This window comes from Streptomyces caeruleatus (assembly GCF_001514235.1).
Classification (GTDB): domain Bacteria; phylum Actinomycetota; class Actinomycetes; order Streptomycetales; family Streptomycetaceae; genus Streptomyces; species Streptomyces caeruleatus.
Map to the genome: position 1 here is coordinate 1 of NZ_KQ948933.1, position 56370 is coordinate 56370.

Annotated in this window: 51 protein-coding genes (1 of these 51 only partly in view); 23 read left to right on the forward strand and 28 right to left on the reverse strand. The window is 70.1% G+C overall.

Features of this window, described 5'->3' with window-relative positions; genetic code table 11:
- Positions 1-32 precede the first annotated feature (32 nt).
- Together AQJ67_RS27945 and ahcY are read right to left on the reverse strand one after the other, a co-directional pair.
- The gene (locus AQJ67_RS27945; protein WP_062722088.1) at positions 33-647 is read right to left on the reverse strand and encodes a hypothetical protein; all 615 of its coding nucleotides are present in this window, start codon (positions 645-647) and stop codon (positions 33-35) included.
- Between the two features lie 119 nt (positions 648-766).
- The gene (gene ahcY / locus AQJ67_RS27950) at positions 767-2224 is read right to left on the reverse strand and encodes an adenosylhomocysteinase (protein WP_062722089.1); all 1458 of its coding nucleotides are present in this window, start codon (positions 2222-2224) and stop codon (positions 767-769) included.
- Between the two features lie 471 nt (positions 2225-2695).
- Between ahcY and AQJ67_RS27955 the strand changes: the two genes are divergently transcribed.
- Together AQJ67_RS27955 and lepB are read left to right on the forward strand one after the other, a co-directional pair.
- Entirely contained in the window at positions 2696-4891 is a 2196-nt protein-coding gene (locus tag AQJ67_RS27955; protein WP_062722090.1) for a fructose-specific PTS transporter subunit EIIC, read from the forward strand.
- A gap of 115 nt (positions 4892-5006) precedes the next feature.
- Positions 5007-5678 (forward strand): signal peptidase I, encoded by a 672-nt coding sequence (gene lepB, locus AQJ67_RS27960; protein WP_079056220.1) that lies wholly within the window; start codon positions 5007-5009, stop codon positions 5676-5678.
- Positions 5679-5784: 106 nt separating this feature from the next.
- Here the strand turns inward: lepB and AQJ67_RS27965 are convergent, their stop codons facing one another.
- The 7 genes from AQJ67_RS27965 to AQJ67_RS27990 form a co-directional block, all read right to left on the reverse strand.
- Entirely contained in the window at positions 5785-6768 is a 984-nt protein-coding gene (locus tag AQJ67_RS27965; protein WP_062722091.1) for a cation diffusion facilitator family transporter, read from the reverse strand.
- A 149-nt stretch (positions 6769-6917) separates the two neighbouring features.
- Complete coding sequence (gene manA, locus AQJ67_RS27970) at positions 6918-8069, reverse strand: mannose-6-phosphate isomerase, class I (RefSeq protein WP_062722092.1); 1152 nt, start codon at positions 8067-8069, stop codon at positions 6918-6920.
- Between the two features lie 130 nt (positions 8070-8199).
- On the reverse strand, positions 8200-9327 hold the full coding sequence (locus tag AQJ67_RS27975) for an SIS domain-containing protein (protein WP_062722093.1): 1128 nt from the start codon (positions 9325-9327) through the stop codon (positions 8200-8202).
- 270 nt (positions 9328-9597) lie between these two features.
- A complete protein-coding gene (locus tag AQJ67_RS45680; RefSeq protein ID WP_007382472.1) occupies positions 9598-9768 on the reverse strand; it encodes a Trm112 family protein in 171 nt (56 codons plus the stop codon).
- Positions 9769-10125: 357 nt separating this feature from the next.
- Positions 10126-11493 (reverse strand): phosphomannomutase/phosphoglucomutase, encoded by a 1368-nt coding sequence (locus AQJ67_RS27980; RefSeq protein ID WP_062722094.1) that lies wholly within the window; start codon positions 11491-11493, stop codon positions 10126-10128.
- Positions 11494-11600: 107 nt separating this feature from the next.
- Positions 11601-13217 carry an L-lactate permease gene (locus AQJ67_RS27985; protein ID WP_062722429.1) on the reverse strand — a complete coding sequence of 539 codons (1617 nt, stop codon included), beginning with the start codon at positions 13215-13217 and terminating at the stop codon, positions 11601-11603.
- A gap of 276 nt (positions 13218-13493) precedes the next feature.
- Positions 13494-13871 (reverse strand): DUF3499 domain-containing protein, encoded by a 378-nt coding sequence (locus tag AQJ67_RS27990; RefSeq protein ID WP_030053098.1) that lies wholly within the window; start codon positions 13869-13871, stop codon positions 13494-13496.
- Positions 13872-14214: 343 nt separating this feature from the next.
- Here AQJ67_RS27990 and AQJ67_RS27995 point away from each other — a divergent pair, with 343 nt between their 5' ends.
- Positions 14215-14658 (forward strand): metallopeptidase family protein, encoded by a 444-nt coding sequence (locus tag AQJ67_RS27995; RefSeq protein WP_107123000.1) that lies wholly within the window; start codon positions 14215-14217, stop codon positions 14656-14658.
- A gap of 26 nt (positions 14659-14684) precedes the next feature.
- On the opposite strand, the gene AQJ67_RS28000 is transcribed toward AQJ67_RS27995, so the two are convergent.
- The 3 genes from AQJ67_RS28000 to AQJ67_RS28010 all read right to left on the reverse strand — a co-directional run bounded on the left by AQJ67_RS28000 (position 14685) and on the right by AQJ67_RS28010 (position 20431).
- Entirely contained in the window at positions 14685-16220 is a 1536-nt protein-coding gene (locus AQJ67_RS28000) for a DUF5719 family protein (protein ID WP_062722096.1), read from the reverse strand.
- Positions 16217-19867 carry a glycosyltransferase family 2 protein gene (locus AQJ67_RS28005; protein ID WP_079056221.1) on the reverse strand — a complete coding sequence of 1217 codons (3651 nt, stop codon included), beginning with the start codon at positions 19865-19867 and terminating at the stop codon, positions 16217-16219. Before AQJ67_RS28005 ends, AQJ67_RS28000 begins: the two co-directional genes overlap by 4 nt.
- A 300-nt stretch (positions 19868-20167) precedes the next feature.
- On the reverse strand, positions 20168-20431 hold the full coding sequence (locus AQJ67_RS28010; RefSeq protein ID WP_003975777.1) for a WhiB family transcriptional regulator: 264 nt from the start codon (positions 20429-20431) through the stop codon (positions 20168-20170).
- A 648-nt stretch (positions 20432-21079) separates the two neighbouring features.
- On the opposite strand from AQJ67_RS28010, the gene AQJ67_RS28015 reads away from it, so the two are divergent.
- The 4 genes from AQJ67_RS28015 (at position 21080) to AQJ67_RS28030 (ending at position 25163) form a co-directional block, all read left to right on the forward strand.
- Entirely contained in the window at positions 21080-21586 is a 507-nt protein-coding gene (locus AQJ67_RS28015; RefSeq protein ID WP_062722098.1) for a cysteine dioxygenase, read from the forward strand.
- Between the two features lie 33 nt (positions 21587-21619).
- The gene (gene cofD, locus AQJ67_RS28020; RefSeq protein WP_062722099.1) at positions 21620-22579 is read left to right on the forward strand and encodes a 2-phospho-L-lactate transferase; all 960 of its coding nucleotides are present in this window, start codon (positions 21620-21622) and stop codon (positions 22577-22579) included.
- Positions 22576-23886, forward strand: coding sequence for a coenzyme F420-0:L-glutamate ligase (locus AQJ67_RS28025; protein WP_062722100.1), 1311 nt, complete (start codon positions 22576-22578; stop codon positions 23884-23886). Before cofD ends, AQJ67_RS28025 begins: the two co-directional genes overlap by 4 nt.
- A gap of 275 nt (positions 23887-24161) precedes the next feature.
- A complete protein-coding gene (locus tag AQJ67_RS28030; RefSeq protein ID WP_062722430.1) occupies positions 24162-25163 on the forward strand; it encodes a DNA-3-methyladenine glycosylase family protein in 1002 nt (333 codons plus the stop codon).
- A gap of 449 nt (positions 25164-25612) precedes the next feature.
- Here AQJ67_RS28030 and manB read toward each other — a convergent pair whose 3' ends face one another.
- Positions 25613-26695, reverse strand: a complete 1083-nt coding sequence (gene manB, locus AQJ67_RS28035; protein WP_062722101.1) for a mannose-1-phosphate guanylyltransferase — start codon at positions 26693-26695, stop codon at positions 25613-25615.
- A gap of 227 nt (positions 26696-26922) precedes the next feature.
- The gene (locus AQJ67_RS28040) at positions 26923-28590 is read right to left on the reverse strand and encodes a peptidoglycan recognition protein family protein (RefSeq protein WP_062722102.1); all 1668 of its coding nucleotides are present in this window, start codon (positions 28588-28590) and stop codon (positions 26923-26925) included.
- Between the two features lie 141 nt (positions 28591-28731).
- On the opposite strand from AQJ67_RS28040, the gene AQJ67_RS28045 reads away from it, so the two are divergent.
- The 4 genes from AQJ67_RS28045 (at position 28732) to AQJ67_RS28060 (ending at position 35111) form a co-directional block, all read left to right on the forward strand.
- Positions 28732-29487, forward strand: a complete 756-nt coding sequence (locus AQJ67_RS28045) for a TIGR03089 family protein (RefSeq protein ID WP_062722103.1) — start codon at positions 28732-28734, stop codon at positions 29485-29487.
- Between the two features lie 456 nt (positions 29488-29943).
- Positions 29944-31098 carry an LCP family protein gene (locus tag AQJ67_RS28050; protein WP_062722104.1) on the forward strand — a complete coding sequence of 385 codons (1155 nt, stop codon included), beginning with the start codon at positions 29944-29946 and terminating at the stop codon, positions 31096-31098.
- A 226-nt stretch (positions 31099-31324) separates the two neighbouring features.
- Positions 31325-33169, forward strand: a complete 1845-nt coding sequence (locus AQJ67_RS28055; RefSeq protein ID WP_062722105.1) for an LCP family protein — start codon at positions 31325-31327, stop codon at positions 33167-33169.
- Between the two features lie 355 nt (positions 33170-33524).
- The gene (locus AQJ67_RS28060) at positions 33525-35111 is read left to right on the forward strand and encodes an LCP family protein (RefSeq protein WP_062722431.1); all 1587 of its coding nucleotides are present in this window, start codon (positions 33525-33527) and stop codon (positions 35109-35111) included.
- A 24-nt stretch (positions 35112-35135) separates the two neighbouring features.
- Here AQJ67_RS28060 and AQJ67_RS28065 read toward each other — a convergent pair whose 3' ends face one another.
- Positions 35136-36164 carry a glycosyltransferase family 2 protein gene (locus AQJ67_RS28065; RefSeq protein ID WP_062722106.1) on the reverse strand — a complete coding sequence of 343 codons (1029 nt, stop codon included), beginning with the start codon at positions 36162-36164 and terminating at the stop codon, positions 35136-35138.
- Positions 36165-36305: 141 nt separating this feature from the next.
- Between AQJ67_RS28065 and AQJ67_RS28070 the strand changes: the two genes are divergently transcribed.
- Positions 36306-37760 (forward strand): LCP family protein, encoded by a 1455-nt coding sequence (locus AQJ67_RS28070; protein WP_079056225.1) that lies wholly within the window; start codon positions 36306-36308, stop codon positions 37758-37760.
- A gap of 189 nt (positions 37761-37949) precedes the next feature.
- Positions 37950-38312 carry a four-helix bundle copper-binding protein gene (locus tag AQJ67_RS28075; protein WP_062722108.1) on the forward strand — a complete coding sequence of 121 codons (363 nt, stop codon included), beginning with the start codon at positions 37950-37952 and terminating at the stop codon, positions 38310-38312.
- Positions 38313-38408: 96 nt separating this feature from the next.
- Here the strand turns inward: AQJ67_RS28075 and AQJ67_RS28080 are convergent, their stop codons facing one another.
- Positions 38409-39686 carry an LCP family protein gene (locus AQJ67_RS28080; protein WP_079056226.1) on the reverse strand — a complete coding sequence of 426 codons (1278 nt, stop codon included), beginning with the start codon at positions 39684-39686 and terminating at the stop codon, positions 38409-38411.
- 119 nt (positions 39687-39805) lie between these two features.
- Here AQJ67_RS28080 and AQJ67_RS28085 point away from each other — a divergent pair, with 119 nt between their 5' ends.
- Together AQJ67_RS28085 and AQJ67_RS28090 are read left to right on the forward strand one after the other, a co-directional pair.
- Positions 39806-40363 carry an acyl-CoA thioesterase gene (locus tag AQJ67_RS28085; RefSeq protein WP_062722110.1) on the forward strand — a complete coding sequence of 186 codons (558 nt, stop codon included), beginning with the start codon at positions 39806-39808 and terminating at the stop codon, positions 40361-40363.
- Positions 40364-40552: 189 nt separating this feature from the next.
- Complete coding sequence (locus AQJ67_RS28090) at positions 40553-40891, forward strand: hypothetical protein (RefSeq protein ID WP_159058839.1); 339 nt, start codon at positions 40553-40555, stop codon at positions 40889-40891.
- A 289-nt stretch (positions 40892-41180) separates the two neighbouring features.
- Here AQJ67_RS28090 and AQJ67_RS28095 read toward each other — a convergent pair whose 3' ends face one another.
- From AQJ67_RS28095 to AQJ67_RS28105, 3 genes are read right to left on the reverse strand one after another with little or no spacing between them, the layout of a single operon-like run.
- On the reverse strand, positions 41181-42029 hold the full coding sequence (locus AQJ67_RS28095) for a helix-turn-helix domain-containing protein (protein WP_062722112.1): 849 nt from the start codon (positions 42027-42029) through the stop codon (positions 41181-41183).
- A gap of 14 nt (positions 42030-42043) precedes the next feature.
- Positions 42044-42559 (reverse strand): DUF6879 family protein, encoded by a 516-nt coding sequence (locus AQJ67_RS28100; RefSeq protein WP_062722113.1) that lies wholly within the window; start codon positions 42557-42559, stop codon positions 42044-42046.
- Positions 42531-42785: a hypothetical protein gene (locus AQJ67_RS28105; protein ID WP_048586994.1), complete on the reverse strand. Its 255-nt coding sequence runs from the start codon at positions 42783-42785 to the stop codon at positions 42531-42533. Before AQJ67_RS28105 ends, AQJ67_RS28100 begins: the two co-directional genes overlap by 29 nt.
- A 505-nt stretch (positions 42786-43290) precedes the next feature.
- Here AQJ67_RS28105 and AQJ67_RS50975 point away from each other — a divergent pair.
- From AQJ67_RS50975 to AQJ67_RS28120, 3 genes are all read left to right on the forward strand, one after another.
- Positions 43291-43497, forward strand: a complete 207-nt coding sequence (locus AQJ67_RS50975; RefSeq protein WP_482258144.1) for a DUF7848 domain-containing protein — start codon at positions 43291-43293, stop codon at positions 43495-43497.
- A 96-nt stretch (positions 43498-43593) separates the two neighbouring features.
- The gene (locus AQJ67_RS28115) at positions 43594-43827 is read left to right on the forward strand and encodes a DUF397 domain-containing protein (RefSeq protein WP_062722115.1); all 234 of its coding nucleotides are present in this window, start codon (positions 43594-43596) and stop codon (positions 43825-43827) included.
- A 93-nt stretch (positions 43828-43920) separates the two neighbouring features.
- Entirely contained in the window at positions 43921-44388 is a 468-nt protein-coding gene (locus tag AQJ67_RS28120; protein WP_062722116.1) for a hypothetical protein, read from the forward strand.
- 52 nt (positions 44389-44440) lie between these two features.
- Here the strand turns inward: AQJ67_RS28120 and AQJ67_RS47820 are convergent, their stop codons facing one another.
- From AQJ67_RS47820 to AQJ67_RS28125, 3 genes are all read right to left on the reverse strand, one after another.
- The gene (locus AQJ67_RS47820; RefSeq protein WP_159058840.1) at positions 44441-45139 is read right to left on the reverse strand and encodes a hypothetical protein; all 699 of its coding nucleotides are present in this window, start codon (positions 45137-45139) and stop codon (positions 44441-44443) included.
- Positions 45140-45203: 64 nt separating this feature from the next.
- Positions 45204-45371 (reverse strand): helix-turn-helix domain-containing protein, encoded by a 168-nt coding sequence (locus AQJ67_RS45695; protein ID WP_079056228.1) that lies wholly within the window; start codon positions 45369-45371, stop codon positions 45204-45206.
- 70 nt (positions 45372-45441) lie between these two features.
- Positions 45442-45993 carry a hypothetical protein gene (locus tag AQJ67_RS28125; protein ID WP_079056229.1) on the reverse strand — a complete coding sequence of 184 codons (552 nt, stop codon included), beginning with the start codon at positions 45991-45993 and terminating at the stop codon, positions 45442-45444.
- Between the two features lie 57 nt (positions 45994-46050).
- Between AQJ67_RS28125 and AQJ67_RS28130 the strand changes: the two genes are divergently transcribed.
- Complete coding sequence (locus tag AQJ67_RS28130) at positions 46051-47304, forward strand: tyrosine-type recombinase/integrase (protein ID WP_244190618.1); 1254 nt, start codon at positions 46051-46053, stop codon at positions 47302-47304.
- 199 nt (positions 47305-47503) lie between these two features.
- Here AQJ67_RS28130 and AQJ67_RS28135 read toward each other — a convergent pair whose 3' ends face one another.
- Positions 47504-48661, reverse strand: coding sequence for an acyl-CoA dehydrogenase (locus AQJ67_RS28135; RefSeq protein ID WP_107123001.1), 1158 nt, complete (start codon positions 48659-48661; stop codon positions 47504-47506).
- 189 nt (positions 48662-48850) lie between these two features.
- On the opposite strand from AQJ67_RS28135, the gene AQJ67_RS28140 reads away from it, so the two are divergent.
- Complete coding sequence (locus AQJ67_RS28140) at positions 48851-50194, forward strand: UDP-glucose dehydrogenase family protein (RefSeq protein ID WP_062722118.1); 1344 nt, start codon at positions 48851-48853, stop codon at positions 50192-50194.
- A gap of 202 nt (positions 50195-50396) precedes the next feature.
- On the opposite strand, the gene AQJ67_RS28145 is transcribed toward AQJ67_RS28140, so the two are convergent.
- Positions 50397-50897 (reverse strand): CGNR zinc finger domain-containing protein, encoded by a 501-nt coding sequence (locus tag AQJ67_RS28145; RefSeq protein WP_062722119.1) that lies wholly within the window; start codon positions 50895-50897, stop codon positions 50397-50399.
- A gap of 123 nt (positions 50898-51020) precedes the next feature.
- Between AQJ67_RS28145 and AQJ67_RS28150 the strand changes: the two genes are divergently transcribed.
- Positions 51021-51380, forward strand: a complete 360-nt coding sequence (locus tag AQJ67_RS28150) for a VOC family protein (RefSeq protein ID WP_062722120.1) — start codon at positions 51021-51023, stop codon at positions 51378-51380.
- 72 nt (positions 51381-51452) lie between these two features.
- Positions 51453-51833 (forward strand): VOC family protein, encoded by a 381-nt coding sequence (locus AQJ67_RS28155; protein ID WP_062722121.1) that lies wholly within the window; start codon positions 51453-51455, stop codon positions 51831-51833.
- 16 nt (positions 51834-51849) lie between these two features.
- On the opposite strand, the gene AQJ67_RS28160 is transcribed toward AQJ67_RS28155, so the two are convergent.
- From AQJ67_RS28160 to AQJ67_RS28175, 4 genes are all read right to left on the reverse strand, one after another.
- Positions 51850-52977, reverse strand: a complete 1128-nt coding sequence (locus tag AQJ67_RS28160) for a dipeptidase (protein ID WP_062722122.1) — start codon at positions 52975-52977, stop codon at positions 51850-51852.
- Between the two features lie 205 nt (positions 52978-53182).
- Positions 53183-54373, reverse strand: coding sequence for a dipeptidase (locus AQJ67_RS28165; RefSeq protein WP_062722123.1), 1191 nt, complete (start codon positions 54371-54373; stop codon positions 53183-53185).
- Between the two features lie 5 nt (positions 54374-54378).
- Complete coding sequence (gene purE / locus AQJ67_RS28170; RefSeq protein WP_208615056.1) at positions 54379-54918, reverse strand: 5-(carboxyamino)imidazole ribonucleotide mutase; 540 nt, start codon at positions 54916-54918, stop codon at positions 54379-54381.
- Entirely contained in the window at positions 54915-56075 is a 1161-nt protein-coding gene (locus AQJ67_RS28175; protein ID WP_079056230.1) for a 5-(carboxyamino)imidazole ribonucleotide synthase, read from the reverse strand. Before AQJ67_RS28175 ends, purE begins: the two co-directional genes overlap by 4 nt.
- A gap of 176 nt (positions 56076-56251) precedes the next feature.
- Here AQJ67_RS28175 and AQJ67_RS28180 point away from each other — a divergent pair, with 176 nt between their 5' ends.
- On the forward strand, positions 56252-56370 hold the 5' end (the start) of the coding sequence (locus tag AQJ67_RS28180; protein WP_062722124.1) for a GtrA family protein. 439 nt of this gene lie beyond the right edge of the window; the window shows 119 of its 558 coding nt (coding positions 1-119); its start codon is at positions 56252-56254; its stop codon lies off the right edge, out of view.

The following is a 56370-nucleotide window of genomic DNA, read 5'->3' on the forward strand; positions in this document are numbered from 1 at the left end:
GGCCCCTTCCCCAGCTGAGGCGTGCCGAGCGCTCAAACGAACGTCGACGGCGGCGAGTCCAGGTCTTCCAGCTCGATGCCCGGTGCGGCGAGGACGACGTCGCCGGCGATGTGTACGGCGTGCTGCTCGCCCGTGTCCAGGGCTGTGACCTGGTATTCGTCCACGGCCAGGGGGCCGTTGTCAGTGGCGTGTGTTTGTCTGTTCACCAAGGCCCAGGACTGGTCCACGGTGCGCGGGGCCAGGACCGGGTCCGTGAGGGCCACGAGGCGTACGCGGGTTGCCGAGTCGGAAGGGGTGAGGCGTAGGAGACGAGTGGTGGCGATGAGGAACGCGGGGGACATCCCGGTGAAGGCGTGGGCGCGCACGTTGCCTTCCGTGGCATGAGTCCCGGTGGGGTCGGTACGGACCCACGTGACGCCGTCGAGGGCGGCGCCGCGTACCTGCCAGCCACCTGCGTGGAGTTCGAGCCTGAGAGGGCGGCCGAGTTCGTCCAGGGTGAGGTCGACGGAGCCGCTGTGATCGCCCGCGGGGGTGGTCAGCTGGGAGACGTAGCGCCAGCCGGAAGGGCCGGGGGCGCAGTGGAAGTGCTCTTCTGCGAGGGGGGTGTGATCGTGCGGATCATGGAGCGAATAGCGGCCGCGGGGCATCGGGGTCCTGGATCTTGATGGCTCTGGGTGGCGCGTGGGCCGGCTGAAGGTGCCGCACGGCCAAAGGGGCAGGCCCCCGACACGGGGGTGCGGGGGCCTGCCTTGGAGGTCTGCTCGACTCAGTAGCGGTAGTGGTCCGGCTTGTACGGGCCCTCGACCTCTACGCCGATGTACGCGGCCTGCTCGGGGCGGAGCTTCGTCAGCTTCACGCCGAGCGAGTCCAGGTGGAGGCGCGCGACCTTCTCGTCCAGGTGCTTGGGCAGCGTGTAGACGCCGGTCGGGTAGGCGTCCGGCTTGGTGAACAGCTCGATCTGGGCCAGGGTCTGGTCCGCGAAGGAGTTGGACATCACGAAGGACGGGTGACCGGTGGCGTTGCCGAGGTTCAGCAGGCGGCCCTCGGACAGGACGATGAGGACCTTGCCGTCGGGGAACGTCCAGGTGTGGACCTGCGGCTTGACCTCGTCCTTGACGATGCCGGGGACCTTGGCGAGGCCGGCCATGTCGATCTCGTTGTCGAAGTGGCCGATGTTGCCGACGATCGCCTGGTGCTTCATCTTGGCCATGTCCGAGGCCATGATGATGTCCTTGTTGCCGGTCGTGGTGATGAAGATGTCGGCCTTGTCGATGACCTCGTCGAGGGTCGTGACCTGGTAGCCGTCCATCGCCGCCTGGAGGGCGCAGATCGGGTCGATCTCGGTGACGATCACGCGGGCGCCCTGTCCGCGCAGGGATTCCGCGCAGCCCTTGCCCACGTCGCCGTAGCCGCAGACGACCGCGGTCTTGCCGCCGATCAGGACGTCGGTGGCGCGGTTGATGCCGTCGATCAGGGAGTGGCGGCAGCCGTACTTGTTGTCGAACTTCGACTTGGTGACGGCGTCGTTCACGTTGATCGCCGGGAACAGGAGGACGCCGTCGCGCTGCATCTCGTACAGGCGGTGGACGCCCGTCGTGGTCTCCTCGGTCACGCCGCGGATCTCGGAGGCGAGCTGGGTCCACTTCTGCGAGCCGTCGGTGATGGTGCGGTGCAGGAGTTCGAGGATGACGCGGTGCTCGTCGGACTCGGCGGTGTCGACGGAGGGGACCTTGCCGTCCTTCTCGTACTCGACGCCCTTGTGGACGAGGAGGGTGGCGTCACCGCCGTCGTCGAGGATCATGTTCGGGCCGCCGGTGGGGCTGTCCGGCCAGGTCAGGGCCTGCTCCGTGCACCACCAGTACTCCTCCAGGGTCTCGCCCTTCCAGGCGAAGACCGGGACGCCCTGGGGGTTGTCCACGGTGCCGTTCGGGCCGACGGCGATGGCGGCGGCCGCGTGGTCCTGGGTGGAGAAGATGTTGCAGGAGGCCCAGCGGACCTGAGCGCCGAGGGCGACCAGGGTCTCGATGAGGACGGCGGTCTGCACGGTCATGTGCAGGGAGCCGGTGACGCGGGCGCCGGCCAGCGGCTGCGTCTCGGCGTACTCCTTGCGGATCGCCATCAGGCCGGGCATCTCATGCTCGGCGAGGGTGATCTCCTTGCGGCCGAAGTCGGCCAGGGAGAGGTCGGCGACCTTGAAGTCCTGTCGGTTCTCGACAGTCGTCATTACGAGCTGCTCCTCGGGGTTCGGGTCGAGGGTGGGTACGGCTGGTCTGCGCGGCGGCGGACACAGGGGTGCCCGAAGAGGACACAGGCATGCCCGCGTGCGCGCAGCGCAGTCCGTCGGAGGCCCTCTCTCCCTCGGCCGGTCCGTGTCGGGACCGCCCGACCGCCATCAGCAGCGACGTCTGGCTCTGTCCCAAGCTACACCGGGAGGCCCGGCCGTCCCCAGTCCGCCTTCGAAGAGATCGCGCCATCCATCGGGCTCACGGGGCCTCGTGGTGGGGCTTCGGGCGGGGGCGATAGCGGGACACCAACGAAGGGCGTACAGGAGGTGGCAGAGCAGGACGTTGTGGGGCAATCGGGCCTTTGAGTCTGGGGCGGGGTGGTGCAGGATGCCCGGAGATCTGAACAACCGATCGATCTTGCGGGGCGTCCGGGACGGCGTTCCGTGTGACAAAGGCGTTAGGAGATCGACGTGACAAGTCCGGCCGGCCCTCCCCCCACGGGCGGCGGCAGTGGCGAGCAGAAGCGGTTGAAGCTGCTCGCGGTGACCGCGTGCCCGACCGGCATCGCCCACACGTACATGGCGGCTGAGAAGCTCGCGCAGGCTGCCGAGAGCCGCGGGATCGACATGAAGGTGGAGACGCAAGGATCCATCGGGGCTGAAAACGTCCTCGATGACAACGATGTCAAGCACGCTGACGGCGTCATCGTCGCAGCGGACAAGGACGTGGACCTGAGTCGGTTCGCGGGCAAGCGGGTGCTGACCGTCGGGGTGGCGGAGGGTATTCGTCACCCTGAGCAGCTGATCGAGCGGGTGTTGTCGGCGCCCGTGCACACGGGAGGGGGCGCCCCCACGGCGTCCACTGGCGGTGGCGGCAGGGAGCGGAGCGTCGGGTACAAGGCGCTGATGAACGGGGTCAGTTACATGATCCCGTTCGTCGTGGTCGGTGGGCTGCTGATCGCGATCTCGCTCTCACTCGGCGGGCACACCGACCCGTCGGGCGGTCTGGTCATCCCGAAGGACTCCTTCTGGATGGACATCAACAACATCGGCGTCATCGGCTTCACGCTGATGGTGCCGATCCTGTCGGGCTACATCGCGTACGCCATCGGGGACCGGCCCGCGCTCGTGCCCGGCATGATCGGTGGCTGGATCGCCAACACCGGTGAGCTGTACGGCTCCAAGGCGGGCGCCGGGTTCATCGGGGCGATCGTGACCGGGTTCCTCGCCGGGTATCTGGTGCTGTGGATCAAGAAGGTCAAGGTCCCGAAGTTCGCGCAGCCGATCATGCCGATCATCGTGATCCCGATCGTGGCGACGACCGCGCTCGGGCTGTTCTTCATCTACGTCATCGGGAAGCCGATCTCCTGGGTGTTCGAGCACCTGACCAGCTGGCTCAGCGGGATGACGGGGACGAGCGCGATCCTGCTGGGGGCGATTCTCGGGCTGATGATCGCGTTCGACATGGGTGGGCCGGTCAACAAGACGGCGTTCCTGTTCGGCGCAGGGCTCATAGCGACCGGCAACCAGACGGTCATGGGCATGTGCGCGGCGGCGATCCCGGTCATGCCGTTGGGGCAGGGCCTCGCCACGCTGATACGGAAGCGGCTGTACACCGAGCAGGAGCGGGAGACCGGGCTCGCCTCGCTGTTCATGGGGTGCTTCGGCATCTCCGAGGGCGCGATCCCGTTCGCGGCGGCGCGGCCCGCGCAGGTCATCCCGGCCAACATGCTGGGCGGCGCGGTGGCCGGTGCCGTCGCCGGGGTCGCCGGCGTCGAGGACGCGGTGCCGCACGGCGGGCCGATCGTGGCGGTGCTGGGCGCGGTGAGCGGGGTGCCGATGTTCTTCGTGGCCGTGGTGATCGGCACGGTCGTCACCGCGCTGACCACGGTCGCCCTGGTCGACCTGAGTGAGCGCAGGCGGCGTGGGGAGGCCGTCGGTGACATCGGCGCTGCCGGGCCCGAGCCGGTGCTCGTCGGGGTGGGTGCCGGAGCGCCGGTCGCCGGTGGTGTTGTGGCGCAGCGGACCGCCGTACGCGAGTCGGGGGCGGGGACCGACGCGGGTGCGTCCCCGGCGGACCGCGAGGAGCGCGAGGAGCGCGAGGCACGAGAGGAGTCCGAGGCGTCCCTGGCATCCGTAGAGCCCCTGGAGTCCCTGGAGTCCGAGGAGAAGGCCGGCGGTGCTCCGGTCTCGGAGAGTGCTGTCGGCGAGGTTCTCTTTTCCGGCTACCTCACACAGCAGACGGTGAAGGTGCAACTCCTCGCGGACGACAAGGAGTCGGCGATCCGGGAGATGAGTGAGCTGCTGGCCCGTACCGGCAAGGTCGCCGATGTCGACGAGTTGGTGGCGACCGCGTTGCGGCGGGAGGCGCAGGGGACGACCGGGCTCGGGGAGGAGATCGCGATTCCGCATGCCAAGACGGATGCGGTGACGGCGCCGGTGGTCGGATTCGCGCGGTCCGCGGAGGGCGTCGAGTGGGGCTCGCTGGACGGTACGACGGCGAGGCTGGTCTTCATGATCGCCGTACCGGAGGCGGCCGCGGGTGACGAACATCTGCGGATTCTGGCGCTGCTGTCGCGGAAGTTGATGGACGCCGGGTTCCGGGAGCGGCTGCTGGCGGCCGATGACGAGCGGGCGGTGCTGGGGGTGCTGAGCGAGATCCAGTAGCCGAGGTAGCCGAAGTGGGGGTCCGCGGTCATCACGCCGTGGGCCCCCACGGACGGTTCACGGACGGGCGTTACTCTCGTCCGCCGCGGATGTACCGCGTGGGGAGGGAGTGGCGATGGAGCAGGCGCGAAGACTCGTGGTCACGGCGTGGGTGGTGGGTCTGCTGGGACTGGTGCTCGTCGTCGGGTCCCTGATGTGGCTGCGTACGGGATACGTGCTGTCCACCGTGTCGGGCGAGAGCATGAAGCCCACGTACACGGTGGGAGATCGGATCGTCGTCGAGCGTGTCGGTGGGGACGAGCTGAGGCGGGGCGACGTGGTGCTTTACACGGCACCGACCCGCTACGGCGGCGGATTGGGTGTCGTACAGCGCGTCATCGGTGTCGGCCGGGACCGGGTGGTCTGCTGCGAAGACACGGGCACGGCGCGCGAGCGGATCACCGTCAACGGGAAGCCGCTCAGGGAGTCGTACGTGAACCACGGCGTCGCCGACGGCTTGCATCGGGCGTACGACGTGAAGGTGCCCGATGGCCGGCTGTTCGTGCTCGGTGACAACCGGACGAACTCGCGCGATTCGCGCCTCTTCCCCGAGGACCACGGCGGGACGGTGCCCGTCGGGGCGGTCGTGGGCCGGGTGACCGACAGCTCTGCGATGCCGTTGCTGCTCGCCGGGTCCACCCTGCTCGGGGTTCTGCTGGCGGTCGTCGGGATCGTGTTCGGGTTCGCGGCGCGGAGCGTACGGCGGCGGCCGGCGGCTCAACTGGTTTTGTGGCCCGAGCATTTGTGATCGGATCCGAAGGGCCCACGGACAGAAGTGATCGGGCCGAAGGGCACGGACGGAGGACGGGGCCCGCCGAATCGCTCGGCGGGCCCCGTCGGGGTCGTACGCGTTTTCAGTGCTCGGTGCCGTGCGGCGCGGCCGGTCCGCCGGGGGTCGCCTCGCGGTCGGCGCCCTTGGCTGCCTCGGCCTCGCTGTAGATGTCGGGCTCGAGGTAGATGACGCGCGCGATGGGGACGGCCTCGCGGATGCGGGCCTCTGCGGCGTTGATGGCGGAGGCGATCTCGGTGGCCGTGTCGTCGTGCCGGACGGCGATCTTGGCGGCGACCAGGAGCTCCTCGGGGCCGAGGTGGAGCGTGCGCATGTGGATGATGCGGGTGACGGTGTCGCCGTCGACGATGGCGGCCTCGATCTTCGTGGTCTCCTCGGTGCCCGCGGACTCACCGAGCAGCAGCGACTTGGTCTCGATGGCGAGAACGACCGCGATCAGGACGAGCAGGATGCCGATGCAGATCGTGCCGATGCCGTCCCAGACGCCGTCGCCGGTGATCAGCGCCAGGCCCACGCCGCCCAGGGCGAGGACCAGGCCGACCAGCGCGCCGAGGTCCTCCAGGAGGACGACGGGCAGCTCGGGCGCCTTGGCGTGGCGGACGAACTCCTTCCAGGACTTCCGGCCCCGCAGGACGTTCGACTCCTTGATGGCCGTACGGAAGGAGAAGGTCTCGGCGATGATCGCGAAGACGAGGACGCCGACCGGCCAGTACCAGTGCTCGATCTCGTGCGGGTGCTTGATCTTCTCGTAGCCCTCGTAGAGGGCGAACATGCCGCCGACGGAGAACAGGATGATCGAGACGAGGAAGGCGTAGATGTAGCGCTCGCGGCCGTAGCCGAAGGGGTGTTGCGGCGTCGCCTCGCGCTGGGCCTTCTTGCCGCCGACCAGCAACAGGGCCTGGTTGCCGGAGTCCGCGAGCGAGTGCACGCCCTCGGCGAGCATCGACGAGGAGCCGCTGAACGCGAACGCCACGAACTTCGATGCCGCGATGGCGAGGTTGGCGGCCAGTGCCGCCACGATCGCCTTGGTACCGCCTGACGCGCTCATGTGTCGCGTTGTCCCTTCACCTACGGAGCCTTCGGAGCCGCTGAGCCTACGGAGCTCGGCTTTGCCCGTCCTTTGCCGGTGGGCCATTGTTGCAGCCCGGTCCGACAGCGGCGCGCCGGGTCGTCAGATGCCCTCGGTCAGGCGACGACTCAGGCGACGACCGTGGCCCGGAAGACCGTACCGGCACCGGACACTTCGGCCTTTTCGCCCGCCGGTACGAAGACCGACCGGCCGGGCGTCAGTTCGTGCTCGCCGGCGCGGACGGTGCCCGCCGTGCAGAGCAGGATCTGCGGGGTCGGGCGGGTGAGGTCGTGGGCGGCTGTGCCCTCCGGGAGGACGTACCGGGACAGCCGGAACTCGTCGATCGGGGTCTCGTAGACCTCCTCGCCGTCCGGGGCGGCCTCGGGGCGCAGCACGCCCGGGTCGCTCGGCTCGAAGCGGACGATGCGCAGGAGTTCGGGGACGTCGACGTGCTTGGGGGTGAGGCCGCAGCGCAGGACGTTGTCGGAGTTGGCCATGATCTCGACGCCGAGGCCGTTCAGGTACGCGTGCGGGATGCCGGCGCCGAGGAACAGGGCCTCGCCGGGCTGGAGACGGACGTGGTTGAGCAGCATGGCGGCGATGACGCCGGGGTCGCCCGGGTAGTGGTGGGCGATGTCGGCGTACGGGGCGTAGTCGCCGCCGAGGCGGGTGCAGGCGGTGGCGGCCTCGGTGACGGTACGGGCCATGTCGGCCGGGTCGGCGGTGAGGATCGCGGTGAGCACCTCGCGCAGGGCCGCGTCCTCGGGATGGGCGTGCAGCAGGTCGACGTACGGCTTGAGGGAGTCGACGCCGAGGCCGTCGAGGAGGTCGGCGGCCTGGAGGGGGTCGCGGAAGCCGCACAGCCCGTCGAACTCGGTGAGCGCGCAGATCAGTTCGGGCTTGTGGTTGGCGTCCTTGTAGTTGCGGTGGCCGGCGTCCACGGGGATGCGCCGGTGCTCCTCGTCCGCGTAACCCTCCTTCGCCTGCTCCAGGTTGGGGTGCACCTGCAGGGAGAGCGGGGCGCCGGCGGCGAGGATCTTGAGCAGGAAGGGCAGACGGGGGCCGAACTTCGCCACGGCGGCGGCGCCCAGCTCGCGCTCCGGGGCCGCCTCGATGACCTCGACGAGCGTCCCGCGCGCGGTGCGCGAGGGTGCGCCGGGGTGCGCGCCCATCCACATCTCCGCCTGCGGTTCGCCGGTCGGCTCGACGCCGAGGAGCTCCGGGATCGCGGTGGTGGAGCCCCAGGCGTAGGGGCGGACGGTGTTGTCGAGGCGGTCCATGCGGGTGTCTGCCTGCTCTCTGCGGATCGAGTACGACTACGACGGCTTCTCTTCGTGGAGAACGCCGGTTCGCCTTGTGTACGGCTGTCGGTTCCTCTGCCGTACGGCAGCCGGGGCGTCCTGAGACAGATCAGGCTCCCGAGGCGAGCGCCAGGTAAACGGCGGCGAAATCCGTGATGGCGATCAGTTCCGCGAGGGTCTCCAGCTCGCCGCCGGGTTCCGGTTCCAGTTCGCTGATCGGCGTGTCATGGCTCAGGGCCAGGTCGCGGGCCGCGGGCGCGGCGGTGAGGCCGCCCAGGGGGCGGTCGCGCAGCAGCACCACGCGCGCGTGCAGGGCGGGTGGCTCCTCCACGCGGTCGCGGAAGAAGTCCTCGGGGTCGGCGCTCGCCGCGAGCTTGCCCGCCAGCAGGGCGTTGTGCGAGGCGAGCGCCTCGGGCAGCTCGGCGACGACGGCGGGGTGACCGGAGAGCTCGGCGAGCGCGGCGGCGAAACGGCGGCCCGCCGGGCCCGCGGAGACGCCCTCGGTCCAGATCAGCGGGAGCGCGTCGGCGAGTTCCGCGGCCAGGGTCTTGGCAGGGTTGCTGTAGGTCGCGATGGCGGGGCCGCAGCGCTCGGCGATGTGGTCGAGACGGTCGGCGACCTTCTCCAGGGCGTCCGGAGGGGCGGTGAGCATGCCGGTGCGGTCGAGGAGCGCCAGGAGCGGGGTGAGCAGGGCCCACAGCACGCCGGGGGCGGAGGCGGCGAGGGCCTCGTCCTGCTCGTACGGGGTGGTCGCCATCGGCACGAACAGGCCGTGGTTGTTGTGCACCGCCTCGGTGAGCGGGGAGCCCGCGGGAGCCACGGCGACGACCGTGCAGCCTCGGCGGTAGGCCTGCTCGGCGAGCAGGGACAGGCCCGGCTCGGTGCCGTCGGGGGTGGTGATCAGCAGGAGGTCCACGGAACCGGCCCAGCCGGGCAGTTCCCAGCGCAGGGCGCCGGCGGCGGGGGCGACGCCGGCCGGGGCCAGCCGGGTGACGGGGCTGGTGGCGCCGGCGAGCGTGCCGAGGAGGTCGGCGACGCAGATCGCGGCGGTGCCGGGGCCCGCGAGGATGATGGCGCGCGGGCGGCCGTCGGGTTTGAGGTCGTGGACGCCTGCCTCGGCGGCGTGCCGGGCGGCTGTGCGGACGCGGGCGCCGGCTTCGGCCGCGCCTCGCAGGAGGGCACGGCGGTCGGCCTCGGCGAGCGCCTTCGGCGTGTCCAGCAGCGATTCGTCGAGCATGGGCGGCAGCCTCCGATCGCCGGTCGTCTTGGGGCGGGTTCTGCGCGGGTGGGGTGCTGAGGGGCTTTGCTCGGGCGCGGGGTTCTTGTTCGGTTGCGCGGGTCGTCTTTTGACGGTGGCCTTGTGCGCTGCCGACTGGCCTTTGTCGGGTGACGGTGGCCTTGTTCGTCGTCGGTTGCCGGTGACTTGTACGACTGCCGTTGTCGCGTCGGCAGGCGGGCGGTCGTCGGAGCCGTGCCGGTGCCGGTCGTCGTACGTCGCGGATGCGTGTTACGCGGGGCGGCGGGCCTCGTCGACGAGCAGGACGGGGATGCCGTCGCGGACGGGGTACGCGAGGCCACAGTCCTGGCCGGTGCAGATCAGCTCGGTGTCCTGCTCCTTGAGGGGGGCGTGGCAGGCCGGGCAGGCGAGGATCTCCAGGAGGCCGGCTTCCAGCGGCATGGTTGGTCCCTTCTGGGGCGGGTGGGGTGGTACGTGCGCGTGTGCGGATGTGCCTGGTCAGCGTACCGCCGGTGGGGGCGGGGTGCCGGGGTTGGGCGGCGTTGTGGTCGCCGTCGGGGATTTCGCCCCCGCTGCCCCTACCCGTCCCATCCTTGAAGGGGCTCCGCCCCTTCGACCCCGCCAGGGGGCTTCGCCCCCTGGACCCCCTATCGGCCTTCGGCCTCGTCCTCAGACGCCGGACGGGCTGGGAGGGCCCGGCGTCCAGAGGGGCCGCGGGCGGCTTGACAGGTAGATCCGGGCCCGGAAAGCCCGCCTGTTCTCGAACGGCCGACCAGGCAGAACGCCTGAGCGTCGCCGTCAGGCTCTGATGATCCCCAGTACCTCGTCCCGCACCTTGGCCATCGTCGCCTCGTCCCGGGCCTCCGCGTTGAGGCGGAGGAGGGGTTCGGTGTTGGAGGGGCGGACGTTGAACCACCAGTCGGTGGTGGTGACGGTGAGGCCGTCGAGTTCGTCGAGGGTGACGCCGGCCTGGGGGCCGTAAGTGGCCTTGATGGCGGCGAGGCGGTCGGCCTGGTCGGTGACGGTGGAGTTGATCTCGCCGGAGCCGGTGTAGCGGTCGTACTGGTCCACCAGGGCGGACAGGGGGCCGTCCTGGCCGCCGAGGGCCGCTAGGACGTGGAGGGCGGCCAGCATGCCCGTGTCGGCGTTCCAGAAGTCCGCGAAGTAGTAGTGGGCGGAGTGCTCGCCGCCGAAGATGGCGCCGGACTTGGCCATCTCGGCCTTGATGAAGGAGTGGCCGACGCGGGTGCGGACCGGGGTGCCGCCGTTCTCCTTGACGACCTCCGGGACCGACCAGGACGTGATCAGGTTGTGGATGATCGTGCCCTTGCCGCCGTGCTTGGCGAGCTCGCGCGAGGCCACCAGGGCGGTGATGGCGGACGGCGAGACGGGATTGCCGTTCTCGTCGACGACGAAGCAGCGGTCGGCGTCGCCGTCGAAAGCGATGCCGAGGTCGGCGGATTCGTCCCGGACGCGCTTTTGGAGGTCCACGATGTTGGCCGGGTCGAGCGGGTTCGCCTCGTGGTTCGGGAAGGTGCCGTCCAGCTCGAAGTACATCGGGACGACGTCGAGCGGGAGGCCGCCGAACACGGTCGGGACCGTGTGACCGCCCATGCCGTTGCCCGCGTCCACCACGACCTTCAGGGGGCGGATGGAGGTCAGGTCGACGAGGGAGCGGAGGTGGGTCGCGTAGTCCTCCAACGTGTCGCGTCGGGTGATCGTTCCCGTGCGCGCTGCCGGGGCCGGGGCACCCGACTCCATCCAGCCCTCGGCCAGCTCACGGATCTGCGCGAGGCCGGTGTCCTGGCCGACCGGGGCCGCGCCCGCGCGGCACATCTTGATGCCGTTGTACTGGGCCGGGTTGTGCGAGGCCGTGAACATCGCGCCCGGGAGGTTCAGCGCGCCCGAGGCGTAGTACAGCTGGTCCGTGGAGCACAGGCCGATCTCGGTGACGTCGACGCCCTGGGCCGCGGCGCCGCGCGCGAAGGCGCCGGCCAGGCCGGGGGACGAAGGGCGCATGTCGTGACCGATGACGATCGCGCTCGCGCCCGTCACCTCGACGAAGGCGGCCCCGAAGAGCTCGGCCAGTGACTCGTCCCACTGGTCCGGGACGACCCCGCGCACGTCGTACGCCTTCACGAGCTGTGACAGATCAGCCACGGCCAACCCTCCTGAAAGTCCTATCGGTCACCCCAAACTACCCGTCCCCACTGACAGCGGGACCTGCGGCCACTCACTGGACCCCGAGACGTAACCTCAGGTCAGCGCGGAGATCAGGGCAGCATCCAGTCCAGCACCGGGGAGCTCTGGCCGACCACGAGCAGGCACATGACCAGCAGCAGGCCCAGGCTCCACGGCAGGACCCGCCGCAGCAGGTCCCCCTCCCGGCCCGCGAGCCCCACGGCGGCGCAGGCGATGGTGAGGTTCTGCGGCGAGATCATCTTGCCGAGCACACCACCTGAACTGTTGGCGGCGGCCAGGAGTTCCGGCGACAGCCCCGACTCCCGGGCCGCGGTGACCTGCAACGCGCCGAACAGCGCGTTGGCCGAGGTGTCCGACCCGGATACGGCCACACCGAACCAGCCAAGCACCGGGGAGAGGAAGGCGAGCCCGGCGCCGGCGGCGGCCACGAAGTAGCCGATGGTGGCGGCCTGGCCGGAGAGGTTCATGACGTACGCGAGGGCCAGCACGGACGTCACCGTCAGGATGGCGAACCTCAACTCGCGTACGGTCGCGCCCCACTCCCTGACGGCCACGCGCGCGTGCACGCCGAGAACGAACGCCGTGCATACGCCCGCTATCAGCACGAGCGTGCCGCCGGTGGACACGATCGGCCAGCTGAAGACGTTCCCGCCGACCGGCTCCCCGTCCGGGTTCGCGACGTTCAGGAAGGGCCAGTCGTACGTCTGAGTCGCCTTGGCGAGCCAGTCCTTGACCACCGGGATCTGCGCGACGGAGAAGATCACGACGATCAACGCGTACGGCGCGTAGGCCCGTACGACCTCCGGCCGCGGATCGTCCTCGTCCAACTCCTCACTCCGCGCGCCGGTCAGCACGGACGCGCGTACCGCCTCGGTGGCGGGCACACGCGCGTGCGGTACGGCGACCAGGGCGCCGGCGCCGGCCAAGGCGGCGCCGATGTCGGCGAGTTGCGCGGAGATGTAGTTGGAGGCAGCGAACTGGGCGACGGCGAAGGAGAATCCGCAGACGAGGGCGGGGACCCAGGTCTCCCGCAGTCCGCGCCGTCCGTCCACGAGCCCGACCAGCACGAGCGGCACGACCAGGGCCAGCAAGGGCGTCTGACGCCCCACCACGGAGGCCACGTCGTCCAGTGGCAGCCCGGTGACCTGAGCCAGCGTCACCACCGGCGTGCCCATCGCACCGAAGGCCACCGGCGCGGTGTTGGCGACCAGGGCGACGACCGCCGCCCGCACCGGTTCGAAGCCCAGCGCGACGAGCATGACCGAGCAGATCGCGACGGGCGCCCCGAACCCGGCGAGCGCCTCCAGCAGGGCCCCGAAGCAGAAGGCGACGACGAGCGCCTGGATGCGCGGGTCGTCGGAAAGCCGCCCGAAGGACCTGCGCAGGATGTCGAAGTGCCGGGTGTGGACGGTCATCCGGTACACCCACAGGGCGTTGACGACGATCCACAGGATGGGGAACAGCCCGAAGACGGCGCCCTGGACGGCGCTGGAGAGCGTCTGGTCGAGCGGCATGCCGTAGGCGAGCCAGGCGACCAGAACGGCCGCCAGAAGTCCTGTGAGCCCCGCCAGGTGCGCTCTCATCCGGACCCCGCCCAGCAGGACGAGGACGATCACGAGCGGCAGCGCGGCCACGAGGGCGGACAGGCCGAGCGAGTCGGCGACGGGTTCCAGTTCCTGGACGTACACGGGCGCCTCCCCGGTTTCCGTCATGCGGAAAGCGATTTCTCGTTCCGGCATACGGAATGGTCGTGTCCGCGACAAGTTCCCGTCAATGGCTGTGCGTCATTCAACGAGACGAACGCGGGAGACGGAGACGAACAGGCGAGAAGCGCGCGCGGGAGAGCGGGGAGAGCAGGGAGAGCGGGAGGAGGAGGCGATCCGGCTGTCAGGTGTCCAGCGACGATCCGGTCGCCAGGCGTCGGCGCCGATTCGGTCGCCAGGTGTCCGGCGCCGATTCGGTCGTCAGTTGTCCGGCGAGCGCAGCACCCGCAGATGCCCCCGCCGCGCGACCTCCATCGGGTCGGCCCCACGGCCACCGCCCCCGCCGGCCTGGGCCGCCCGCTCCTGCGGACGGGCCGCCTCGCGCACGGCGTTGGCAAGCGCTTCCAGGTCGTCGCCGCTGGGGCGGGCCGGAGCCGAGCCGTCCAGCAGCCTCACGACCTCCCACCCGCGCGGGGCGGTGAGGCGCTCGGAGTGCTCGGCGCACAGGTCGTAGCAGTGGGGTTCGGCGTAGGTGGCGAGCGGGCCGAGGACCGCGGTCGAGTCGGCGTAGACGTACGTCAGCGTCGCGACGGCGGGGCGGCCGCAAGCGGTGCGCGAACAGCGACGTACAGGGCTCACGACGTTGGACGGTACCGCACTCTTGAGCGGGCCGCGACGACTCTCCCCCAGGTCACTCCACCGTGTCGTGCTGTGAATCACCCCACACACCCCTTCTGTCCCAACTCGCTGACCTGCAAGGAAGCCTGCCTCCGAGATCCCGAACATCCCTGGGGCCGGTCACCACTCATCACAAACCACGTCAATTACCTCGCCGATGACGGTCTCGGAGAGATACGGAAACGAGCCCAACCTTGGCTGGAATGGTCATCTGCCGACATGCCGTACGAGCGGCCGAACGCCACCCCTGCCACGACATGGGTATCGGACAGGCGGAGGCCACGAGGACTACGCTTCAGCAGTGATGGACACCCCTGTACCGCCCCGTGCCGCCGGCCCCGGGCCCCGCCGCCGTGATCGCCACGGGCGGGGCATGCGCGGCCCGATCGCACCGCCCCAGGTCCCGCTGGCCGCGAGCCGTGCCGACGTCTTCGCCGACCTGGTGCAGGACTCCGTGGAACGCCTCGAACGCCGCTGGCCGCAGCTGGCCGACATCGATTTCCTCGTCCTGGAAGTTCCCCGTCTGGACGGCCGGACCTGGAACGACGAGGCGGTCCCCCTCGGCGGCACGATTCCCGCGCGCGAGGGGCGCCCGGGACGGGTGGTCATCTACCGTCGGCCGGTGGAGATCCGCACGAAGGGGCGGGACGAGCGGGCGGCACTGGTCCACGAGGTGGTCGTGGAACAGGTGGCGGAGCTGCTGGGCCTGACCCCCGAGACGGTCGACCCCCGCTACGGCGAGGACTGACGACCCGGGCCCGCCGGGACCACCGCCTACTTCTGGAGCACCGAAAGGTCCTCGTCCGCCTCCGGCACCGCCACCATCCCCCGGTCGTCCGGCAGCGTCTGCACGGTGAAGCCGGACACGCCTTCCGTCGTCGCCACCAGCGTCCGCGACGCGTACACCGGTCCGCCCGACACCGACTCCACCGTCAGCGCGTACGTGCCCTTCAGGCCGCTCGGCGCCGGAATCTCCAGGTCCTGGGTGGTGCCGGACTTGATCGTGTACGTCTTCGAGGTCGCCGTACCGCTCTCGCTGCCCGCCGACGCCGTGACCTTGACCTGCGCCGTGCGGAACGGCGCCGTCACGGACAACGTCGTGCCCTTCGCGCTGTTGTCCACCGCCGTCGCGCGCGCGCCGACCGGGCGGCTCGCGGGTATGAAGGCCGTCTCCTGCTTGGCTCCCTTGCCGCGCACCACGCGCAGCGCCGCGACGACCGGCACCGACTGGTCCGTGGGTGTCAGGACCAGTGACCCCGTCTCGCCCCGCATCACGTCGCCGAGATCGACCGCACTCGTCATACCTGCCTTGACGTGCAGCGTCTCGTTCCCGGCCGGGGTGATCGGTCCGGACGGCGAGGCGAGGCGCACCTTCAGGTCCGCGTCGGCGTCGCCCGGGGTGAAGACGACCAGCCGCACCGACGTGGCGTCCTTCGGGATGCCGGGCAGCACCAGACTGGCCGCGGGGTCGGCGGACGCTGCCAGCCAGTCCCCGCCGAGCTTGTCGTCCAGCGCCTGCACCGACGCCCCGAGCCGCCCGCTGCGCACACTCACGTGCACGGTCACGTTGTCCTGCTTCTCGCCGGTCAGCGTGGAGAGCAGGATCGGCTCGCCGGAGTGCGGCTGGACCGTGATCCCCTCCCCCGCCGTGCTCTCGATCGCGCCGTCCTTGCCGTAAAGATCGATGTCGACGACGGCGGCGGAGTCGTCGGGGTTGGTCAGATGGACGTAGTCCGTGCGGTCGGGGGCCGTGCTGGCGCCCGGGAACCAGAACTCGGTGTCGGGGGCGGTGCAGTTGACGCCCTGGAGACCCCGGCCGGTGCCCGCGGCGACCTCCGTGGTCTCCTGCACGGTCCAGCCGGGCGCGAACTGTCCGTCGGCGGTCCCGATCAGTGCCGGTGAGTCGGCCCCGGACGCGTCGCCGATGACCGGCCTGCCCGGCTCCTTGGCCTCCAGGACCGGCTTGTCGGCCTTCGCTGTCTTGTCGGACTTCCCGGCCTTGCTCGCGTCGTCGGCCTTCTTGCCCTTGCCGTCCGCCGTGGCGGCCGACTCCTGCGCCGCGGACCGCAGTTCCGCCTTGCCGTCACTCCCCGTGCCCTTGGTGACGGGCGTGAACGACGTGTACGTCGTCTCGGCGAGGTCCGAGGTGCTCGGCGCCGGGCAGAGCAGGCTGGTGCGCTCCACGGGCAGCTCGGCGGCCGCCTTGGCGGTGTTCGCGCCGGACGCGTCCGGCGTGGTGAGCGCCGCGAGCCCGGTGACGGCGGCGAGGGCGGTGCCGCCGGCGATCAGGGACAGGGTCGTGCGGTTCACTGCTGGCTCCCGTCGGAACGCTCACTGCCGTGCGGTTGCTGCTGCGCCGGGTCGTACGTGCCGTCGTAACCCTGCTGGTACGTCTGGTCGTACGAGGAGTCGTACGACCCCGTCGGGGCCTGCCCCCCGTACGCGTACGGGTCGTACTGGCCGCCCTGGTACGGATCCGCCTGGTACGTCTGGTCGTAGGCGCCGCCCGCCGGGTACTGCTGGCCGGGCTGGTACTGGTCGCCGCCGTAGCCGCCGTATCCGGCGCCCGCGTGACTGGGCGTTTCCCACTCGCCGTAGGACTGCTGCTGCGGAATCGCGGCGGCGGGCGCCTCCGTCGGCGGGGGCGGGAAGTCGCCGCCCTGACCGGTCTCCTCGGCCTCGGCCTGGGCACGCAGCCGGCGGGCGCGGCGGCCCTCGCCGGCCATGGCCTCGGCCGGGACGGGTTGCTCCTCGGGCAGGTCGTCGTCGATGTCGCGGCGGCGGCCGGGAAGGGCCATCACGACGAGGACGAGGGCGAGGAAGCCCTGGGCCCACAGCCAGGCGGTGTGGGCGATCGGGTCGTCGTAGGTGACGTCCAGCCTGCCGCCCTCGGTGGGGAGCTCGAAGCCCTGGGCCCAGCCGTCGAGTGTGGTCGGCGTGAGCGGCTTGCCGTCCAGGGTTGCCGTCCAGCCGTCGTCGGCGCTGTCGGCCAGGCGCAGGACACGCCCGTCGGAGCCGCCCGGGATCGTGGTGTGGATCTCCGTGGGCCCGGCGGCGACGGACCGGGACTCGGCCGAGTCGGCCCCGGCGACGATGGCGGCGCGGGACACCTGCCGGTCGATCCGCCACAGCGCGCTGCCGTTCTGCTCGCTCAGCCGCGACAGTCCCGGCGTGGCGTCCAGCACGCGCGTGACCTCGCGCGGGGCGCCCTTGTGGACGAGGACGTAACGCACCGCGAACGCGCCCAGTTGGTCGGCCTGGTCGGCGCCGGAGCCGGCGACGAGGTTGGCGACGATCTTGTCGAGCTTGGCGTTCTCCCCGTCCGCCGCGGCGAGTTCGGCGTCGCCGAGGCGGGCGCCGGAGCCGCGCACGAGCATGTAGCCGACGTGGGCCGGGGAGTCGCTGTCGAGGACGAGGGTGCGGGCCTGGTCGCGGGTGTTGCTGTCCTCGGCGACGAACGCGGGCACCTGCACCGGGTCGCGCCGCTCCAGCGGTCCGTCGGCGCCGCCGATCATCCAGCCGGCGGCCACGAGCAACGGTCCCGCGGCCGCGGCGAAGGCGATCAGCGCGGCGACCGGCTGACGCCAGCCGAAGCTCTGCTCGGCCACACGCGCGCGTGCGCCGTCGGCGCCGAGCAGGGCGGCCGCCAGGAGTGCGATGCCGTAGACGAGGGTCGCGGGGCCGGCCCAGGTGGAGCCGTTGGACAGGGCCGCGAAGACGAGGCCCACGAGGGCTACCGCCCAGGCCGTCCAGATTCCGAACTGGCGCTCGGAGCGCAGCAAGGCGGCGAGCGCGGCCAGGACGACGCCGATGAGCATCAGGCCGCTGACGGTGCCGGGGCCGCCGGGGCTGGCGCCGAGCAGGTCCAGCGCGGACGCGGCCGAGGGGCCGTACTCCAGACCGGCCTCCTGGAAGAAGCCGAACGGGAGCAACGACAGCGACCAGGGCGCGAGGACCAGCAGGGGGACGCCGAGCTGGGCCAGGAAGCGCAGGCCGTAGGCGGTGATGTCGGAGCGCCGCACCGCCAGGAGCCCGATTCCGAGGGCCAGCGCGATCGGCCACACGATCGGGGTGAAGGCCGTCGTGATCGTCAGCAGCAGGGCGTACGCCCAGGTGGCTCGCCAACTGCCGCGCGCACCGGAACTGTTCGTGAGGCCGCTCGCCGCGATGCCGGCGCGCGCGATGAGCGGCAGCAGGACGGCGAGGACGGCGGTGCCGAGACGGCCGCCCGCGAGCGCGCCGGTGGCGGCGGGCAGGAAGGCGTACACGACGGCCGCCCACGCGCGCAGGAGGCGGGACTCGACGAGCGGGCGGGAGGCGAAGTAGGCGGTGAGGCCGGCCAGCGGCACCGAGCAGACCAGCAGGACGGTGACCGCGAGCCCGGTCGAGCCCAGCAGCACCGAGGCGAGCATCGCCACGACCGCCAGGTAGGGCGGCGCGGACGTGGCGCCACCGGCACCCACCGGGTGCCAGGCGTCGACATAACGTGACCACAGCTCACCGGAGTCGGCCGGCGCGGGCAGCAGCGCGCCGCCCGCGAGCGCGCCGCCGCCGAGCAGGGCGCGGCAGGCGATCAGCGAGACGAACAGCAGCACCAGGAAGAGCACCGGGCCGGGCTTGCGGGCGACGCGCTTGAGGCGGGCGAACTGCTCGACCTCCAGGAAGTCGGCGTCGTCGCCGCCGGGCCCGGACTCGATGGCGCCGCCGTGCCGTCCCGCGCCCGCGGCCACCTCGGGGTCGGAGCTGCCGAAGAGGCTGCTCGCGGCCTGCTCGACGGTGGCCCGCACGGTCGCGCCGGGCGGTGGGAACAGGGCCCGCAGCTCGCCCTTGTCGATGACGGGGCTCCCGCGCCTGCGCCGTCCGGCGATGATCCGCTCGGGGCGCAGCAGGGTGCCGACCAGACCGCGGATCTCGTCGAGGGCCTGTCCGGGGACCTTGCCCACGAGGTAGGCCAGGGTCCGCAGGACCGTGCCGAGCACGAGGCGCAGCAGGACCCAGGGCAGCACGGCCGTACGGGTGTTGACGAGCAGGGTGTAGACGGCGCCCGCCTTGTCGACCTTGTGCGGGGAGGCGGCGGTGCGGCCCACGCAGTCGACGGTGCGGCGCTCGCGGGAGGACGCCTCGGCGTGTCGTACGACTGCCTCGGGGGCGACGAGGACGCGGTGGCCGGCGGCGGTGGCGCGCCAGCACAGGTCGACGTCGTCGCGCATCAGGGGCAGGCGGCGGTCGAAGCCGCCGAGTTGTTCGAAGACGTCGCGCCGGACCAGCATGCCGGCGGTGGACACGGAGAGCACGGACCGCACGTGGTCGTGCTGGCCCTGGTCCTGTTCACGGCGGTCCAGGCCGGTCCAGCGGCGGCCGGAGTTGGCGATGGTGACGCCGACCTCGAGGAGCTGTCGGCGGTCGTACCAGCCGCGCAGCTTGGGGCCCACTACGGCGACGTCGTCGCGGCCCAGTTCGTACTCGTTCTCCACGACGCGCAGCAGCTGGGCCAGGGCGTCGGGTTCGGGTGCGCAGTCGTCGTGCAGGAGCCACAGCCACTGCACCGGCTCCCCGTGCGGGAGTTCGGGCAGGTCGTAGGCGTCGTCGCGCCAGGTGCGCGTGACGGGGTCCCAGCCGCTCGGCCGCTTCAGATAGCTCAGCTCGTCCGGGGTGAGGACGGGGGCGGTGCGGTTGGCCTCCTCGACGGCCTGGCCGAACCCGGTGCGCCGGGCGAGGTGCAGCACCCGGTCGTCGCCGAGGGCCTCGGTGACCAGCTGCGCGGACTGGTCCGCGCTGCCGGTGTCGGCCGCCATGGCGAACTGGACGGGGCGCTCCTGGCCGAGCAGCCCGGCGAGCGCGTCGGGCAGCCAGCGGGCGCCGTCGTGGGAGACGAGGACCGCGGTCACCACATGACGCGGGAACTCAGGTGCGGCAGCGGAGTCGTGCTGGGCTGCCGGGTGGCTGTGCACGGACATCGAGGTACGGGCCCCGGTTCGATGGACTGCGGTGGACGCCCGTGCCCCGTGGGGACAGCGCGGCGTCTCGGACGAGCGACCACACTATCGGCTGGGCATCACGGCGGCCCGCCGCCTGTGGATAACCCACCTGCGACGGGCCGTTCGAAACATATTCGAGACGTATGTACGTGCGATGCGTAAGGACTGGGTGTGGGAGAACGCGCGCTTCAGCCCTGGCCGCTCGGGCCAGGTCGGGTCGGGCCACCGCTCGGTCCTGCGGCCCGGCCCGCCACGGCCGGACGTCCGGCCGGTGTGCCGTCAGACGGCGGCCTTCTTCAGACGGCGGCGCTCCCGCTCGGACAGACCGCCCCAGATGCCGAACCGCTCGTCGTTGGCGAGGGCGTACTCGAGGCACTCGGAGCGCACCTCACAGGCGAGGCAGACCTTCTTGGCCTCGCGGGTGGAGCCGCCCTTCTCGGGGAAGAAGGACTCGGGGTCGGTCTGGGCGCACAGCGCGCGCTCCTGCCAGCCGAGTTCCTCGTCCGCGTCGTCGACCAGCAGTTGCTGCACCAGCTCGGTCATGTGCGCCCCTCGTCTGTCTTTCGCGTCCCCGTGATGTAGCCGTTACCGATTTCGGCTGAACGACACGAGTGAAATTACAAGTGTGCTGCTCCGGGCGAGTCAAGCCGAGATCTGCTATTGAGCCCCTTATTCACTCTGCGGAACCAAGGCCTAGCGGAAAGTGTTCAAATCGGCATAAACCTTGACAAGCAGACGAGGCCCGGGAGGGTGTCCGACCCCGCTCAGAGCCTGTACGGAAAAGGACGCCCAGAAGTTCGATCTCGTTGCACACACGCGCAGAAGCGAACCGGATCACAGTCGGATCACAGGATCACAACGACGCTCGTGCGCCCGGTTGTGCGCCATGTGTCCCGGCCACCCCATGAACAAACCTTTCACCAAAGAGATGAACCGGATGAGGTGAAACATGTCCCACATAACGGGCGCCGAGTTGACACCCGAAGTGCAAACCGGTGTCCTTGTGGGCATGCTCGCGAACTCGGCACCCACCTCGACCCGCACCGCCGGGTCCCACGGTGCTGCCCGAGCTCGCTGTAGCTGTTGCTGTCCCAGCTGTTGAGTCACACCTGCTCCAGCTGACGGCCGAGCCACCCGCCTCTCGGCCTCCGTTCCCTCTGACCTTCCTTCACTGAGGAACCACCGCACCCCATGAACAGCGACAGCGACCTCCAGATCGCCGGCGACATCCTCGAAGTCCCGCACCTCCTCCAGACCCCGCGCGAGCACCCGGCCACCGTGGCCGAGTTCGTCGGCCTCGCCCGCTCCATCGCCGCCGACCGCTCGCAGTGGGAGCACCTCGTCCGCTACGACGCGACCACGCGCTGGTACCACCGGCTGCGCACCGGCCCGGGCTACGAGGTGTGGCTGCTGTCGTGGGTCCCCGGACAGGGCAGCGGCCTGCACGACCACGGCCGGTCCTCCGGCGTCCTGACGGTGCTGGACGGCACGCTGACCGAGCGCACGGAACGCGGCACGCGCGTGTTGGCGGCCGGCGCGCAGCGCGTCTTCGCGCCGGGATACGCGCACGAGGTGGCGAACGACGCGCTGGAGCCGGCGGTCAGCCTGCACGTCTACTACCCGGGTCTGACCGAGATGCCGATGCACACCTCGTCGGCCTGCGAGGCCCGTCCGGAGCCCCGCCCCGTGACTGCCTGACGCATTGTCGTACCCGCCTGCAAGACTGCTCCCATGCGCATTGTGGTTCTGGCAGGCGGCATCGGTGGTGCCCGGTTCCTGCGCGGTCTGAAGCGGGCCGTGCCGGACGCGGACATCACGGTCATCGGCAACACCGGGGACGACATTCACCTCTTCGGGCTGAAGGTCTGCCCGGACCTCGACACGGTGATGTACACGCTCGGCGGCGGCATCAACGAGGAGCAGGGCTGGGGCCGGGCCGACGAGACCTTCCATCTCAAGGAGGAGCTGGCGGCGTACGGCGTGGGGCCCGAGTGGTTCGGGCTCGGCGACCGGGACTTCGCCACGCACATCGTGCGGACGCAGATGATCGGCGCCGGATACCCGCTGAGCGCGGTGACCGAGGCGCTCTGCGACCGGTGGAAGCCGGGAGTCCGGCTCATCCCCATGACCGACGACCGCGTCGAGACACATGTCGCCGTCGATCTGGACGGCGAACGCCGGGCCGTCCACTTCCAGGAGTACTGGGTGCGGCTGCGGGCCTCGGTGCCGGCGGAGGCGATCGTGCCGGTCGGCGCGGAGCAGGCCAAGCCGGCGCCGGGCGTCCTGGAGGCCGTCGCCGCGGCGGACGTCATCCTCTTCCCGCCGTCCAACCCGGTCGTCTCGGTCGGCACGATCCTCGCCGTGCCCGGCATCCGCGAGGCCATCGCCGACGCCGGAGTGCCGGTCGTGGGGCTCTCCCCGATCGTCGGGGACGCGCCCGTGCGCGGGATGGCCGACAAGGTGCTCGCGGCGGTCGGCGTGGAGTCGACGGCCGCGGCGGTCGCCGAGCACTACGGCTCGGGACTCCTCGACGGCTGGCTCGTCGACACCGTGGACGAGGGCTCCGTGGAGCGGGTCGAGGCGGCCGGGATCCGCTGCCGGGCCGTGCCGCTGATGATGACCGACCTCGACGCGACCGCGCGGATGGCCCAGGAGGCGCTGACGCTGGCGGAGGAGGTGCGGGGAGCTTGAGCGAGGTGTCAGCCGACGGTTACCGGGTCTGGGCCGTCTCCGGGATTCCCGAGGTCCAGCAGGGCGACGACCTCGCCAAACTGATCGCCGCCGCCGAACCCGGCCTCGTCGACGGGGACGTCCTCCTCGTCACCTCGAAGATCGTGTCCAAGGCGGAGGGACGGATCGTCGAGGCGACGGACCGCGAGGCCGCCATCGACGCGGAGACCGTACGGGTCGTGGCGCGTCGCGGGGCCCTTCGTATCGTCGAGAACCGGCAGGGCCTGGTGATGGCCGCCGCCGGGGTCGACGCGTCCAACACCCCCGCCGGGACCGTGCTGTTGCTGCCCGAGGATCCGGACGCGTCCGCGCGGGCGATCCGGGAAGGCCTGCGGGATGCCCTCGGCGTCGAGGTCGGGGTCGTCGTCACCGACACCTTCGGGCGCCCCTGGCGCGCCGGGCTCACCGATGTCGCGATCGGCGCCGCCGGCATCCGCGTACTCGACGATCTGCGCGGGGGCACGGACGCGTACGGCAATCCGCTCAGTGCGACCGTCGTGGCGACGGCGGACGAGCTGGCCGCCGCCGGTGACCTGGTCAAGGGCAAGGCCGCCGGGCTGCCGGTCGCCGTCGTGCGCGGGCTGGCGAGCACGGTGACCGAGGACCACGGGGAGGGGGCCCGGGCCCTGGTGCGCGACGCGCGGGACGACATGTTCCGGCTCGGGACGTCGGAGGCCGTACGGGAGGCGGTGACCCAGCGGCGTACCGTACGGGCCTTCACGGACGAGCCCGTCGACGGCGGGGCCGTACGGCGGGCGGTCGCGGCGGCCGTCACCGCGCCGGCGCCGCACCACACCACGCCGTGGCGGTTCGTACTGCTGGAGTCGGAGGAGTCGCGGACGCGGCTGCTCGACGCCATGCGGGACGCGTGGATCGCCGATCTGCGGCGGGACGGCAAGAGCGAGGAGTCCATCGCCAAACGGGTGCGGCGCGGGGACGTGCTGCGCAACGCGCCGTATCTGGTGGTGCCCTGCCTCGTCATGGACGGTTCGCACACCTACGGCGACGCGCGGCGGGACGGGGCCGAGCGGGAGATGTTCGTCGTCGCCACCGGGGCCGGGGTGCAGAACTTCCTGGTCGCGCTGGCCGGGGAGCGGCTGGGTTCGGCGTGGGTGTCGTCGACGATGTTCTGCCGGGAGGTCGTGCGGGAGGTGCTCGGGCTGCCGGAGGACTGGGATCCGATGGGGGCGGTGGCGGTCGGGCATCCGGCGGAGGAGCCTCGGGCTCGGGCTGAGCGGGATGCCGGGGCTTTTGTTGAGGTTCGGTGACGGGGTGGGGTGACAGGGGTGCGGTGACGGGGGTCGGGTGACAGGGGTGCGGTGCAGGGGGCGGGTGACACGGGTGCGGTGACAGGGGGCGGTGCAGGGGTCGGGTGACACGGGTGCGGTGACAGGGGTGGGGGTGGGCCTACGCTCGTAGGGCGCCCGTTCGTGGGACGCCTGGTCGTAGGTCGCCGTTCGTAGGGCCCTTCCAGGGCATGTTCGTCGGCTCCTTTTCGGTACTCATACTCGTAGACCTCTTCGCATTCCTTAGGACCTCAGACGTGGCAGGACGTTTCGCTCCGCGACCCACGCGTACGACTGTGCGTGGTGGGCATGTCGCCGTGCCCGGGGGTGTGCCGCGGCAGGCTGTCGTGGCGGGGAAGGTGCGGACCGTCGTGCCGGACGGGCCGCTCGATCTGGGGCTGGTGCTGGGGCCGCTGAGGCGGGGGCCCGGGGATCCGACGTTCCGGGCTGTACCGGACGGGTCCGTGTGGCGGGCCTGTCGTACGCCTGCCGGGCCCGGGACGCTGCGGGTCGCCGTGCGCGGGGCCGAGGTGCGGGGCGAGGCGTGGGGGCCGGGGGCCGAGTGGCTGCTCGAACAGTTGCCGGAGTTGCTCGGGGCCGCCGACGATCCGTCCGTCTTCGTGCCGCGGCATCGGCTGGTGGCGGTGACTCGGCATCGGCGGCCGGGGCTGCGGTTGACGCGGACCGGGCTGGTGCTGGAATCGTTGATTCCGTCGATTCTGGAGCAGAAGGTCACGGCCGATGAGGCGTATCGGGCGTGGCGGTTGCTGGTGCGGAAGTTCGGGGAGCCGGCGCCTGGGCCCGCGCCGGAGCGGATGTGTGTGATGCCGGACGTGGAGACGTGGCGGTTGATTCCGTCCTGGGAGTGGCATCGGGCCGGGGTCGACAACAAGCGGGCGTCGACGATCTTGCGGGCTGTGCGGGTTGCTGCGCGGATGGAGGAGGCGGTTCGGATGTCTCCGGGGGAGGCGCAGGCTCGGTTGGAGGTTGTGCCGGGGGTTGGGCCGTGGACGTCTGCGGAGGTTGTGCAGCGTAGTCATGGGGCGGCGGATGCGGTGACTGTGGGGGATCTGCATCTGCCGGGGATCGTGGGGTGGGCGCTTGCGGGGGATCGGGATGCGGATGACTCCGTGATGCTGGAGTTGTTGGAGCCGTATGCCGGGCAGCGGCATCGGGCGGCTCGGTTGATTTTGTTGAGTGGGCGGGTGCCGGCGCGGCGGGCTCCGCGGATGCCTCGGGGGGATATCGGGCGGTTGTGAGGGCTTTTCTTCGCCCCCGCCGCCCCTACCCGTCCCATCCCTTGAAGGGGCTCCGCCCCTTCGACCCCGCCAGGGGGCTGCGCCCCCTGCACCCCCATCGGCCTGAACGGCCTCGTCCTCAAACGCCGGACGGGCTGGAAGTGCCCGGACCGGCGTAACACCCTGCGGGTGGGTGGGGGCTGGGGACGGCAAAGACTCGTCCTCGAACGCCGGACGGGCTGGGGGCCTGGGCGAAGCCCTCTGCGGGTGGGGACGGCAAAGACTCTTCCTTGGACGCCGGACCGGCTGGGGGGTCTGGGCGGCGAAGCACCCTGCGGTACGGCAATGGTCGCCCTCGAACGTCGGACGGGCTGGGGGTGCCTGGGCTGACGAAGCCCCTGGCGGTGGGGGCCAGGGACGGCGAAGGCTCGGTATCGGGGGTCGGGCGGGCTGAAAGTACCGGTGGTCTTTTACACGTCCGGTGAGAAGCGGAGCGCCCCCGCTGGGATTCTCGCGTCGCACCACACTCGGACGCCCTCCCGGAGTTCGTTGTCGGCGCCGATGATCGCGCCGTCGCCGATGACCGTGCCGGTGAGGACGGAGCGTTCGCCTACGCGGGCTCGGGTGCCGATGAGGGAGTCGGTGATGACGGCGCCGGGTTCGATGACGGCGCCGGGGAGGATGGTGCTGCCGAAGACGCGGGCGCCCTCGGCGACGAAGGCGCCCTCGCCGACCACGGTGCCGCCGGTGAGCTTGGCGTCGGGGGCCACGGTGGCCGTGGGGAGGATGAGGCGGTCGCCGCATCGGCCGGGGACGGCGGGGGACGGGGCGTGGCCGAGGACGAGGTCGGCCGAGCCGCGGACGAAGGCGGCGGGGGTGCCGAGGTCGAGCCAGTAGGTCGAGTCGACCATGCCCTGGAGGTGGGCTCCGGCGGACAGGAGGTCGGGGAACGTCTCGCGTTCCACGGAGACCGGGCGGCCCGCCGGGATCGTGTCGATGACCGACCGGCGGAAGACGTAGGCGCCCGCGTTGATCTGGTCGGTGACGATCTCCTCCGGGGTCTGGGGCTTCTCCAGGAAGGCCGTCACCCGGCCCGTCTCGTCCGTGGGGACCAGGCCGTACGCCCTCGGGTCCGTCACCTGGGTGAGGTGCAGGGAGACGTCCGCGCCCGTCGTCTCGTGCGTGCGGACCAGGGCCCTGATGTCCAGGCCGGTCAGGATGTCGCCGTTGAAGATCAGGACCGGGTCGTCGGGGCCGGAGTGGAGTCGGGAGGCCACGTTGCGGATCGCGCCGCCCGTGCCGAGGGGCTCCTCCTCCGTGACGTACTCCAGCCGGAGGCCGAGCGACGAGCCGTCGCCGAAGTACGGCTCGAAGACCTCGGCCAGGTACGACGTGGCCAGGACGATGTGGTCCACGCCCGCCGCTCTCGCTCTCGCCAACTGATGGGTGAGGAACGGAACCCCGGCCGCCGGAACCATCGGCTTCGGCGTGTGCACGGTGAGCGGACGCAGCCGAGTGCCCTTGCCGCCGACCAGGAGGATCGCTTCTGTCACCTGTCGTCTCTGCTTCCTGCCGGGACCGGCCGAACTGTCTTTCGGCCGGCCAGTGTATGCAGTCCGTTGTACGGCGCCTTCGACGGCAGTGCGGTACTTCGCGTTCCGCCCCGTGCCCCCCGTCGGCGGTGAATGTCATCCACCTGATCTGTGATCCACCCACCCCATCTTCCTGTCCCTGCCCTCCCCCTCCCGTCAACTCCCGTGGACTCCCACTCGCCTTCGGCTCAGCGGCCCTGGTAGCGGGCCGACGAGGCGCGGGCCGAGCCGAGCTTGCGGTAGAGCTGGAGGCCTGGGCACGCCGTGGAGTAGCCGTCGCGATGGCCGGAGATCACATTCAGTCGTACGTTCTTTCCCTTTCGGTACAGATTGCCACCGCCGGACGTCAGATATGTCTTTCCGCGCGGATTGGCACCGTAGAGGCCCAGCTTCCAAGCCGTGAGCCGGGCCACGGCCTTCACCGAGGCGGCGGTCGGCTTGGTGGTGCCGTAGCTGCCGAGGACGGCGATCCCCATGCTGTTGGAGTTGAAACCGAGAGTGTGGGCGCCCAGGACGGCCTTCGCCACACCCCCGGCGCGACCCTCGTAGATGTTTCCGCACTTGTCGACGAGGAAGTTGTAGCCGATGTCGCGCCAGCCCATGCTCTTGACGTGGTAGCGGTAGATACCGCGAATGAGCGAGGGGGCCTGCGAGCACCGGTACTTGTTGCCGGTGGCCGTGTGGTGCACGAAGGCGGCCTTCACCTTCTTCGTGTAGACGAACCGCCGCTCCCGCCAGCTCTCGTTCGCGCCCCAGCCGCGCCGCGTGACGATGCGCGGCCGTGGCCCGATGTACGGCTTCGCCCGCTGTGCCTGCGTCAACTCGGATCCGCGCAGGGCCAGCAGCTCCCGCTCGGTCGCCGTGCGGTCGAGCGCGGGGATCTCGGCGGCGCCGACGGGGGCGAGTGCGGCGTTGGCACCGGATGCGGCGAGGGCCTCGGCGGTCTCGACGGTCTCGGTCTTCAGGGATCCGGGGCGGGTGGCGCCGCCGGGGTCGCCGCCCTTCACCGGGGTGGGCTCACCGGGGTCGACGAGTTCGAGGCGGAGGCCGGCGGGGAGGGTGGTGGCGTTCTCGGGGGCAGTCGTCGAGTCGTCGCCGTTGACGTCCTCCCCGGGTTCTTCCCCGGTTTCCGCTCCGGTTTCCTCCCCGGTTTCCGCTCCGGTTTCCGCTCCGGTTTCCGCTCCGGTTTCCTCCCCGGCTTCCTCCCCGGCTTCCTCCCCGGTTTCCGCTCCGGCTTCCTCCCCCGCTTCTTCCGCGAGCTCCTCCCCGTCCTCCGTCCCGACGTCCTCCTCGTCCTCGGGTTCGTCGGTCGGCCGGGGGCGTACCGTCTCCGTCTTCGTCTCCGGCGTGACCCGCACCTCCACGGCGTCCGACTCCCCGACCCACAAGGGCGCCGTGGAGCCGCGCACCCGGCCCGAGACGGGCTCGTCGGTGCCCGGGTCGGCGGCGTGTTCGCTGTTGTGCGTCTCGACCTCCTGCCAGCCGGACCAGACACCCGTGCCGACCGCGCGGGTACGGACCAGGACGCGGCCGTGCAGTTCGGCGCCGGGGCGGTCCCAGGTGACGCCGACGAGGGAGAAGTGCGGTACGTCCCGGGGGGACAGCCCCTGTTCGACGGGGGTACCGAGGATGCGGTCACGGTTGAGGGGGGTGAGCGGCAGCGACTGCGTGCTGCCCGGGACGTACGCGTCGGAGTCGTCGTGACGCCCCGCCGGCCCGGCCACCGGCCTCTCGCTGGTGGCCGCCTGCACTCCGGACGCCGGTCTCGCTGGGGTCGCGACGGCGGGTGGGGTGAGCGGGAGGGCCAGAGCGGCCGCGCATGTGACACCGATCGAGGAAGCAAGGAATCCACGCATACCCCTGATGTTGGACATAGTCATACAAACCTGTCCATCGGAGAACTGACGAAGCGTCTGCCCGTTGTTCGTCCGAACCGGTGGCGGGCCGGCGCCCCCGCACGGGGGTGCGCGCCCGCTCGCCCGCGTACGCTTGCGCGGGTGAACGCCACCGATCGCACCCCTGCCGACCTGCTGCGTTCCGCGCTTGCCGCGGATCCTGGACGCCCCCTGGTGACCTTCTACGACGACGCCACCGGGGAACGTGTCGAATTGTCCGTGGCCACCTTCGCCAATTGGGTGGCCAAGACCGCGAATCTGCTCCAGGGCGACCTCGGGGCCGGGCCGGGTGACCGGGTCACGTTGCTGCTGCCCGCGCACTGGCAGACGGCGGTGTGGTTGCTGGCGTGTTCGTCGGTGGGCGCCGTGGCGGACGTGGGGGGAGACCCGGCGGCGGCCGACGTGGTGGTGAGCGGGCCGGAGGGTCTGGAGGCGGCGCGGGTGTGTCGCGGGGAACGGGTCGCGTTGGCGCTACGGCCGCTGGGGGGCCGGTTTCCGCAGCCGCCGGCCGGTTTCGCCGACTACGCGGTGGAGGTGCCGAGTCAGGGCGACCGCTTTGCGCCTTACGCTCCGGTGGATCCCGAGGGGCCCGCGCTCATCGTGGCCGGGCGGGAGTTCAGTGGTGCCGAGGTCGTGGAGCGGGCCCGGGCGGAGGCGCCGGACCTCGGTCTCGCCGGGCCCGGGTCCCGGATCCTCTCTGCCCTTCCGTACGACACGTGGGAGGGGCTCAATGCCGGGCTGTACGGTGCCCTGGCGACCGGCGGGTCGGTCGTGCTGTGTCGCCACCTCGATGCGCTGGGCGAGGATGCCTTGGCCAAGCGTATCGACGACGAACGGGTCACCACGACGGCCCGCTAGCCGCAGTTCCTCGCCCCCGCCGCCCCTACCCGTCCCATCCCTTGAAGGGGCTCCGCCCCTTCGACCCCGCCAAGGGGCTTCGCCCCCTGGACCCCCTATCGGCCTTCGGCCTCGTCCTCAAACGCCGGACGGGCTGAAAGGGCCCGGGCCGGCGTCGCCCCCTGCGGGTGGGTGGGGGCTAGTGACGGCAAAGACTCGACCTCGCACGCCGGACAGGCCCGGCAGGCCCGCGGCGGCCCCGGCAAGTGATCGTCGGCGGCCGGGGCGCGCAGCACCGCCCGGACGCCGGCAGGCCGCCGCCGCAGGCCACCGTCACCCGTTCAGCCCTCCACGACCCACCCCCCACCCCCCATCCACGCCATGGTCGTAACAGCAGCCCACACCGCACGCAGCACGCACTGAGGGGTGGACCCAGCCGTGACCGACACCGCACGCGCGCGCGACAGGAGGGGGCCCATGCGGCGGTGGGTGCGGCGTGGGGCGCTCGGGGTGGGGGGTGTGCTCGTGGTCGCCGGCGGGGTCGGGTGGGCCGTGTACGCGAAGCTCGACGCGAACATCACGCCCGACGAGGCCGCCGCGGCCGAACTCGCCCGGTACGAGAAGGAGCGCCCCACCTCACTGGTGCGCGACGCGCAGAACATCCTGCTCATCGGGTCGGACTCGAGGGCGGGCCGGGCCAACCGCCGCTACGGACGCGACTCCGGGACCGAGCGTTCGGACACCACGATCCTGCTGCACCTCTCCGCCGAGCGCCGCAGCGCCACCGCCGTGTCGATACCCCGCGATCTCATGGTGAACGTCCCGAGCTGCCGGCGCCGCGACGGCACCCGCACCCAGCCGATGTTCGCGATGTTCAACTACGCCTTCCAGAAGGGCGGTTCGGCCTGCACGATCCGTACGGTCGAGCGGCTCACCGACATCCGGGTCGACCACCACGTGGTCGTCGACTTCCACGGCTTCAAGGAGATGGTCGACGCCGTGGACGGCGTACGGCTCTGCCTGGCGAAGCCGATCAACGACAAGGCGGCCAAGCTACGGCTCCCGGCCGGCAAGGTGACCCTCAACGGCGAGCAGGCCCTCGGCTACGTCCGTGCCCGCAAGTCCCTCGGCAACGGCAGCGACACCGACCGCATGGAACGCCAGCAGCGCTTCCTCGCCGCGCTCGTGCACAAGGTCCAGAGCAACGACGTCCTGCTGAATCCGGTCAGGCTCTATCCCGTCCTGGACGCGGCGACGTCCTCCCTCACCACCGACCCCGCCCTGGCCAGTTTGCGCGGTTTGTACGAACTCGCCCGCGGTGTGCGCGACATCCCCACCGAACGCGTGCAATTTCTCACGGTCCCCCGGGAGTCGTACATATACAACGCCAATCGCGACCAACTCGTGGAGCCCGACGCGCGGCAGCTCTTCCAGCGGCTCCGCGTCGACGCCCCGGTGGAAGTCGTGAATTCGCCCGAAACACCCCAGGGGCCGTCCCGCGATTCTTCGCACAGGAGTTCGCATGGCAATGACGGGAAGACCTCCAGCGGGCAGGCGAACCACCCCGCCGAGCCCACTCCCCCGGCACCCACCTTCCGGGGCAACACCGCCGCCGAGAACCCCTGTGAGTAAAACGCTCACCAAGTCGGCGAACCCCAGTTCAAAGAAATGCGCCGGATTGCCCAGTTGTAGGGACGTGGAATTTGTCACCGTCGTCGCTTGACGCTGAACTGGGCGGATAGTGTGAGCGCTCCGGTGCTCCCTGCCGTAGTTAGGCTTGCGCACTGTTTGACCGAGAGACCCGAGCGCCTTGGAGGGGGAAGGCGCCGCGTGGCCCCGACGGAGGATTCAGACAACCGTGGACGCGCAAGGCCGTGGGCGGGCGGACGACATCGATCCCGCAGACCAGTGGGTGCTCAATCCGAACACCGGCGAATACGAACTGCGACTGACTCCTTCCTCTCCGCAGTCGTCGGTTCCGGGACCGCGCAGATCCGCCTCCCGGGCCGGCGCCGCCGCACGGACGGGCGGAGCGGGCACGGGGCGTGCGGCGAACGGCGCCGCCCCAGCCGGTGGCGCCGGAGGTGCCGGAGGTGCCGGAGGTGCCGTACGCAATCGGACCGCCGCCCCGGCCCGCGACGGCCGCGACCCGCGCCCGGACCGCAACGCGCCCGGCCGCGAGGTCCCCTCGCAGCGCAGGCGCCGAGGCGCGCCCGAGGAGCCGTCGGCGGGGCGGCGCGGTCGCCGGCCGGTGAAGAAGAAGAGCAAGGCGAAGAAGGCCCTGCTGTGGACCGGCGGTGTGACGGCCTTCGTGGTGGTCGCCGCCGCGGTCGGCGGGTATCTCTACCTGGAGCACCTCAACGACAACATCCAGTCCGTCTCCGACGACGGCGCGAGCACCGGTGGCTTCCAGAAGGACAAGGCCATCAACATCCTGCTCATCGGCACGGACAAGCGCACGGGCGCGGGCAACGACAAGTACGGCGACTCCGGCAGCGCGGGACACGCCGACACCACGATCCTGCTGCACGTCTCCAAGGACCGCTCGAACGCGACCGCGCTGAGCATCCCGCGCGACCTCATCGTCGACATCCCCGACTGCCCGACCACGCAGGAGGACGGCTCCCAGAAGGTCATCCCCGGCGAGACCGGCGTGCGCTTCAACACGAGCCTGGGCCAGGAGGGCCGTACCCCCAGCTGCACCAGCCGTACCGTCACCGAGCTGACCGGGATCAAGCCGGACAACTTCATGGTGGCCGACTTCAACGCGGTGAAGACCCTGACGACGGCGGTCGGTGGCGTCGAGGTGTGCCTGGGCAAGGACATCAACGACCCCGACTCCCACCTCAACCTCCCCAAGGGCGAGCACGTGATCGAGGGCGAGCAGGCGCTGGCCTTCGTCCGCACGCGGCACGCCGTCGGCTTCGGCGGTGACCTGAGCCGGATCGGGCTCCAGCAGCAGTTCCTCAGCGCGCTGATGCGCAAGCTGAAGTCCAACGACACGCTCTCCAGCCCGACCAAGATGATCAAGCTGGCGGAGGCGGGCACCAAGGCGCTGACCGTCGACTCCCAGCTCGACAGCATCGACAAGCTGAAGGACCTCGGTCTGGAGCTGGGCAAGCTCGACACCAAGAACCTGACCTTCACGACGGTTCCGGTGGTCGACAACCCGGCCGAGAAGGTCAAGGCGACGGTCGTGCTCAACGACGCGACGGCTCCCCAGGTCTTCCAGGCGATCCAGAACGACGTCTCCTTCACCGCGGTCAAGCAGCAGAAGAAGAAGGAGGCCGCCGCCGTGGCCGCCCGGCTCAAGGGCACCAAGACCGACCCTTCCGAGGTGCGGGTGCAGGTCTACAACGGCGGGGCGCCCGCGGGCAGCGCCCAGGAGACGCTCACCTGGCTGCAGACCGAGGAGGGCGTGACCAAGTCCGAGAACGCGGGCAACGCCCCGGCGACGCTGGCGAAGACAACGCTGGAGTACGCGCCGGACCAGGCGGACCAGGCTCGCCGGCTCGCCGCCATCATGGGGCTGTCGGGGTCCGCGATGAAGCCCGGCAAGAGCGTGACCAACTCCCAGGGCCTGCCCACGATGACCCTGACCCTGGGCAAGGACTTCAAGGGCGCGGGCATCTCGCTCACGGCCCCGACGAAGGCTCCCGACGTGGAGAAGTCCACGGCCGACAAGGTCGAGTGCGCGAAGTAGCCCACGAGACGCCGTTCCCGGCACGAAATCCGCGCCGGGAAGGCAACTGTGCCGCAGGCTCGTTGGTCTGACACACGACGCAGGTGTGTCGGCCGGCGTCGCAGCGGCTGGCCCCCGGGCGCGGCGCGCTGCCGACCCGGCGTGGATTTTGCCGACGCGTGGCCAACCCGGTCCGGACCCACACAGGTCTGACAGGTAGCGAACCGGTGTCGGACAGGGTGGTCTGCCATGGTGCGCTCCGCACCGGACAGGGAGGTCCGGGGCGGTGCGAAGCCGTGTCGGGCAAAGGGCGGGGAAGGGCAGAGAGTTGGCGCAGAGCAGTGTGCGAGGGGAGTCCCCCGCGGTGGAGGACACCATGTCCCTCACCCCGCAGGCCGACCAGGACACGCCGGACGACCAGAGCGGCCGGCACCGTGGCGGGGGTCGCAGAGGCGGCGGCGGTACCGACGGCAGGCGCCGCAGACGGCGTGCGCTGCGCTGGTCGGCGACGGTTCTGGCGGTGGTGATACTGGGCACCGCGGGTGCCGGGTATCTCTACTACCAGCACCTCAACGACAACCTGAAGAAGGACGACCTCAACATCGGCGACGCGAAGGACCGCGCCGCCGAGACCGAGGCGAACGCGGCCGGTCAGACGCCGCTGAACATCCTGCTGATCGGCTCGGACGCCCGGGACAGCAAGGAGAACCAGAAACTCGGCGGCGCCAAGGAGACGTTCGGCGGCGTACCGCTCGCCGATGTGCAGATGCTGCTGCACGTGTCCGCCGACCGCACCAACATGTCGGTGGTGAGCATGCCGCGCGACACCCTGGTGGACATGCCCAAGTGCACGGACCCGGACAGCGGGGACGTGTACCAGGCCCGCCAGCGCGCGATGACGAACCAGTCGCTGGGCCGCGGCGGACCCGGGTGCACGGTGGCCACGTGGGAGAAGCTGACCGACATCCACATCGACCACTTCATGATGATCGACTTCTCCGGTGTGGTGTCGATGGCGGACGCGATCGGCGGCGTCCCGGTCTGTGTGAACGCCAACATCGAGTCCAAGGACAGCAAGGGCCACGGCTCCGGACTGAAGCTGGAGAAGGGCACCACGTACGTCAAGGGCGAGCAGGCCCTTCAGTGGCTGCGCACCCGGTACGGCTTCGAGGACGGCAGCGACCTGGCCCGGGCCAAGGCGCAGCACCAGTACATGAACTCGATGGTCCGTGAGCTGCGCAAGAGCGCCAAGCTCAGCAACCCGGGCAAGCTGCGCGCGCTCGCCGAGGCGGCCACCAACGCCCTCACCGTCGACCCGGGCCTGGGCACGGTGGCGAAGCTGTACGACCTGGCGGGCGAGCTCAAGAAGGTGCCGACGTCGCGCATCACCATGACGACGATGCCGAACGAGTACGACACGATCCAGACCGGCCGGGTGGTGCCCACCGAGGACGCGACCAAGCTGTTCCGGCTGGTGCGTGAGGACATCGCCCTCGACGGCAAGGACAAGAAGAAGCCCACCAAGGAGAAGGGCTCCGCCGACCCGGCCGCGGCGGACGACGAGATCGCCGTCCAGGTGCAGAACGGCACCCGGACCGACACGCTCGCCCCGGCCTCCGGTCGCGCGACCACCGTCGCCGGGCTGCTCGTCGACAAGGGCTTCGCCCGGGCGGTGGCGGACCCCTCGACCACGCCGGTCGAGGACACGACACTCGTCCGCTACCCGAGCGCCGACCTGGAGGGCGACGCCCAGCGGCTCGCCAAGGCCCTCGGCATCCCCACCAGCGCCGTCGAGAAGTCCACGAACGTCTCCGGAGTCACGCTCGTCGTCGGCGCCGACTGGCGCGAGGGTACGGCGTACAAGGCGCCCAAGGAGGACGACAGGACGCCGGACACGGCGGAGGCGCTGAACGCCTCCGACACCAAGGCGTGCATGAAGGTGGACCCGGACTTCACCTGGTGACGGGCACCGCCCGCCCGGCGGGGCTCAGTTGGCGCTGAGTACCGCCGGGCGACGCGAGGCGATGACCTTCCTCGCCAGGGAGCGCGGGCTGGTCAGGAAGCCGTAGCCCCAGGACATGTGCATGGTGGCGAGGGCGACCGGGATCTGGAGGCGTGCCTTCAGCGGGAGGCCCTTGCCGGCCGGGACGGATCCGGCGGCGATGGCCGCGAGATAGCCGCCGGGGATCACCAGCGCCCACGGGGTGACCAGGGCGCCCGCCACGAGGCCGGCCGTGATCGCGCACACCGCGGTCGGCGGGGCGAGGTAGCGCAGGTTGATGGAGCCGGCGTGGTAGCGGGCGACGACGTGCCGCCAGCGGCCGTAGTCCTTGTACTGCTTGGCGAGGGCCTTCACGCTCGGCCTCGGGCGGTACGACACCTTCAGCTCGGGCGAGAACCAGATGAGGCCGCCCGCCTCGCGGATCCGGAAGTTCAGCTCCCAGTCCTGGGCGCGGATGAACTCCTCGTTGTAGCCGCCCTGTTGCTCCAGCGCCTCGCGCCGGAAGACACCGAGGTAGACGGTCTCGGCCGACTGCGCCTCGCCACCGGTGTGGAAGGCCGCGTTGCCGACGCCGATCTTCGAGGTCATCGCGGCCGCGACGGCGTGCTCCCAGTCGTTCTCGCCCTCGGCGTGCATGATGCCGCCGACGTTCTGCGCGCCGGTCTCCTCCAGGAGCCGGACGGCGGTAGCGATGTAGTTCGGCGAGAGGATGCCGTGGCCGTCGACGCGGACGACGATCGGGTGGCGGGAGGCCTTGATCGCGGCGTTGAGCGCGGCGGGCGTGCGGCCGGTGGGGTTCGGGACGGTGTGCACGCGGGGGTCGTCGGCCACGAGCTCGGCGGCGATCTCGTCCGTGCGGTCCGTGGACGGACCGAGGGCGATCACGACCTCCATCTCGCCGGCGTACTCCTGCGCGAGGATCGCTTGGACGGCTCCGCGCAGATGCCGCTCCTCGTTGAGGACGGGCATGATGACGGACACGGCGGGGAGCTGCACGTCGGGATTGGCGTTCATAGGGGCCTCACGTTACCGCGAACGGGGGACAGCGGTGCGCGCCGCCGGGGTCGCTGCCCCGGGCAGCAGATCGTATGGGCCTACGGTGCTCACGGATCCCACGTACGGCCCCCAGGGCAACCCCAGCGGAGGTATCCCCCCATGCCCACGCCGCCCCGCCGCTCCCCCGCCTCGCCGCAGCGCAGTCCGCAGCCGTCCCGTGGCGGGGCGCGGCCGGTCGCGCCCCGACGGCGCAGGCGGCCGCGCTGGGCCATGCGGACGGTGACCACGCTGTCGGTGGTGATCCTGGCCTCGGCGGGGATCGGGCACGCCGTGGTCACCAGCCTCGACGCGAAGATCGCGCGCGTGGACCCGTTCAAGGACATGAAGAACCGGCCGCAGGCCGGGCACGGGATGAACGTCCTGCTGGTCGGCACGGACGGCCGTGACCGCATCAGCGACGAGGAGCGGCGCAAGTACCGGCTCGGCGGCGCCCCCTGCCACTGCACCGACACGATCATGATCGTGCACATCTCGGAGGACCGGGAGCGGGCGAGCGTGGTGAGCCTGCCGCGCGACTCGTACGCCGAGGTGCCTGGAGGCGACGGGCGCAAGACCCATCCCATCAAGATCAACGCGGCGTACGCGGAGGGCGGTCCGAACCTCACCGTGCGCACCGTCGAGCACATGACCCACGTCAAGATCGACCACTATCTGGAGGTCGACTTCACCAGCTTCATGAAGACGGTGGACGTGGTCGGCGGCGTGCAGATCTGCACCGCCGAGCCGATGAAGGACTCGTACACCGGGCTGGACCTGCCGGCCGGGCGGCACCGGCTGATGGGCGGCGAGGCGTTGCAGTACGTCCGCGCGCGGCATGTCGACAGTGACTCCGACCTGGGCCGGGTGCACCGCCAGCAGCGGTTCATGGCGGCGCTGGTCGAGCGGGCGACGTCGTCCGGGATCCTGCTGAACCCGATGAGGTTCCGGGACGTGACGCGGGCCGTCCTGGGCTCGGTACGGGCCGACAAGGGCTTCGGGACGGGCGAGCTGCTCGACCTCGGGCGGGCGATGCGGAACTTCTCGCCGTCGTCGTCGGAGTTCACGACCGTGCCGATCGGGCAGCTGGAGTACGAGGTGAAGGGCGTCGGCTCCACGGTGAAGTGGGACACCGCACAGGCCGAGCGTCTCTTCCGGGCCCTGCGCGAGGACAAGCCGCTGTCCGCGCACCGGCCCAAGCGCCGGGCCGTGCCCGTGGAGGTCGCCCCGCAGCAGATCCAGGTCCAGGTGGAGAACGGCACGAAGGAGAACGGCCTCGGCAAGCGCGTCGACGCGGCGCTGGCGGCGACCGGGTTCCGTACGACGGGGCGTCCGGTGTCCGCGGCGGACCGGGCGCTCAAGCGGACGGTCGTCGCCCACGACCCCGGCTGGGACCGCTCGGCGAAGTCGCTGGCGGCCGCGCTGCCGGGAAGCGAGCTGCGTGCGGTGAAGGGGCTGGGGCCGACGCTGAAGGTGATGCTCGGGGCGGACTTCCAGAAGGTGCGCAAGGTGCGGGCCGAGGACCCGACGCAGGGCCAGTCGATCGTGGTGCGGGGCGACGAGGCGGGGTGCTCGTAGACACCCCCTGCACCGTCCTTCACCTCAATGGACGTGTGCGGCGGCATTCGGCGGAATGCCGGACGCGTTGGCTCGTGGGGCATCTGGTGTGAATTGTTCGTGTCCGCCCGATGGCGCGGCGCGGTGGGCGGGCGTAGGACGGAAGGGCACGGGGCCCGCCCCGGGCTCCAGCGTCCCCCAGGAGGAGCCATGACCCAGCCCGGAACCATGCCTGCCATGACCAAGGAGATGCAGGACTGCGTCGACGCGTGCATGACCTGCCACAGCATCTGCGAGGAGACCATGAGCTCCTGCATGCAGATGGGCGGCCAGGCTCAGATGCAGATCATGCGGGCGCTCATGGACTGCGCCGAGACGACCCGCATGTGCGCGGACATGATGATGCGCCGCTCGCCCATGTCGGCCGAGATGTGCGCGATGTGCGCCAAGGCGTGCGAGATGTGCGCCGAGGCGTGTATGTCCATGCCGGACGATGCGCAGATGATGCGCTGTGCCGAGGCGTGTCGTCGCTGTGCCGCCACCTGTCGCGCGATGGCGGGCGCCACGATGTGACGGACGCCTGACAGCGGTCGAGGGCACCCGGAGCCTGCCGGGTGCCCTCGATGTTCCGCTGGTTGTCCTACGGCGCTGTCGTCGACGTGCCGTGGCTCAGTTGCCCGAGACGGTCACCGTCTCGTCGTTCTTCAGCTGCTCCACCAACTGCTTCACCTTCGCGGTGTCCCACTGGAGGTTGCCGTTCGAGGTGTTGCCCGAGATCGGCATGTTCATCGACTTGCCCTCGCCGCTGCTGACGCCCTTCATCGCCCAGAACATGGACGCCAGGTCCCACAGGCCCATGTCCTTGTCGACGATCAGCGAGTCCAGGCCGGCGCCCATGGTCGGGTACAGCTTGAACGGGTTGAGGACGGTGCCCGGGGTGGCGACCTGGTTGGCCAGGGCGGACAGGAACTTCTGCTGGTTCTTCGTCCGGTCCAGGTCGGAGCCGGCCAGCGCGTACCGGGTGCGGACGAAGGCGAGCGCCTCCTCGCCGTTCAGGGTCTGCTTGCCCTTCTTGAAGTCGGCGCCGGACTTGGAGTCCTTGATGTCCTGCGGGATGTCGATCTCGACGCCGCCGACCGAGTCCACGATGTTCGCGAAGCCGGCGAAGCCGATCTCGACGTAGTGGTCGATGTGCAGGCCGGTGTTGGCCTCGACGGTGCGGACCAGCAGTTCGGGGCCGTCCTCCGCGTACGCCGCGTTCAGCTTCACCTGCCGGCCCGTGCCCTGGTACGTCTTGCCCGACTCGGAGCCCACGAAGGTCGGTATCTCGACGTTCGAGTCACGGGGCAGCGAGACCAGCGTCGGGCCGTTGCTGCCGGTGTGCAGGATCATCATCGAGTCCGTGCGCTTGCCCTCGGCGGACCCGGTGTGCAGTTCCTTCTTCTGGTCGGCCGTCATGCCCTCACGGCTGTCGGAGCCGACGATCAGGTAGTTCGTGCCCTCGCCCGCCTCCGGCCGGTCGATGACCTTGGACAGGTCGACCTCGCGGTTGAGCTTGCCGTCGGCCCAGAAGTAGGTGGCGACGGTCGTCACGACCAGCACCGTCACCAGCGTGAGCGCGGTGATCTTCATCCGGCGCCGCCAGTTCGGCGCGGGGCGTGGCTCGTGCGTGCCCCTGCCGCCGGGGCCGCCCGGGCCGCCGCCGTAGACCTGCCCGGTGTTGTAGCCGCTGTCGTAACCGTCGTCGGCGTCGTAGCCGCCGTGGCCCTGGCCGTTCACGTACGACGGCTGCTGCGGCACCCCGCCGTACCCCTGGCCGGGCGGCGCCGCCGGACCGCGGCGGACCTGCCGCATCACGCGGGCACCCTCGGGCTGTGCGCTCGAGCTGCCGCGTCCGTAGCGGTTACCGCGATTGTCGTCGGACCATCCACCGGGCCAGTCATTCATGCGCCCCAGTGTGCAGGGCACGGCCGGGTGCCTTACAAGGTTCGGGGGAAAATAGAGGCACGGCTGTTGCGAAGCCAACACAAAGTCCGCGAATGTCGGCTCGGCATAAGGTGGAGGCCATGACAGACCAGGTCACCACAGCGGAGTCGGGCACTCAGGAGATCCCGGGCAAGCCGACATCCGCGTCCCGCACCACCCTCAGTCACATCATGACCCACAACGACACCAACCTCCTGGGAACGGTGCACGGCGGTGTGATCATGAAACTCGTCGACGACGCGGCGGGTGCGGTGGCCGGTCGGCACAGCGGTGGCCCCGCCGTCACCGCCTCCATGGACGAGATGGCCTTCCTGGAGCCGGTCCGTGTCGGTGACCTCGTCCATGTGAAGGCCCAGGTCAACTGGACCGGCCGGACCTCGATGGAGGTCGGCGTACGCGTCCTCGCCGAGCGCTGGAACGAGTCGGCCCCGCCCACCCAGGTCGGCTCGGCCTACCTGGTCTTCGCCGCGGTGGACGCCGACGGCAAGCCGCGCCGGGTGCCCCCGGTGATACCGGAGACCGAACGCGACAACCGGCGCAACCAGGAGGCCCAGATCCGCCGCACCCACCGGCTGGCCCGCCGCCGCGCCATCAAGGAGCTGCGGGAGAAGCGGCTGGCGGAGGGGTTCGAGGACTGAGTGTCCGCAGCGGGCGCCGGGGCATATGGTCGCCCCCGGCGCAACCTGCAACCTTTCAGGATCGGCTGAGGCCGGGGCGGGGCCATAGTGGGTGCCGGCCCGGCCCGTGCAGGGCTTCGACGGTGAACATGCCACCAGCTGTGGCATCGCGTCGAACCAGGTCGCTTCGAACAGGGGGAACGGAAGATCATGCTTGGTCGACTGAAATTCGGGGTGGTCGCGCTCGCCGCGGCCTTCGGTTCGCTCATCGCGGTGGGCAGCCCGGCGGCGGCCGCCGACGACCACTTCTGGACACGTAGCTGTGGGAGCAAGTACTACGCCTACGCGGACAACTACATCGCGTGGACCAAGAAGTACTCGGGTGGTTCGTGTTCGGGGCACGCCTGGGTCCGTGTCAAGCTCAACGGCGACTGGACGAAGTGGTATCACGCCAGCGGCAAGATGACCCTGAACAACGACTACGGTGACATCGAGCTGAGTGAGCACAAGGGGTGCGCGGACTGCAAGCCCTACTTGCTCATCCCCTGACGAGGTCAGGCCTCCCGTCCCGGCCTCCACGCCACCGTGACAACGCGGATCCGCGTACGACGAAGCCCCCGGCAGCACGCCGGGGGCTTCGTCGTCCGTGCAGGCCAGGGCCTACTCGGGCCTCAGGGGAGGTTGCGGGCCATGACGATCCGCTGGACCTGGTTCGTGCCCTCATAAATCTGCGCGCTTTACAGGTAATACGGCTCTGACCTGCCCGAACACCCCTCCTAGAGGGGGCCTCCCCAGCATTTCCCCATGATCACTGACGAGGGTGCGCCGATACCGCTGGTCACGTCAGGGAGGCCACCGCATCCGCTATCAGGGAACGTGCCGCCGCTCCCCGCACGGCTCCCTGTGCCAGCCGCTCAAAGGCCCGGGTGTAGAGCTCGACCTGACTGGGCTGCGTGAGCGTGGCGGCAGCGTCCAGGGTGTCCGCGTGCACCTTGGTGTCATCGAAGATCGTGAAGGTGGGCATGGGCCACACGGCTCGTTGTGCTGAGAACGGGATGAGCCCCACGGCGACGTTCTGGAGATCCATAACCCCGAGCAGGTGACCAAGCTGTGCCGCCATGGTCTCCGCACTACACAGCCGGTACCGCAACACCGACTCCTCCAGCACGAACGAGAATCGGCGTGCGCCATTGCTCAGCACCTCGTTACGCCTCATACGGGCCGCCACAGCATCGCTCACGTCGTCCGGGGTCCCCCGGAAGTCTGCGATGGATGACAACAAGGCAGCCGCGTATCCGGGCGTCTGGAGGAATCCGGGGATCACGTCGGAGACGTAGACCCTGAATATCTTTGTTTGCTGGTACAGGTCCCCGGTGGACTCCTGCACACGGCGGAGACCGCTTCGCTGGAGTCGCCTCCACTGCACATGAGCATCTGCGGACTGTCTGTTGGCAGCGATCAGGTCGGGGGCCTGGTCATCAGCCGCGCAGGCTCGGCACCACTCTTTGATATCCGCGTCGGAGGGAGGGGTCTTGGCGTTCTCGATCCGGGATGACTTCGACTCTGACCAGCCGCATCTGACGGCCAGCTCCCGCCCGCTGATCCCCGCGTCCTTCCGGATCTCACGCAGACGACCGGCCAGTTCTTCACGGGCCTTCTGAACGCGTGAGGAGGGGTGTGAGGGCATGGAGCTGGCTTTCGTCAGATCTCGTACAGGTGGTGCGGGATCGCTCGCTCCCAGACCGCTTCGAAGGCGGCGGAGCACAGCTTCACGGCTTCCGGGTCTGCCGTTATCTCGTCTTCCACCACCACTCCATCACCTGAGAAGTGGTGCACCCGGAGCAGGATGCCATCGAAGAGCCAGAAGTCATTGCCCGGCAGGGCAATACTCGTAGCCCGTCGCCGTGGCAACCACCGCACTTCCTCACCCGCCGTGACGTTGGCGCGGGTGACGTAGTGCTCCCAACGGATGTAGTCCGAGACAGGCTCGGAGACCACCCGGGCCCGGCGGATCGCCACGCCCCGGGCCACGGTGTCCGTGATCAACTGGTCGTAGGGGTGCCACCAGGATTCGCGGTCCTCCCAATTGATCCGCTCACCACGCTTCCATGCCTCGAACCGGTCCGTCGGGGCGTAGGAGTCACGCAGTTCCAGGTGAACGGCGGACCGGTCGCACTGGCCAAGCAGCTCAGCGAAGCTGGGCACGCTCGACGGCATCACACGCCTCCCTGATCATCGGGATCATCCGGGCCGGAATCCTGACGATGGCTTCGCTGTCAGGTACCGAGCCGTTCGCGGGGCTGCTCGCCTCGCACTCCGCCTGAGTCTCGGTGCTCGGCTTCCACCCCTGCAACAAGATCTCCTGAGCGTCCGCGTCCGCCCACACGGTGGGGCAGTGGTCCCGGTCCGTGTCGGGGTCGATTCCAATGAACTCTACGGCCATGGCTGGCTCCCTGGTCTAGGTGCTTGCTCGGGCTTGCATCAGCTTCGTTGAACTGCTGAGACAGCGTCAATAGGGCTACTGGTCACGCGAATTGCAGTGCAAGCTCATGCAAGTTCGTGGAGCCCAACACCCGTCACTCCCTACCGTCCTTGACGTAGCGGAGTCACCGGAGAGGGCGGGCCATGGTGAGCGACAGCGACGGCAGGGCGCGGGGCACCGAATCGGCTGATCACCTGGGCGGCAGTGAGGCCCGACAGTTCCTCTCCCGTCTCTCCGGAGCCTTCGGCGGGGGTGGCGTGCTCATGGTGCAGAAGAGTGACCCTGGCCTTGAAGGCGCCGACCTGGCGCCCGGTTCGGCCTTGCGCTGGCCCCGCTGCGAGTGCGGGAGCCCGAAGTGTCCTGACTACAAGGCCCCATCGAATGGGTCGGCCGAGGGACTGAGCAGCAGAGTCGCTGAGGCCAACGAGCGCAGCCGTAGGGGTGGGCTGTGAGCATCAGATCGGCCATGCGGTACGTGATGCACAGGATCACCGAGCACCCCGACACGGACGTCACATTCGAGGCCGAGTGCCTGCACTGCAAGTGGAAGGCGACACCTTCCACCGAGTCGGCGTCCGTCGACGTGGAGTGCATGAGCCACACGGGCCGATCTAGCCACGCCGGTTTCCGACGCATCCGTACCTCGTTCGCGATGGTCGTTCGCGCCGAGTAAAGCCCTGCCTCACCAGTGGAAACCCTGAACTCCCGCCACGGAATGGGCGGCGGCGGTCAGCCATGGCCGCGATTAGTTGAGCAGGAAGGTGCAGTGATGCTGAACGGAACCGACCTGTACGCGCTCGACATTGACGGGGCCTCGTTCGTGAAGGCGTGCGGGGGAAACACTCACCCGGACGGCGAGTCGTGCGTGGCCCTGGCCCGGATCGGCGAGGACGCCTGGGCCCTGAGTGACAGCAAGCGGCCGGGCGCCGAGCCGCTGCGGTTCACCACGGAGGAGCTGGACGCGGCCGGGATCGACCCGGCGCGGTTCGGTCTGTCCGTCTGATCCACCCCTCTCCAGTCGGTCCCGGCCCACCCCTCCATTGGGTCGGGACCGGCTGGCCCTTCGCCCCTCAAGAGAACTGAACGGGAACGACTGGTGCATCATCACGGCTATCTGTGGACCGGCCCGAAACAGCGTTTCGACCAGGAAGCGCTACGGCGGCCCCCGCATCCTGAGCCGCCCCCGGCCGGAAGCAAGCCGGAACTGATCCAGCGCTACCGCGAGGTGGCGGCGGAGTTTCCGACTTCTGATCTGCCTCCGCTGGAAACGGCGTACTGGCTCATCAAGCCGCGTTCCTTGGTTCGTGGCACGTGGGATGAACCGAAGGAGGCGGCGGCCTGGCTTGGGGAACGGCTGTCCGAGTACGCGCCCCGGTTCGCTTCGGAGGCGGAGCGTGACACCACCTATCTGACGCTTCTCGTGAACTCCGCCGCTGAGCGGCTGGGGGAGGGCGGTGATGTGTCCCACGGCTTCTACCTCGAACGCCCCTCGTACCTGTCCCTGACTGTGGTGACGTGTTCCCCGAATCGCTCGAAGCCTGAACTGGCCTGTCCTGCCCAGTAGTCGAAGCAACAAAGAAGCCCCGGCCAGTGGCCGGGGTTGTTCCTTTGGTTGGTTAGAGCAGCGCGCGGAAGGGGTTGGAGTCCGCGAGCGGTTCCGACCGTTTCGGTTCGGTGGCAGGCTTCGGGGCCTGCTTCAGTTCGGGCCGGTAAGCGTCCAGGCGGACGACCGATGCGCGGTTCTGCTCACGCTCCGCGCTGGCCGGCATCGGCTCCGCAACCGTTCCTGTGGACTCACCGTTTTCGGAACTGTCACCGGGGAGTGAGAAAACGGTGGCCGGGCGGCCGGTCTTGCCCGACTGACAGTGCTTACGAGGGCGCCCGCGCTTTCGTGGAGCCTGCGAGGCGTATAGGGGTGCACGGCACCCGGTCCATTGGCACGCATCCGGGGGATGGTTCCGGCGCTCCACCGTGAAGCCGGAACCGTGCTCCGCGCCCACTGCCTCTGCTTCGGAAAGCAAGGCGATCAGTTCGCAATAGTGGTCGCGCTCCTCCGTGCCGGGGCGTTCCCTCATCAGGAAATGCAGGTCTCGACTGTGCAGATCCGGATCGAAGGTGGGAAGCGTCGCCACAATAGGAGCCCAACTCAAAGGAACCATCCCGGTGTACGCCGCTGCTATTCGGCCGAACTCCGTCTCTGCCCGTTCCGGCCATGTCTCCCATCTCTCGTCACCTGCCGCTTCCAGTAGCGCATCCGCACATTTCTCCAACTCGACCTGTCCGCGTTCGCCTGAGGGCGGGATCGTCTTGGCCACTCAGTCCTTTCAGCAAACAAAAAGCCCCCGAATCGCCTCGGGGGCATGCGCGTATCTGAGTTCTTCAGTTCTGGTCGTCCAGCCACTTTTCCAAGTCGGCCGGACGGCAGCGGAGCGACTGACCCACTTTCCGGAACGGGATCTGTTCGGCCTTCCAGTTCCCGCATACCCACGACCGGGGCTTGTTCAGGTAGTCGGCGACGTCGTCAACGGTCATCAGCTTCGTGCACATAGGTCCCCCTAAAAGAAAAGCCCCCAGTTACCTGGGGGCTCATTAAGTACTGCTTCAGTATTAGCGGACGTCAGTCCTGGTCGTCATCAGAATTAACGAAGGACGCAAGGACCTCCGTGGCCTTCTCGGTAAGTTCACCGCCAGCCTTGCCCGCAACTGTGGTCAGGTAGCCCTCTCTTCGCGCGCGCTTGAGATGGTCCTTAACGGTCTCGGGGCGGCGGCCGATAAGTCGGGCCAGCCACGGAACAGGAGCCGGAGCACCCAGGTCGGCCATGGTCTTGTAGGTCGAAGCCAGCATGGCCAAGTACGGCTCTGACACACCTTCGTTGGTCAGCAACAGGCCCGCCGCCGACCCCGCTTCCTCGACCTTCGCCGTCACCTCCTCCATGCCCTGCTGAAGCTCAGGCGCCTTCTCTGCCAGCTTCATGGCCGCCGCAAGGTCGAGTCTCCGCAGGACAGTCGTGGAGATTCCACGCGCCACGTCACGCCCGGCGGAGCCTTCCGCCGCCTCGACAGTGATCCGCTGCGGCCCTCCGGTGATCGGCCCTGTCGGCCACCACATGCGGATCACCCAAGCCCCTTGCTTCTGGGTGATCTCGAACCCGCTCTCATTCGCTTCCACAGTTCCGAACGTACCACACAGGGTGAGCCACCCTGTGTTGACAACCCAGGGTGGGCCATGCGAAAACTTGATCACGCCGGACAACCGGCACGACGCCGGGCCGTCCGTGCGTCATCGACGGAGGGGGCTGCCTCAGTGGCAAGGGCATGGGTCGCACGGTCCAAGGACGACCCGAAGAAGTGGACGACGTTTTGGTACGACCCGGACGGCAAGCAGCGACAGAAGACGTTCGAGACCAAGAAGCGGGCTGATGACCAGCGCAAGCGCAAGGAGCAGGAACTCGACGCCGGGACCTACTTGGACGACCGCTTGGGCAAGCAGCCCGTGACGGCCGTGTGGGAGCAGTGGACGAATCAAAGGAAGCTGGAGAACAGCACCAAGAAGCAGTACCGGTCGATCCTCAACACGACCATTGAGCCGTTCTTCAAGGCCCGTTCCATCGTGTCTCTGAAGGTCGCTGACGTTGAGCAGTGGCTCTTGTGGATGGAGCAGGATCGGAAGCTCTCCGCCCGCACGCGGCGTCAGCGGTTCTCGTTCTTCTCCGGGATGATGGACTGGGCTGTTGCCAACGAGATCATCGGCCGGAACCCGTGCAAGAAGGTCAAGGGCGCGGGCAGCCGCGCCAAGGAGATCCGGGAGCACAAGAGCACCGCCCGGCGACTCACGACGCGGGAAGTCCTGGCGATGCTCGATGCCGCTCCTCCGCGATACCGAGCGATGCTGTGGCTCATGGCCGGGTGTGGCCTGCGGCTGGGTGAGGCCATGGCGGTATCCCGCGACCAGATCGACTTCAAGGCCGAGACGCTTCGCGTCGACTTCCAGATTGCGGAGGACGGAGATACCGAGTCGGGGAAGAACAGTGCGATCCAGCGTCGGCACATCAAGGCTCGTGACGAAGGCGAGCCAGGGCGTACCGTTCCCCTCCCGCCGAACGTCGCCTTCGAGCTTCGGCGGCACATCAAGAACCACGGCGTATGGGGGCCGGAACGGCTTCTCTTCCCCAATGTGACGCGTACTGGCTACCTCTACGCGTCGTACTTCTACCCGAAGATCTGGATGGAGGCTCTGGGCAAGGGGCAGGTGAAGTACTGCAAGGCTCACTCACTCCGGCACTACTACGGGTCGCGGCTGCTGTACGCCGGAGTCCCCGAGAACGACGTGGCCGACTGGATGGGCCACAGCAGTACGGACGTAATGAGGGAGCACTACCACTACATCTTCGAAGGGGCCGAGCAGCGCGGCCGGGCCGCCATCGCAACGATGCTGACGCCCGGCGCCGACGACCCTACGGAGGCGTCAGAGGTTGCCTGACCCGCATACGACAACAGCCCCCGGCATCACGCCGGGGGCTGCGTTGTTTGTGCAGGTCAGTGGCCGTTTCCAGCCCGACATCCGCCCAGGATTCCCCCAGCATGACGCCCAGGAACGGCCCTGATCAGGCCGCAACGGACGGAAAGCCCAGGACGCCCATGCGGACCCTCGAAACCGCCCCTGACCTGCAAAAACCCCCCTAGGGAAGGTTCCTTGCCATCACGATCCGCTGAACTTGGTTCGTGCCCTCATAAATCTGCGTGATCTTGGCGTCGCGCATCATGCGCTCGACCGGGTAGTCACGGGTGTAGCCGTAGCCGCCGAGGAGCTGGACGGCGTCCGTGGTGACCTCCATGGCCACGTCCGAGGCGAAGCACTTGGCGGCGGCGCCCTGGTAGGTGAGGTCGGCGTCGCCGCGCTGGGAGGCGGCGGCGGCCTGGTAGGTCAGGGCGCGGGCGGCGGAGATCTTCATCGCCATGTCGGCGAGCATGAACTGGATGCCCTGGAAGTCGGCGATCGGCTTGCCGAACTGCTTGCGCTCCTGGACATAGCCCTTGGCGTAGTCGAGGGCGCCCTGGGCGATGCCGAGGGCCTGGGCGGCGATGGTGATGCGGGTGTGGTCGAGCGTCTGCATCGCCGTGGCGAAGCCGGTGCCCTCCTCGCCGATCATGCGGTCCGCGGGGATGCGAACGTTGTCCAGGTAGACCTCGCGGGTCGGGGAGCCCTTGATGCCGAGCTTCTTCTCGGGGGCGCCGAAGGAGACGCCCTCGTCGGACTTCTCGACGACGAAGGCCGATATGCCCTTGGAGCGCTTGGCGGGGTCGGTGACCGCCATCACCGTGTAGTAGTCGGAGACGCCGGCGTTGGTGATCCAGCGCTTCACGCCGTTCAGGACGTAGTGGTCGCCGTCGCGGACCGCCTTCGTCTTCATGCCGGCGGCGTCGGAGCCCGCGTCCGGCTCGGAGAGGCAGTACGAGAACATGCCGTCGCCCTTGGCCAGCGGGGTCATGTACCGCTTCTTGAGGTCCTCGGAGCCGGAGAGGATCACCGGGAGCGAGCCCAGCTTGTTCACCGCGGGGATCAGGGAGGAGGACGCGCAGACGCGGGCCACCTCCTCGATCACGATCACCGTGGCGAGGGCGTCCGCGCCCGCGCCGCCGTACTCCTCGGGCACGTGCACCGCGTGCAGGTCGTTCGCGACCAGCGCGTCCAGCGCCTCCTGCGGGAAGCGGGCGTCCTCGTCGACCGCGGCGGCGTACGGCGCGATCTTCGCCTCGGCCAGCGAGCGGATGGCGTCACGGAGCATGTCGTGCTCCTCGGACGGGCGGTACAGGTCGAAGTCAGCCGATCCGGCCAAGGTCTCTCACGCTCCAAGGACGCTGGTTACAAGTGCGGTGCTGGCGCTAATTACCGTTAAGTAACTCAAATTTTAGAGGTCGGCTCACGGGACGGGTACGTGAGCTTGGCGACAGCTGGGAAGTTGCCCTTCAGAGCCTCCGACTATGCTCGGGCGCGCACCTCCCCCGTACCCCTTTCTGGAGTCCCCATGGCCCTCAAGATCACCGTGATCGGCACCGGCTATCTCGGCGCGACGCACGCCGCGGCCATGGCCGAGCTCGGCTTCGAGGTGCTGGGGCTCGATGTCGTGCCCGAGAAGATCGAGATGCTGCGGCGCGGCGAGGTCCCGATGTACGAGCCGGGGCTTGAGGAGTTGCTGCGCAAGCACGTCGCCGGGATCGAGGGGTCGACCGGGCGGCTGCGGTTCACGATGGACTGGGCCGAGGTCGGGGAGTTCGGCGATGTGCACTTCGTGTGCGTGAACACGCCCCAGCGGCACGGCGAGTACGCCTGTGACATGTCGTACGTCGACGCCGCCTTCGCCTCCCTCGCCCCGCATCTGAGGAACGCCGCCCTCGTCGTCGGCAAGTCCACCGTCCCCGTCGGCTCCGCCGACCGCCTCGCCGCCTACCTGGCCGAGCACGCGCCGGCCGGTGAGGACGCCGAGCTGGCCTGGAACCCGGAGTTCCTGCGCGAGGGCTTCGCCGTCCAGGACACGCTGCACCCGGACCGGATCGTGGTCGGTGTGCGCAGCGAGCGGGCCGAGAAGCTGCTGCGCGAGGTGTACACGACGCCGATCGCCGACGGCTCCCCGTTCGTCGTCACGGACTTCCCCACCGCCGAGCTGGTGAAGACCTCCGCCAACTCCTTCCTCGCCACCAAGATCTCCTTCATCAACGCGATGGCGGAGGTGTGCGAGGCCGCCGACGGCGATGTCGCCAAGCTGGCGGAGGCCATCGGGTACGACGACCGGATCGGGAAGAAGTTCCTGCGCGCCGGGATCGGGTTCGGCGGCGGGTGTCTGCCCAAGGACATCCGCGCGTTCATGGCCCGCGCCGGTGAGCTGGGCGCCGACCAGGCGCTGACCTTCCTGCGCGAGATCGACTCGATCAACATGCGCCAGCGTGGCCAGATGGTGGAGCTCGCCCGGCAGGCGCTGGGCGGCGGGCCCTTCCTGGGCAAGCGGGTCGCGGTGCTCGGCGCGACCTTCAAGCCCGACTCGGACGACGTACGGGACTCGCCCGCGCTGAACGTCGCCGGGCAGATCCACCTCCAGGGCGGCCAGGTCACCGTGTACGACCCCAAGGGCATGGACAACGCCCGCCGTCTCTTCCCGACCCTCGGCTACGCCGACAGCGCGATCGAGGCGGTGCGAGGCGCCGACGTCGTCCTGCACCTCACGGAGTGGCGGGAGTTCCGCGAGCTGGACCCGGCGGCGCTCGGCGAGGTGGCGGCGGACCGGGTGATCCTGGACGGCCGCAACGCCCTCGACCCGGCCCTGTGGCGGAAGGCCGGCTGGAGCTACCGGGCGATGGGGCGGCCGACGGCCTAGGGCCGCACGACCGGTCCGGCGTCCGGTCCGGCGTCCGGCCCGGCGTCCGGCCCGGTAGGGACAGTGACGCGAGGACGCCGTTTCGGCCGAGGCTCAGTCGGCCGAAACGGCGTCTTGTCGCATTCTGCCCCACACCGGCCGCCCGGCGCCGGGTGAATCTTCAACAACCTTTCGAAATGGCCGACTCGCTCGGCCCACAGGGCTACTTGGCGCGATAGCGCCGCATCTTCGCGCGCGCCCCGCACACCTGCATCGAGCACCAGCGGCCGCGCCCCGCCGGACTGCGGTCGTAGTAGGCCCAGTGGCAGTCGACCGCCTCGCAGGCCTTCAGCCGGGTCCAGGTGTCCTCGACGAGGGCCTGGGCAAGGGCGGCCGCCACGCGGGAGAGCAGCGGGCCCTCCTGGGCCGGGGCGAGGGTGGCCGAACCGTCGGCGCTGTCGACCGCCACCACCAGCGGGCTCGCCGTCAGCAGCTCGCCGAGCGGGGTCACCGTGCGGTGCGGGGGATGACCCGCGTGGGCGAGCAGAGCCACGCGCAGCGACTCCCGCAGCTCGCGGGCGCCGGGCACGTCCTCCTCGGCCAGCCCGAAGCGCGCCCGGCCGTCCGCCGTGTCCAGCGCGTCGGCGCCCGACTCGATGTCCAGCGTGTTGACCAGTGACTGGACCAGCTCCAGGCCCCCGGGCGCGGGCGATCTCTCACTCATGCTCGAACGCTATCCCTCCATGCCCGAATCCCCTTGCGAGGTTACCGCCAATACGGGAGCATGAGGTAACCGCGTTACCTGTTGAGGAAGAGAACAGGTAACCAAGACTTCAAGGAGGAAGTCATGGCCATCGCTTCACTGGGCGCCGTCGTCCTGGACTGTCCCGACCCGCGCGCCCTCGCGGCCTTCTACGCGCGCGTGCTCGGCGGCAGCGTCGAGGGAGAGGGGGACTGGCTGGACCTGAAGGTGCCCGGCGGCCCGACGCTGGCGTTCCAGGCCGCCCCCGGTCACGTACCGCCGCGGTGGCCCGCGCCCGAGCACTCGCAGCAGTTCCATCTGGACGTGACGGTCGAGGACCTGGACACGGCCGAGAAGGAGGTGCTGGCGCTGGGGGCGAAGCCGCTGGACACCGAGGACCGTTCGCGGACCTTCCGGGTTTACGCGGACCCGGCAGGGCACCCGTTCTGCCTGTGCGCCTGCTGATCCGACCGCACCTGCCGATCGCGCCCTGATTCCAGATCGCTGATCCCTGATCCCTGATCCCGGGAGGAACCCATGGCTCCAGCGGCTCGTCTGCGTTCCGTCGTCATCGACTGCCCCGACCCGCGCGCCCTCGCCCGCTTCTACGCCGGCGTCGGCGGCGGCACACCCGAGGACGACGACCCCGACTGGGTCGTCCTCCGGCTCCCCGGCGGGCCACGGCTCGCCTTCCAGCCGACGCCCGGCCTCACCCCGCCGGAGTGGCCGCGGGCCGATCGCAACTCCCAGCAGTTCCATCTCGACTTCGACGCCGGGGCCACCTGGGAGGAGGTCGAGGCCGCCCAGGAGAAGGTGCTGGGGCTGGGGGCGCGGTTGCTGCACGCGGAGGACAAGGACGACTTCCGGGTCTACGCCGACCCGGCGGGGCATCCGTTCTGCCTCTGCCGGATCGAGTAGCCGTGAACGCGGCCCGCTACCCGTCCAGCTCGGAGATCTTCATCGTCGACGGCTCCCGGCGCCGCTGTGCCTCCCGGGCCGTGAAGTCGGCCTCGCGCAGGACGCGCTGGACGTTTCCCCAGGTCAACAGCGCGATGCCGGTCTCGGACCAGCCTCTGCGGAGCAGTTCGGCGACGAGGTGCGGGTAGCAGGAGGCGTCGGCGAGGTCCTGCGGGTGGGCGGTCCCGGCGTCGTAGGTGCCGGACAGGCCGACGGACTCGGGGCCGGCGACCTCACGGACGTGGTCGAGGTGGTCGGCGACGTCCCGGACGGACGGGCCGGTCTGCTCGGCGGTGAGCGGCACCATGCACAGGCCGCCCACGGCGCCCAGCTCGGCGAGCAGTTCGTCGGGGAGGTTGGCCGGGTGCGGGCGCAGGGCGCGGGCTGCGGAGCGGGCGCACAGGACGGGCGCCTTGGAGACCGCGCACGCCCGGCGGACGGTGTCCTCGGAAGCGCCCGAGAGGTCGGCCAGCACACCGAGCCGGTTCATCTCGCGCAGCACCTCCTCGCCGAACCGGGTCAGCCCCGCCTCGCTCGCCCAGGACACCCCGGACAGCGTGAGGGAGCGCAGCCCGAGCCCGTGCAGGGACCGCAGGATGCCCAGCGAGTCGCCTATCGCGTCGGCCCCGGCCGGTCCGGGCAGGACGGCGATCCGGCCACAGTGCTGGACATCGGTGATCGGCCCGGGCGTACAGGCCAGGCGCAGGCCCTCGGGATGGGCCCGTACGACGGTCTTCACCAGGTCCAGCTGGTCGAGCGTGGCACCGACGGCCTGGTCGCCGGCCAGCCCTTCGGGCAGGTGCAGCGCCCAGAACAGCGCGGCGACATGGCCCTCTCGCATCCGGGGCACATCGGTGTCGACGGCGCTCTCGCCGAGCTCCAGATCGAACCAGGGCAGATGGCGCAGCGCCCACGGCAGTCCGCTGTAGCCGTCGGCCACGGGGTGCTCGGCGAGCAGGGCGTGGGCGCGGTCGAGGAGACCGGTGTCGGGGCCCTCAGCGGAGTCGCCGCCGGACGGGGACGCCTTCCCGGCGGGCGGGCCGGGCAGGTCATCGAGTGCGCCGACCTCGGGGCTGGGGTCCAGTTCGTACTTGAGGTCTGCCATGGCGGTCTCCGTACGTGATCGGCGTCCTGATCAGCAGTACGGTTCACCGTCGCACGGACCGGGTGGGGTCACCCGGTGGGTGGTGCGTTCGGGGGTACGGGGCGGCGACCCGCGTGGAACGGTGCGCGTGGGGGTACGCGCGCGTGGATCAGCGCTCGATCCACGCGCCCGCACCCACGGGCGCCGGTGCCACCAAAGGCCGGGCTCAGCCGTCCAGTTCCTCGATGGTCGCGTTGGACGGCCCTCGCGTGGCCCGGAGCTCACGGGCCACGTCCTCCGCCGCGCCCAGCACCCGTACCGCGTTCTGCCAGGTCAGCTTGGCCAGGTCGGGTTTCGACCAGCCGCGGTCCAGCAGTTCGGCGATCAGGTTCGGGTAGCCGGAGACGTCGTTCAGACCGTCCGGGGTGAAGGCGGTGCCGTCGTAGTCGCCGCCGATGCCGAGGTGGTCGATGCCGGCGACCTCCCGCATGTGGTCCAGGTGGTCGGCGACCGTGGAGACCGTGGCGACCGGGCGCGGGTTGGACTCCTCGAAGGCGCGGTGCACCTTCATCGCCTCGGCGGTGGTGTCGAGGTGGTGGAAGCCGTGCGCGCGCATGTTCGCGTCGGCCTCGGCCGTCCAGTCGACGGCAACCTGGAGCACGAACTTCGGCACGAACGTCACCATCGCGACGCCGCCGTTGCCCGGGAGGCGTTCCAGGACGTCGTCGGGGATGTTGCGCGGGTGGTCGCAGACCGCGCGGGAGGAGGAGTGGGAGAAGATCACCGGGGCCGACGTGGCGTCCAGCGCGTCGCGCATCGTCGTGGCCGCCACGTGCGAGAGGTCGACCAGCATGCCCTCGCGGTTCATCTCCCGCACGACCTCACGACCGAAGGCCGACAGGCCGCCCACGCCGGGCTCGTCCGTCGCCGAGTCGGCCCACGCGATGTTGTCGTTGTGGGTCAGGGTCAGGTAGCGGACCCCGAGCACGTACAACGACCGCAGCGTCGCCAGCGAGTCGGCGATGGAGTGGCCGCCCTCCGCGCCGATCAGGGAGGCGATACGGCCCTCCGCGCGCGCCGCCTGCATGTCCGCCGCCGTCAGCGCCGGGCGCAGGTCGGCCGGGTAGCGGGCCAGCAGCTGCCGTACGCAGTCGATCTGTTCGAGGGTCGCGCTGACCGCCTTGTCGCCGGCGTAGTCCGAGCGGACGTACACCGACCAGTACTGCGCCCCCACGCCGCCCTCGCGCAGCCGCGGGAGGTCGGTGTGCAGGTGGGCGCCCTGGTGGGTGGCGATGTCGCGGGCGTCGAGGTCGTAGCGGACCTGTTCGCGCAGGGCCCACGGGAGGTCGTTGTGGCCGTCGACGACCGGGAACTCGCGCAGGAGTTCCCGGGCTGCCTCCCACGAGGCGGAGGTCATCGTCGTCACTTCCCCGAGCCGAAGCCGAAACCGCTCGCGCCCTCGACCTTGGCGCGCAGGCGCTTGCCCTTCTCGGTGGCCTGGTCGTTGAGCTCCTGCTGGAACTCGCGCATCCGCTGGAGCAGGTCCTCGTCGTGGGCGGCGAGGATACGGGCGGCGAGCAGGCCCGCGTTGCGCGCGCCGGCGACGGAGACCGTGGCGACGGGGACGCCGGCCGGCATCTGCACGATGGAGAGCAGCGAGTCCATGCCGTCGAGGTACTTCAGCGGGACCGGGACGCCGATGACCGGCAGCGGCGTCACCGAGGCCAGCATGCCGGGGAGGTGGGCGGCGCCGCCGGCCCCGGCGATGATCACCTTCAGGCCCCGCTCGGCCGCCTGCTCGCCGTACGTGACCATCTCGCGCGGCATCCGGTGCGCGGAGACGACGTCGACCTCGTACGCGATCTCGAACTCGTCGAGGGCCTGCGCGGCGGCCTCCATGACGGGCCAGTCGGAGTCCGACCCCATGACGATGCCCACGAGGGGGCCGGCAGCGGTGCTCATTCGGTGATCGTGCCCTTCAGGTAGCCGGCTGCGTGACGTGCGCGCTCCAGCACGTCGTCCAGGTCGTCGCCGTAGGTGTTGACGTGCCCGACCTTGCGGCCCGGCTTCACGTCCTTGCCGTACATGTGGATCTTCAGCTGGGGGTCGCGGGCCATGCAGTGCAGATACGCGGAGTACATGTCCGGGTAGTCGCCGCCGAGGACGTTGACCATGACCGTCCACTTGGCCCGCGGGCGCGGGTCGCCGAGCGGGAGGTCGAGGACGGCCCGCACGTGGTTGGCGAACTGGGACGTGATCGCGCCGTCCTGGGTCCAGTGCCCCGAGTTGTGCGGGCGCATCGCCAGCTCGTTGACGAGGATGCGGCCGTCGCGGGTCTGGAAGAGCTCGACGGCGAGGTGGCCGACGACGTCCAGTTCCTTGGCGATCGTCAGGGCGAGCTCCTCGGCCTTGAGCGCGAGGGTCTCGTCGAGGTCGGGGGCGGGCGCGATGACCGTGTCACAGACCCCGTTGACCTGCTGGGACTCGACCACGGGGTAGGCGACCGCCTGGCCGTGCGGGGAGCGGACGACGTTCGCCGCGAGTTCGCGGACGTAGTCGACCTTCTCCTCGGCGAGGACCGGGACGCCGGCGCGGAACGGGTCCTCGGCCTCCTCGGGCGAGTCGACGACCCACACGCCCTTGCCGTCGTAACCGCCGCGGACGGTCTTGAGGACGACCGGGAAGCCGCCGCCCTCGGCGCCCTCGGACAGGCCCTCGGCCGCGAAGGCGGCCACGTCCTGTGGATCGGTCACGATGCGGTGCCGTGGACACGGCACGCCGATCGCGTCGAGTCTCGCTCGCATCACGCCCTTGTCCTGGGCGTGCACGAGCGCGTCGGGGCCGGGGCGCACGGGGATGCCGTCCGCCTCCAGAGCCCTGAGGTGCTCGGTGGGTACGTGTTCGTGATCGAAGGTGATCACGTCGCAGCCCCTCGCGAACTCGCGGAGCGTGTCGAGGTCGCGATAGTCGCCGATGACGACATCGCTGACGACCTGCGCCGCGGAATCCTGAGGGGTGTCACTGAGAAGCTTGAACCTGATGCCCAACGGGATGCCCGCCTCGTGTGTCATACGAGCGAGTTGGCCCCCGCCGACCATGCCGACTACCGGGAACGTCACGCCCCTAGGGTATCGGCCGCTCCGGGGCGACCCTCTTACCGGACTTTTTCGGGCCTCTTCCCGTCCTATGTCCCGACCTATGAGCTCGTCCACAGGCAATCGACCAGGGGGGTGGTTAGCATGGCTGAGTTGACGGAAACCGACCGACAAATCGACCGACAGGAGCCTTCACGACCATGGGACGTGGTTCCTCGGGGCTTCAATCGGCGCCTCCTGCGGTGCCTCGTAGTGCCGTACGGCAGCGCTTCGACCGGCTGGTGCGTGAGGTTGCCAAGTTCGGCGCGGTGGGTGGAGC

Coding starts and splice junctions, on each gene's coding strand:
- AQJ67_RS27945 (WP_062722088.1), bottom strand. CDS start 647: ATGCCCCGCGGCCGCTATTCGCTCCATGATCCGCACGATCACACCCCC.
- ahcY (WP_062722089.1), bottom strand. CDS start 2,224: ATGACGACTGTCGAGAACCGACAGGACTTCAAGGTCGCCGACCTCTCC.
- lepB (WP_079056220.1), top strand. CDS start 5,007: ATGGAGCAGGCGCGAAGACTCGTGGTCACGGCGTGGGTGGTGGGTCTG.
- AQJ67_RS27965 (WP_062722091.1), bottom strand. CDS start 6,768: ATGAGCGCGTCAGGCGGTACCAAGGCGATCGTGGCGGCACTGGCCGCC.
- manA (WP_062722092.1), bottom strand. CDS start 8,069: ATGGACCGCCTCGACAACACCGTCCGCCCCTACGCCTGGGGCTCCACC.
- AQJ67_RS27975 (WP_062722093.1), bottom strand. CDS start 9,327: ATGCTCGACGAATCGCTGCTGGACACGCCGAAGGCGCTCGCCGAGGCC.
- AQJ67_RS45680 (WP_007382472.1), bottom strand. CDS start 9,768: ATGCCGCTGGAAGCCGGCCTCCTGGAGATCCTCGCCTGCCCGGCCTGC.
- AQJ67_RS27995 (WP_107123000.1), top strand. CDS start 14,215: ATGGACACCCCTGTACCGCCCCGTGCCGCCGGCCCCGGGCCCCGCCGC.
- AQJ67_RS28005 (WP_079056221.1), bottom strand. CDS start 19,867: ATGTCCGTGCACAGCCACCCGGCAGCCCAGCACGACTCCGCTGCCGCA.
- AQJ67_RS28010 (WP_003975777.1), bottom strand. CDS start 20,431: ATGACCGAGCTGGTGCAGCAACTGCTGGTCGACGACGCGGACGAGGAA.
- AQJ67_RS28015 (WP_062722098.1), top strand. CDS start 21,080: ATGAACAGCGACAGCGACCTCCAGATCGCCGGCGACATCCTCGAAGTC.
- cofD (WP_062722099.1), top strand. CDS start 21,620: ATGCGCATTGTGGTTCTGGCAGGCGGCATCGGTGGTGCCCGGTTCCTG.
- AQJ67_RS28040 (WP_062722102.1), bottom strand. CDS start 28,590: ATGCGTGGATTCCTTGCTTCCTCGATCGGTGTCACATGCGCGGCCGCT.
- AQJ67_RS28050 (WP_062722104.1), top strand. CDS start 29,944: ATGCGGCGGTGGGTGCGGCGTGGGGCGCTCGGGGTGGGGGGTGTGCTC.
- AQJ67_RS28060 (WP_062722431.1), top strand. CDS start 33,525: ATGTCCCTCACCCCGCAGGCCGACCAGGACACGCCGGACGACCAGAGC.
- AQJ67_RS28065 (WP_062722106.1), bottom strand. CDS start 36,164: ATGAACGCCAATCCCGACGTGCAGCTCCCCGCCGTGTCCGTCATCATG.
- AQJ67_RS28070 (WP_079056225.1), top strand. CDS start 36,306: ATGCCCACGCCGCCCCGCCGCTCCCCCGCCTCGCCGCAGCGCAGTCCG.
- AQJ67_RS28075 (WP_062722108.1), top strand. CDS start 37,950: ATGACCCAGCCCGGAACCATGCCTGCCATGACCAAGGAGATGCAGGAC.
- AQJ67_RS28080 (WP_079056226.1), bottom strand. CDS start 39,686: ATGAATGACTGGCCCGGTGGATGGTCCGACGACAATCGCGGTAACCGC.
- AQJ67_RS28085 (WP_062722110.1), top strand. CDS start 39,806: ATGACAGACCAGGTCACCACAGCGGAGTCGGGCACTCAGGAGATCCCG.
- AQJ67_RS28090 (WP_159058839.1), top strand. CDS start 40,553: ATGCTTGGTCGACTGAAATTCGGGGTGGTCGCGCTCGCCGCGGCCTTC.
- AQJ67_RS28095 (WP_062722112.1), bottom strand. CDS start 42,029: ATGCCCTCACACCCCTCCTCACGCGTTCAGAAGGCCCGTGAAGAACTG.
- AQJ67_RS28100 (WP_062722113.1), bottom strand. CDS start 42,559: ATGCCGTCGAGCGTGCCCAGCTTCGCTGAGCTGCTTGGCCAGTGCGAC.
- AQJ67_RS28105 (WP_048586994.1), bottom strand. CDS start 42,785: ATGGCCGTAGAGTTCATTGGAATCGACCCCGACACGGACCGGGACCAC.
- AQJ67_RS50975 (WP_482258144.1), top strand. CDS start 43,291: ATGCGGTACGTGATGCACAGGATCACCGAGCACCCCGACACGGACGTC.
- AQJ67_RS28115 (WP_062722115.1), top strand. CDS start 43,594: ATGCTGAACGGAACCGACCTGTACGCGCTCGACATTGACGGGGCCTCG.
- AQJ67_RS45695 (WP_079056228.1), bottom strand. CDS start 45,371: ATGTGCACGAAGCTGATGACCGTTGACGACGTCGCCGACTACCTGAAC.
- AQJ67_RS28130 (WP_244190618.1), top strand. CDS start 46,051: ATGCGAAAACTTGATCACGCCGGACAACCGGCACGACGCCGGGCCGTC.
- AQJ67_RS28140 (WP_062722118.1), top strand. CDS start 48,851: ATGGCCCTCAAGATCACCGTGATCGGCACCGGCTATCTCGGCGCGACG.
- AQJ67_RS28145 (WP_062722119.1), bottom strand. CDS start 50,897: ATGAGTGAGAGATCGCCCGCGCCCGGGGGCCTGGAGCTGGTCCAGTCA.
- AQJ67_RS28150 (WP_062722120.1), top strand. CDS start 51,021: ATGGCCATCGCTTCACTGGGCGCCGTCGTCCTGGACTGTCCCGACCCG.
- AQJ67_RS28155 (WP_062722121.1), top strand. CDS start 51,453: ATGGCTCCAGCGGCTCGTCTGCGTTCCGTCGTCATCGACTGCCCCGAC.
- AQJ67_RS28160 (WP_062722122.1), bottom strand. CDS start 52,977: ATGGCAGACCTCAAGTACGAACTGGACCCCAGCCCCGAGGTCGGCGCA.
- AQJ67_RS28165 (WP_062722123.1), bottom strand. CDS start 54,373: ATGACCTCCGCCTCGTGGGAGGCAGCCCGGGAACTCCTGCGCGAGTTC.
- purE (WP_208615056.1), bottom strand. CDS start 54,918: ATGAGCACCGCTGCCGGCCCCCTCGTGGGCATCGTCATGGGGTCGGAC.